The sequence below is a fragment of the Streptomyces sp. NPDC001513 genome (assembly GCF_042894695.1).
Taxonomy (GTDB): Bacteria; Actinomycetota; Actinomycetes; order Streptomycetales; family Streptomycetaceae; genus Streptomyces.
In genome coordinates this window covers 1-56,328 of record NZ_JBIAVU010000025.1, presented here as the reverse complement: position 1 = coordinate 56,328, position 56,328 = coordinate 1, and the positions used below count along the sequence as shown (strand labels likewise).

Annotated in this window: 50 protein-coding genes and 1 pseudogene (1 of these 51 only partly in view); 31 read left to right on the top strand and 20 right to left on the bottom strand. The window is 72.1% G+C overall.

Annotated elements, in window-relative coordinates:
* From ACFYZ4_RS38640 to ACFYZ4_RS38615, 6 genes are all read left to right on the top strand, one after another.
* On the top strand, positions 1–990 hold the 3' portion of the coding sequence (locus tag ACFYZ4_RS38640; protein ID WP_351292654.1) for an ROK family glucokinase. The gene continues 183 nt to the left of window position 1, outside the view; 990 of the gene's 1,173 nt are visible here — the last part of the coding sequence; the start codon falls outside the window, past its left edge; it ends in the stop codon at positions 988–990.
* Positions 987–1,580: a hypothetical protein gene (locus ACFYZ4_RS38635; protein ID WP_351292652.1), complete on the top strand. Its 594-nt coding sequence runs from the start codon at positions 987–989 to the stop codon at positions 1,578–1,580. The genes ACFYZ4_RS38640 and ACFYZ4_RS38635 overlap by 4 nt, the downstream gene beginning before the upstream one ends.
* Positions 1,581–1,610: 30 nt before the next feature.
* A complete protein-coding gene (locus tag ACFYZ4_RS38630; RefSeq protein ID WP_351292650.1) occupies positions 1,611–2,243 on the top strand; it encodes an MBL fold metallo-hydrolase in 633 nt (210 codons plus the stop codon).
* Between the two features lie 30 nt (positions 2,244–2,273).
* Entirely contained in the window at positions 2,274–3,059 is a 786-nt protein-coding gene (locus tag ACFYZ4_RS38625; protein ID WP_351292648.1) for an exodeoxyribonuclease III, read from the top strand.
* A 93-nt stretch (positions 3,060–3,152) separates the two neighbouring features.
* The gene (locus ACFYZ4_RS38620) at positions 3,153–3,593 is read left to right on the top strand and encodes a DUF6278 family protein (RefSeq protein WP_351292646.1); all 441 of its coding nucleotides are present in this window, start codon (positions 3,153–3,155) and stop codon (positions 3,591–3,593) included.
* Between the two features lie 104 nt (positions 3,594–3,697).
* The gene (locus ACFYZ4_RS38615) at positions 3,698–4,441 is read left to right on the top strand and encodes an amino acid ABC transporter ATP-binding protein (RefSeq protein ID WP_351292644.1); all 744 of its coding nucleotides are present in this window, start codon (positions 3,698–3,700) and stop codon (positions 4,439–4,441) included.
* A 21-nt stretch (positions 4,442–4,462) separates the two neighbouring features.
* Here ACFYZ4_RS38615 and ACFYZ4_RS38610 read toward each other — a convergent pair whose 3' ends face one another.
* Together ACFYZ4_RS38610 and ACFYZ4_RS38605 are read right to left on the bottom strand one after the other, a co-directional pair.
* On the bottom strand, positions 4,463–6,058 hold the full coding sequence (locus tag ACFYZ4_RS38610; RefSeq protein WP_390786201.1) for a CocE/NonD family hydrolase: 1,596 nt from the start codon (positions 6,056–6,058) through the stop codon (positions 4,463–4,465).
* 133 nt (positions 6,059–6,191) lie between these two features.
* Positions 6,192–7,361, bottom strand: a complete 1,170-nt coding sequence (locus ACFYZ4_RS38605) for an Ig-like domain-containing protein (RefSeq protein ID WP_351292670.1) — start codon at positions 7,359–7,361, stop codon at positions 6,192–6,194.
* A gap of 254 nt (positions 7,362–7,615) precedes the next feature.
* Between ACFYZ4_RS38605 and ACFYZ4_RS38600 the strand changes: the two genes are divergently transcribed.
* The 6 genes from ACFYZ4_RS38600 (at position 7,616) to ACFYZ4_RS38575 (ending at position 14,493) form a co-directional block, all read left to right on the top strand.
* Positions 7,616–8,785: a peptidoglycan bridge formation glycyltransferase FemA/FemB family protein gene (locus tag ACFYZ4_RS38600; RefSeq protein ID WP_351292640.1), complete on the top strand. Its 1,170-nt coding sequence runs from the start codon at positions 7,616–7,618 to the stop codon at positions 8,783–8,785.
* Positions 8,782–10,452 (top strand): murein biosynthesis integral membrane protein MurJ, encoded by a 1,671-nt coding sequence (gene murJ / locus ACFYZ4_RS38595; protein WP_390786200.1) that lies wholly within the window; start codon positions 8,782–8,784, stop codon positions 10,450–10,452. The genes ACFYZ4_RS38600 and murJ overlap by 4 nt, the downstream gene beginning before the upstream one ends.
* A 40-nt stretch (positions 10,453–10,492) precedes the next feature.
* Positions 10,493–11,176 carry a response regulator transcription factor gene (locus ACFYZ4_RS38590; protein ID WP_351292636.1) on the top strand — a complete coding sequence of 228 codons (684 nt, stop codon included), beginning with the start codon at positions 10,493–10,495 and terminating at the stop codon, positions 11,174–11,176.
* Positions 11,177–11,182: 6 nt separating this feature from the next.
* Positions 11,183–12,628, top strand: coding sequence for an ATP-binding protein (locus ACFYZ4_RS38585; RefSeq protein ID WP_351292634.1), 1,446 nt, complete (start codon positions 11,183–11,185; stop codon positions 12,626–12,628).
* A complete protein-coding gene (locus ACFYZ4_RS38580; protein ID WP_351292632.1) occupies positions 12,625–13,158 on the top strand; it encodes a hypothetical protein in 534 nt (177 codons plus the stop codon). The genes ACFYZ4_RS38585 and ACFYZ4_RS38580 overlap by 4 nt, the downstream gene beginning before the upstream one ends.
* 75 nt (positions 13,159–13,233) lie before the next feature.
* The gene (locus tag ACFYZ4_RS38575; protein ID WP_390786199.1) at positions 13,234–14,493 is read left to right on the top strand and encodes a cytochrome P450; all 1,260 of its coding nucleotides are present in this window, start codon (positions 13,234–13,236) and stop codon (positions 14,491–14,493) included.
* Here ACFYZ4_RS38575 and ACFYZ4_RS38570 read toward each other — a convergent pair.
* Positions 14,453–15,178, bottom strand: a complete 726-nt coding sequence (locus ACFYZ4_RS38570; RefSeq protein WP_351292628.1) for a hypothetical protein — start codon at positions 15,176–15,178, stop codon at positions 14,453–14,455. The genes ACFYZ4_RS38575 and ACFYZ4_RS38570 overlap by 41 nt on opposite strands.
* A gap of 101 nt (positions 15,179–15,279) precedes the next feature.
* Between ACFYZ4_RS38570 and ggt the strand changes: the two genes are divergently transcribed.
* Positions 15,280–17,079 carry a gamma-glutamyltransferase gene (ggt, locus tag ACFYZ4_RS38565; RefSeq protein ID WP_390786198.1) on the top strand — a complete coding sequence of 600 codons (1,800 nt, stop codon included), beginning with the start codon at positions 15,280–15,282 and terminating at the stop codon, positions 17,077–17,079.
* 3 nt (positions 17,080–17,082) lie between these two features.
* On the opposite strand, the gene map is transcribed toward ggt, so the two are convergent.
* A complete protein-coding gene (gene map, locus ACFYZ4_RS38560; RefSeq protein WP_351292624.1) occupies positions 17,083–17,850 on the bottom strand; it encodes a type I methionyl aminopeptidase in 768 nt (255 codons plus the stop codon).
* Positions 17,851–17,915: 65 nt separating this feature from the next.
* Here map and ACFYZ4_RS38555 point away from each other — a divergent pair, with 65 nt between their 5' ends.
* The 8 genes from ACFYZ4_RS38555 to ACFYZ4_RS38520 all read left to right on the top strand — a co-directional run bounded on the left by ACFYZ4_RS38555 (position 17,916) and on the right by ACFYZ4_RS38520 (position 25,652).
* Positions 17,916–18,167, top strand: a complete 252-nt coding sequence (locus tag ACFYZ4_RS38555) for a helix-turn-helix domain-containing protein (RefSeq protein ID WP_390786197.1) — start codon at positions 17,916–17,918, stop codon at positions 18,165–18,167.
* 87 nt (positions 18,168–18,254) lie between these two features.
* Positions 18,255–18,461 carry a hypothetical protein gene (locus ACFYZ4_RS38550; RefSeq protein WP_351292620.1) on the top strand — a complete coding sequence of 69 codons (207 nt, stop codon included), beginning with the start codon at positions 18,255–18,257 and terminating at the stop codon, positions 18,459–18,461.
* 9 nt (positions 18,462–18,470) lie between these two features.
* Positions 18,471–18,851 carry a PPOX class F420-dependent oxidoreductase gene (locus ACFYZ4_RS38545; protein ID WP_351292618.1) on the top strand — a complete coding sequence of 127 codons (381 nt, stop codon included), beginning with the start codon at positions 18,471–18,473 and terminating at the stop codon, positions 18,849–18,851.
* A 99-nt stretch (positions 18,852–18,950) separates the two neighbouring features.
* Complete coding sequence (locus ACFYZ4_RS38540; protein WP_390786196.1) at positions 18,951–20,375, top strand: hypothetical protein; 1,425 nt, start codon at positions 18,951–18,953, stop codon at positions 20,373–20,375.
* A gap of 711 nt (positions 20,376–21,086) precedes the next feature.
* On the top strand, positions 21,087–21,929 hold the full coding sequence (locus ACFYZ4_RS38535) for a nitrilase-related carbon-nitrogen hydrolase (protein WP_351292614.1): 843 nt from the start codon (positions 21,087–21,089) through the stop codon (positions 21,927–21,929).
* Positions 21,926–23,221, top strand: a complete 1,296-nt coding sequence (locus tag ACFYZ4_RS38530; protein WP_390786195.1) for an aspartate aminotransferase family protein — start codon at positions 21,926–21,928, stop codon at positions 23,219–23,221. The genes ACFYZ4_RS38535 and ACFYZ4_RS38530 overlap by 4 nt, the downstream gene beginning before the upstream one ends.
* A 10-nt stretch (positions 23,222–23,231) precedes the next feature.
* Positions 23,232–24,632 (top strand): dihydropyrimidinase, encoded by a 1,401-nt coding sequence (gene hydA / locus ACFYZ4_RS38525; RefSeq protein ID WP_390786194.1) that lies wholly within the window; start codon positions 23,232–23,234, stop codon positions 24,630–24,632.
* Between the two features lie 18 nt (positions 24,633–24,650).
* A complete protein-coding gene (locus tag ACFYZ4_RS38520; RefSeq protein WP_390786193.1) occupies positions 24,651–25,652 on the top strand; it encodes a TIGR03842 family LLM class F420-dependent oxidoreductase in 1,002 nt (333 codons plus the stop codon).
* A gap of 90 nt (positions 25,653–25,742) precedes the next feature.
* On the opposite strand, the gene ACFYZ4_RS38515 is transcribed toward ACFYZ4_RS38520, so the two are convergent.
* Together ACFYZ4_RS38515 and ACFYZ4_RS38510 are read right to left on the bottom strand one after the other, a co-directional pair.
* Entirely contained in the window at positions 25,743–26,171 is a 429-nt protein-coding gene (locus ACFYZ4_RS38515; RefSeq protein WP_390786192.1) for a hypothetical protein, read from the bottom strand.
* 187 nt (positions 26,172–26,358) lie between these two features.
* Positions 26,359–27,771 (bottom strand): MFS transporter, encoded by a 1,413-nt coding sequence (locus ACFYZ4_RS38510; RefSeq protein WP_351292604.1) that lies wholly within the window; start codon positions 27,769–27,771, stop codon positions 26,359–26,361.
* 141 nt (positions 27,772–27,912) lie between these two features.
* On the opposite strand from ACFYZ4_RS38510, the gene ACFYZ4_RS38505 reads away from it, so the two are divergent.
* The 4 genes from ACFYZ4_RS38505 (at position 27,913) to ACFYZ4_RS38490 (ending at position 31,774) form a co-directional block, all read left to right on the top strand.
* The gene (locus ACFYZ4_RS38505; protein WP_351292668.1) at positions 27,913–28,734 is read left to right on the top strand and encodes a helix-turn-helix transcriptional regulator; all 822 of its coding nucleotides are present in this window, start codon (positions 27,913–27,915) and stop codon (positions 28,732–28,734) included.
* A 111-nt stretch (positions 28,735–28,845) separates the two neighbouring features.
* Positions 28,846–29,670 carry an inositol monophosphatase family protein gene (locus ACFYZ4_RS38500; RefSeq protein WP_390786191.1) on the top strand — a complete coding sequence of 275 codons (825 nt, stop codon included), beginning with the start codon at positions 28,846–28,848 and terminating at the stop codon, positions 29,668–29,670.
* A gap of 113 nt (positions 29,671–29,783) precedes the next feature.
* Complete coding sequence (locus tag ACFYZ4_RS38495; protein WP_390786190.1) at positions 29,784–31,202, top strand: phytoene desaturase family protein; 1,419 nt, start codon at positions 29,784–29,786, stop codon at positions 31,200–31,202.
* 53 nt (positions 31,203–31,255) lie between these two features.
* Positions 31,256–31,774, top strand: coding sequence for an O-acetyl-ADP-ribose deacetylase (locus ACFYZ4_RS38490; protein WP_390786189.1), 519 nt, complete (start codon positions 31,256–31,258; stop codon positions 31,772–31,774).
* Positions 31,775–31,805: 31 nt separating this feature from the next.
* Here the strand turns inward: ACFYZ4_RS38490 and ACFYZ4_RS38485 are convergent, their stop codons facing one another.
* Positions 31,806–32,285, bottom strand: a complete 480-nt coding sequence (locus tag ACFYZ4_RS38485; RefSeq protein ID WP_351292596.1) for an Lrp/AsnC family transcriptional regulator — start codon at positions 32,283–32,285, stop codon at positions 31,806–31,808.
* A 136-nt stretch (positions 32,286–32,421) separates the two neighbouring features.
* Here ACFYZ4_RS38485 and ACFYZ4_RS38480 point away from each other — a divergent pair, with 136 nt between their 5' ends.
* Both ACFYZ4_RS38480 and ACFYZ4_RS38475 read left to right on the top strand, forming a co-directional pair.
* On the top strand, positions 32,422–33,447 hold the full coding sequence (locus tag ACFYZ4_RS38480) for a DMT family transporter (RefSeq protein WP_390786188.1): 1,026 nt from the start codon (positions 32,422–32,424) through the stop codon (positions 33,445–33,447).
* Positions 33,440–34,654, top strand: a complete 1,215-nt coding sequence (locus ACFYZ4_RS38475) for an aromatic amino acid transaminase (protein ID WP_390786187.1) — start codon at positions 33,440–33,442, stop codon at positions 34,652–34,654. The genes ACFYZ4_RS38480 and ACFYZ4_RS38475 overlap by 8 nt, the downstream gene beginning before the upstream one ends.
* A gap of 59 nt (positions 34,655–34,713) precedes the next feature.
* Here the strand turns inward: ACFYZ4_RS38475 and ACFYZ4_RS38470 are convergent, their stop codons facing one another.
* The gene (locus tag ACFYZ4_RS38470; RefSeq protein ID WP_390786186.1) at positions 34,714–37,263 is read right to left on the bottom strand and encodes a discoidin domain-containing protein; all 2,550 of its coding nucleotides are present in this window, start codon (positions 37,261–37,263) and stop codon (positions 34,714–34,716) included.
* Positions 37,264–37,492: 229 nt separating this feature from the next.
* Between ACFYZ4_RS38470 and ACFYZ4_RS38465 the strand changes: the two genes are divergently transcribed.
* Positions 37,493–39,559: a SpoIIE family protein phosphatase gene (locus ACFYZ4_RS38465; protein ID WP_390786185.1), complete on the top strand. Its 2,067-nt coding sequence runs from the start codon at positions 37,493–37,495 to the stop codon at positions 39,557–39,559.
* 15 nt (positions 39,560–39,574) lie between these two features.
* On the opposite strand, the gene ACFYZ4_RS38460 is transcribed toward ACFYZ4_RS38465, so the two are convergent.
* Positions 39,575–42,355: a SpoIIE family protein phosphatase gene (locus tag ACFYZ4_RS38460; RefSeq protein ID WP_390786184.1), complete on the bottom strand. Its 2,781-nt coding sequence runs from the start codon at positions 42,353–42,355 to the stop codon at positions 39,575–39,577.
* 168 nt (positions 42,356–42,523) lie between these two features.
* On the bottom strand, positions 42,524–43,672 hold the full coding sequence (locus ACFYZ4_RS38455; protein WP_362852269.1) for a glycerate kinase: 1,149 nt from the start codon (positions 43,670–43,672) through the stop codon (positions 42,524–42,526).
* A 143-nt stretch (positions 43,673–43,815) separates the two neighbouring features.
* Between ACFYZ4_RS38455 and ACFYZ4_RS38450 the strand changes: the two genes are divergently transcribed.
* From ACFYZ4_RS38450 to ACFYZ4_RS38440, 3 genes are read left to right on the top strand one after another with little or no spacing between them, the layout of a single operon-like run.
* A complete protein-coding gene (locus ACFYZ4_RS38450; RefSeq protein ID WP_351302627.1) occupies positions 43,816–45,537 on the top strand; it encodes a BCCT family transporter in 1,722 nt (573 codons plus the stop codon).
* A gap of 18 nt (positions 45,538–45,555) precedes the next feature.
* Positions 45,556–46,056 carry an NUDIX domain-containing protein gene (locus ACFYZ4_RS38445; protein ID WP_390786183.1) on the top strand — a complete coding sequence of 167 codons (501 nt, stop codon included), beginning with the start codon at positions 45,556–45,558 and terminating at the stop codon, positions 46,054–46,056.
* Positions 46,057–46,091: 35 nt separating this feature from the next.
* A complete protein-coding gene (locus ACFYZ4_RS38440) occupies positions 46,092–46,520 on the top strand; it encodes a hypothetical protein (protein WP_351302621.1) in 429 nt (142 codons plus the stop codon).
* Between the two features lie 15 nt (positions 46,521–46,535).
* Here ACFYZ4_RS38440 and ACFYZ4_RS38435 read toward each other — a convergent pair whose 3' ends face one another.
* The 10 genes and pseudogenes from ACFYZ4_RS38435 to ACFYZ4_RS38390 form a co-directional block, all read right to left on the bottom strand.
* Positions 46,536–46,925 (bottom strand): SHOCT domain-containing protein, encoded by a 390-nt coding sequence (locus tag ACFYZ4_RS38435; protein WP_351302618.1) that lies wholly within the window; start codon positions 46,923–46,925, stop codon positions 46,536–46,538.
* A gap of 107 nt (positions 46,926–47,032) precedes the next feature.
* Positions 47,033–47,557, bottom strand: coding sequence for a methylated-DNA--[protein]-cysteine S-methyltransferase (locus ACFYZ4_RS38430; RefSeq protein ID WP_351302615.1), 525 nt, complete (start codon positions 47,555–47,557; stop codon positions 47,033–47,035).
* Between the two features lie 10 nt (positions 47,558–47,567).
* Positions 47,568–49,052, bottom strand: a complete 1,485-nt coding sequence (locus ACFYZ4_RS38425; RefSeq protein ID WP_351302613.1) for an AlkA N-terminal domain-containing protein — start codon at positions 49,050–49,052, stop codon at positions 47,568–47,570.
* Between the two features lie 483 nt (positions 49,053–49,535).
* Positions 49,536–50,396 (bottom strand): CDP-diacylglycerol--serine O-phosphatidyltransferase, encoded by an 861-nt coding sequence (gene pssA / locus ACFYZ4_RS38420; RefSeq protein ID WP_351302610.1) that lies wholly within the window; start codon positions 50,394–50,396, stop codon positions 49,536–49,538.
* Positions 50,383–51,039, bottom strand: coding sequence for a phosphatidylserine decarboxylase (locus ACFYZ4_RS38415; RefSeq protein WP_030010161.1), 657 nt, complete (start codon positions 51,037–51,039; stop codon positions 50,383–50,385). The genes pssA and ACFYZ4_RS38415 overlap by 14 nt, the downstream gene beginning before the upstream one ends.
* A 186-nt stretch (positions 51,040–51,225) precedes the next feature.
* Positions 51,226–52,431 carry an acyl-CoA dehydrogenase family protein gene (locus ACFYZ4_RS38410; protein WP_189967951.1) on the bottom strand — a complete coding sequence of 402 codons (1,206 nt, stop codon included), beginning with the start codon at positions 52,429–52,431 and terminating at the stop codon, positions 51,226–51,228.
* Between the two features lie 2 nt (positions 52,432–52,433).
* On the bottom strand, positions 52,434–52,946 hold the full coding sequence (locus ACFYZ4_RS38405; protein WP_351585427.1) for a MaoC family dehydratase: 513 nt from the start codon (positions 52,944–52,946) through the stop codon (positions 52,434–52,436).
* 5 nt (positions 52,947–52,951) lie between these two features.
* Entirely contained in the window at positions 52,952–53,926 is a 975-nt protein-coding gene (locus ACFYZ4_RS38400; protein ID WP_215146713.1) for a CoA ester lyase, read from the bottom strand.
* Positions 53,923–56,001, bottom strand: coding sequence for a protein meaA (locus ACFYZ4_RS38395; RefSeq protein WP_390786182.1), 2,079 nt, complete (start codon positions 55,999–56,001; stop codon positions 53,923–53,925). The genes ACFYZ4_RS38400 and ACFYZ4_RS38395 overlap by 4 nt, the downstream gene beginning before the upstream one ends.
* 31 nt (positions 56,002–56,032) lie before the next feature.
* A pseudogene (locus tag ACFYZ4_RS38390) lies at positions 56,033–56,328 on the bottom strand (crotonyl-CoA carboxylase/reductase); the annotation flags it as partial.

The following is a 56,328-nucleotide window of genomic DNA, read 5'->3' as shown; positions in this document are numbered from 1 at the left end:
GAGAAGATCCGCACCGAGACCCCGGACAAGTCCAAGAGCCCCAAGGTCGTCGAGGACACCATCGTCGAGCTGGTCCTGGACCTCTCCGACCGGCACGACGTGCACGCGGTCGGCATCGGGGCCGCCGGCTGGGTGGACGCCGACCGCTCCCGGGTCCTGTTCGCACCCCACCTGGCCTGGCGCGACGAGCCCCTGCGCGACGCGCTCCAGTCCCGGCTCGCGGTCCCGGTCATGGTCGACAACGACGCCAACACCGCCGCCTGGGCCGAATGGCGCTTCGGCGCCGGACGCGGCGAGGACCACCTCGTCATGATCACGCTCGGCACCGGCATCGGCGGGGCCATCCTGGAGGGCGGCCAGGTCAAGCGCGGCCGCTTCGGGGTCGCCGGCGAGTTCGGCCACATGCAGGTCGTCCCCGGCGGCCACCGCTGCCCCTGCGGCAACCGCGGCTGCTGGGAGCAGTACAGCTCCGGCAACGCCCTGGTCCGCGAGGCCCGCGAGCTGGCCGCCGCCGACTCCCCGGTCGCGTACAACATCATCGCCAGGGTCGGCGGCAACGTCCACGAGATCACCGGGCCGCTCATCACCGAGCTGGCCCGCGAGGGCGACGCCATGTGCGTCGAGCTGCTCCAGGACATCGGCCAGTGGCTCGGCGTCGGCATCGCCAACCTCGCCGCCGCCCTCGACCCCGCCTGCTTCGTCATCGGCGGCGGCGTCAGCGCCGCCGACGACCTGCTGATCGGCCCCGCGCGCGAGGCCTTCCGCCGCCACCTCACCGGCCGCGGCTACCGCCCGGAGGCCCGGATCGCCAAGGCCGAGCTCGGCCCCGAGGCCGGTATGGTCGGGGCCGCCGACCTCGCCCGGCTCGTCGCCCGGCGTTTCCGGCGCGCCACCCGCCGGCGGGTCGAGCGCTACGAACGGTACGAGCGCTACGCGCAGCAGCTGGGCCGGCGCGCCCCCGCCGGCTCCGAGGACCAGGAAAAACAGTGACGCCGCCCTCCCTGCCGCACCAGGCCCCCGCCCCCGACGCGGACGCCACGCCGCCGCCCACCGCCGAGGACCGCAGGCACGTGGTCAAGCGCCGCTGGATCACCGCGATCATCATCCTGCTGCTGATCGGCGTACCCGCGGGCTACCTCGCGATCTCCACCCAGCAGAGCCGCGAGAGCGGCCGCGACAAGGCCGCCAAGGTCGGCGCGTCCGAGGTGCGCCCCGGCTGGCCCTCCAAGGTGCAGCGCAGCATCTACGAGGTCCCGATCCCGCCGAAGGCCTGGCGGGTCGGGTTCCTGGAGACGAACAACTGGCGCACCAGCCGGCTGTTCACGGCGTTCGCGGTGACCCCCGAGGACCTGGACGCCTTCCTCGCCGCCGTCGGCACCAGCCGGGCCGGGCTGAAGCGGGGCGAGGTCTCGATCTCCGCGCACGACTCCGAGGTCGCCGGCTGGAGCTGGAGCCCGGAGGCCACCTGGTACGGGACCACCGTGGAGCAGCCGGACCCGCGCCCCAGCCGGGACATCACGGTGGACCTCACCGACCCCGAGAAGCCCCGGGTCTACGTGGTCTCCACGACCACCCCCTGACGGGGGCCGGTCCACCGCTAGCCTGGGATCATGAAGCTCACCAAGCGGCTGCACTCCTGCGTCCAGTTGGAGAAGGACGGGCGCACGCTCGTCATCGACCCGGGCGCCTTCAGCGAACCGGACGCGGGCCTGGGGGCGGACGCCCTGCTGGTCACGCACGAACACCCCGACCACTTCGAGGAGGGCCGGCTGCGGGCCGCCCTCGACGCGAACCCGGCGGCCGGGCTGTGGACCCTGCGCAGCGTCGCCGACCGGCTCGCCCCCGCCTATCCGGGCCGGGTGCACACCGTCGGCCACGGCGACACCTTCACCGCCGCCGGGTTCGAGGTCCAGGTGCACGGGGAGCTGCACGCGGTGATCCACCCGGACCTTCCGCGGGTCACGAACGTCGGCTACCTCGTGGAGGGTTCCCTCTTCCACCCCGGGGACGCCCTGACCGTGCCCGGGGTGCCGGTGGAGACCCTGATGGTCCCGGTGCACGCCCCCTGGAACAAGGTCTCCGAGGTGATCGACTACCTCCGCGAGGTCAAGCCGCGCCGGGCCCTCGACATCCACGACGCCTACCTCTCCGCCATCGCCCGGCCGATCTACGACAACGTCCTGGGCGCCCTCGGCGGCACCGACCACGGCCGACTCACCGCGGGGGACAGCACGGACCTGTGAGTGTCGGTGCCTGGAGGTAGGTTGGAACGCATGCGTATCGCCACCTTCAACGTCAACTCCGTCACCGCCCGGCTGCCCCGTCTGCTGGCCTGGCTGGAGAGCTCCGGCACCGATGTCCTGTGCATCCAGGAGACCAAGTGCTCGGCGGAGCAGTTCCCGCACGCCGAGCTGCGCGAGCTGGGCTACGAATCGGCCGTCAACGCCACCGGCCGGTGGAACGGCGTGGCCCTGCTCTCCAAGGTCGGCCTGGACGACGTGGTCCTCGGGCTGCCCGGCGGGCCCGACTACGAAGGGGTCCAGGAGCCGCGTGCGATCTCCGCGACCTGCGGCGGGGTCCGGGTCTGGTCGGTGTACGTGCCCAACGGCCGCGAGGTCGAGCACGACCACTACGGCTACAAGCTGGAGTGGTTCCGCTCGCTGACCACGGCCGTCGCCGAGGACGCGGCCGGCCCGCGCCCCTTCGCGGTGCTCGGCGACTTCAACGTGGCCCCGACCGACGAGGACGTCTACGACCCGGCCGTCTTCGCCGGCCTCACCCACGTCACCCCCGCAGAGCGGGCCGCCCTGGAGGCACTGCGGGGCGCCGGGCTCTCCGACGTGCTGCCGCGCCCCCTCAAGTACGACCGCCCGTACACGTACTGGGACTACCGCCAGCTCGCCTTCCCCAAGAACAGGGGCATGCGCATCGACCTGGTGTACGGGAACGAGCCCTTCACCAAGGCCGTCACCGACGCCTACGTCGACCGCGAGGAGCGCAAGGGCAAGGGCGCGTCCGACCACGCCCCGGTCGTCGTGGACCTCGACCTCGACCGGTAGGCCGCGGCGGACCGCCCTCCGGCAGCCATCCGGGCCGGCCGATCCAGGCGCGCCCTGTGGCCAGCGGCGGATCCTGGTGCGACGCTGGGCGGTATGAACATCCCTTTCCTGGACAACTGGCTGAACCGGCGTGAAACGGAACAGGGTGCGGGACTCGCCTCCGCCCTCGCGGACGATCCCGAGGGCGTCGCCGAGCTGTTCTCGGAGTGCGAGATGCTGCGCGTCCAGGCGCGGGCGGCGGGCCTCGAACTCGACGAGAGTCGGGGCTCCTTGGAGTCGCTGGACCAGCTGATGCCCCGCTGGCGCAGGGACCCCGAGGTGGTGCCCTGGCTCGGCAACGACGCGGGCTTCTACCTCGGGACGGTGATCGTCCGGACCATCCCGGGGGCCGGCTGGCAGGTGTGGCCCAACGGCCAGCCGGTGATCCTGCTGGCCTCGGGCCGCGAGCTGAACGTGATCGAGTCGGGGGTGTCCTGGGCGATGACCGGATCCCCCGAACTCAGCCAGGCGTACGCCGAGGCCTCCGAGGGCTGACGCCCCGGCGCCCGCTGCCCGGCGTGTCGCGGCGAAGTGCCCTTCCGGGGCTGGATAGTTTGCGCTGACCTCGACACACCGACACCCAGGGGGCAGGGCAGCGCATGACCGTCGATCCGTTGATCGAGCTGCGGGACGTCAACAAGCACTTCGGGCAGCTGCACGTCCTGCGGGACATCAACCTCACCGTCGGCCGCGGGGAGGTGGTGGTGGTCATCGGCCCCTCCGGTTCCGGCAAGTCCACCCTGTGCCGGGCGATCAACCGGCTGGAGCCCGTCGAGTCGGGCACGATCCTGCTGGACGGGGAACCACTGCCCGCCGAGGGCAAGGAGCTGGCCCGGCTGCGCGCCGAGGTCGGGATGGTCTTCCAGTCCTTCAACCTCTTCGCGCACAAGACCGTCCTCGCCAACGTCTCGCTCGCGCAGGTCAAGGTCCGCGGACGCGGGAGGGGCGAGGCGGACCGGCGCTCCCGGGAGCTCCTGGACCGCGTCGGCCTCGCCGACCAGGCGCAGAAGTTCCCCGCCCAGCTCTCCGGCGGCCAGCAGCAGCGGGTGGCCATCGCCCGGGCCCTCGCCATGGACCCCAAGGCCCTGCTCTTCGACGAGCCCACCTCGGCGCTCGACCCGGAGATGATCAACGAGGTGCTGGAGGTCATGCAGCAGCTCGCGCGCGAGGGCATGACCATGGTCGTGGTCACCCACGAGATGGGCTTCGCCCGCTCCGCCGCGAACCGGGTGGTCTTCATGGCCGACGGGCGGATCATCGAGGACCGCACTCCGGAGCAGTTCTTCACCGCTCCGGAGAGCGACCGGGCCAAGGACTTCCTCTCCAAGATCCTCAAGCACTGAGGAGCCGGCGGCAGCCGCGGATCACTGCTCGCGCAGCGGCACCGAGACGTAGGAGGGGTCGGAGCGCGGCGAGGAGAAGGTCAGCTGCGCCCCGGTGGGGTTGTGCTCGATGTACAGCGGGTCGACGGTGTCGACGACGAGGGCGAGCCGGTGGCCTGCGGGCACGTCGTAGGCGGTGGAGAAGAGCTCCAGGTCCACACCGAACGCCCGGCCCGGCGTACGGTCGTGGAAGGTGTACGGGGCATTGCTGACGAGCTTGCCGATGCCGAGCGGGCCGACGTCGTAGAGGTACGCGACGAAGGTGCCGTCGGCCTTGGTGGGAGTGACGGTGGTGTGCAGGCCGACGGTGCCGCGGACCCGGCGCGCCGTGTCGTGGCGCTCCGACTGCCAGACGGCGGCGAAGGCGCGGGGGAGCAGGGGGATCGAGGCCGTCGGGGGCGCCTTGACGAACTGGTCGAGGATGCTGGAGAGGAAGATGATCCCGCCGTTGGCGCCGGAGTCGACATTGGCGAAGACGTGCTCGCTGTCGGAGAGCGCGATTCTCTCGGTGCCGCCCGAGCCGACCGACTTCCAGTCGGCGTAGCCCTCGTAGCCCCCTTCGCTGCGGGACTTGATCTGCACCGGGGCCTCGGTGTCGACGCCGTTGCGCTCGCCCTTGAGGTAGCGGTCGAACCAGCGGTGGGCGTTGGTCCAGGTGTCGTTGGGCAGACCGAGCAGGCCGGTGCCCTCGGCGGTGGCGTGGTCCCCGGGCCGGAACTCCAGGCGCTTGGGGCCGGTCAGCCGCTCGTAGAACTTCGCGTACTGGTTGGGCGGGAAGATGGTGTCGCCCCAGGCGTTGCCGAGCATGACCGCGGCGCCGTTGGCGTTGATCCGGTCCACCTGCTCGGCGGCCGAACGCTTCCTGCCCCACTCGATCATCTGCTGCTCCCGGTCTAGCCGGGAGCCGAGGAAGTCGCCCAGGATCGACTGGAGTTCGGGTCCGGGGCGGCCGGTGAGGTAGCCGGCGGCGCCGAGCATCCCGGCGGCCTGGAGGTGCTGGGTGCGGCCGGAGTAGATGGACTCGATGAGGTCGGCCCAGCCGCTCATCGCGACCACGGCCTTGATGCGCGGGTCGTGCGCGGAGGCCAGCAGGCTGATGCCGGCGCCGTACGAGACGCCGCCGAGGCCGATGTGGTCCGCGTCGGCGGGGGAGTTGGCCAGGGCCCAGTCGATGACGGCGCTGACGTCGGCGATGTCGGGCGGGCCGGCCACCTCGATCTGCCCGCCGGAGAGCCAGAAGCCGCGGGAGGTGTAACTGACCACGACGTAGCCGGAGTCGGCGAGCTTCCTGGCCTGGGCGATGTATTCGATCTGGGGCATGCCCCAGCTGGTGGGCAGCACGATCAGCGGGTACTTCCGGCCGCTCACCGCACCGGCCGGGGTGAAGACGTTGCCCTTGAGGGTGATGCCGCCGGAGCCGGGGATGTCGTGGAAACGCAGCTCCGGCGAGGCCGCCGGGGCGTCGGCGGCGACCGCCGCGACGGGAGCGGGAGCCGCCTGGGCCTGGTGGGGGGCCAGGCCCAGGGCGGCTGCCGCCAGCAGGGCTGCCACGGCTGCGGCGGTGGTGGTGCGTTCCATCAATCGCTCCTCGCGTACGCCGGGGTTGTCAAAGTGACCCGACGGTAACGGGAGGGGATTACTGGAGGTAACCCGTCAGTAAGTTACGTGGTGGTAACAATTGAACGAGATTCAGTGGGCGGGCGGTTGACGCTCAGCCGTTCTGCGGGGTCCCGTTCGCGGCGCTCTTGGCCTTCCAGGCGTCCCAGGTCAGGTTCCACTCGCCGTAGCCGTTGCCGATGTCGGCGTTGCCCTTGGAGCCCGAGCCCACGACCTCGAGCGGGTCGCCGATCTGGGACTGTGCGAAGAAGCCCTTGGCGTCGGCGTCGCTCATCCCCACGCAGCCGGAACTGCTGTTGGTGCGGCCGAAGTTGGCGTTGTTCCACGGCGCGGCGTGCGCGTACATGCCGGACCAGGTGAGACGCATCGAGTAGTCGACCATCTTGTCGTAGGCGTCGTCCAGGCCCACCGTCTGGGAGTCCATCCGGATGGTGCCCTCCTTCGTCATGATCACCATCTTCCCGGACCAGGACGCCTTCTTGCCGCCGGGAGTGCCGGCCGAGATCGGGATCACCTTCTGTGCCTGGCCGTCCTCGGTCACCGACATCTTCTTGCTGTCGAGGCTGACCTCGATCCGCCGGTCCTTGCCGATCTTGAACTCGGTGTTGTAGTCCTTGGCGAAGAGGCCGCCGCCCTTGCCGGAGTCCACGCCGTTCAGGTTCATCTCGACCTTCACGTCCGTGCCGGACTTCCAGTACTCCTTGGGCCGCCAGTCGACGCGGTCGTTGCCGGAGTAGTCCTTGATCCAGCCCCAGGAGCCCTCGGTGTTGTTCGAGGTGGTGACCTTGAGCTGCTTCTCCACCTCGGCCTTGTTCGCCACCGGGTTGTCGAAGACGATCGACACCGGCATCGCCACGCCCACCGTGCTGCCCTTGGGTATGTTGATCGAGACCTTGTTCACCTTGTCGGCGGCACTGGTCTTGAACTGCGTGGTCGCGCTCTGGCTCTCGGTGTTCTGCGCCTCGACCTTGTACTCGGCGCCGGGCGGGGCGTTGCGCTCCGAGGTCCAGGTGCGGCCGTCGTCGGCTATCTTCCCCGGCAGCTCCGCGCCCTTCGCGTCGGTCACCTTCACCTGGGCCAGCTTGCCTTCGGCGACGGTCACCGTGACGGGCTGGCCCGCCTTGACCTGATCGCCCGTGAGGTTCACCGAGACCGCCATCGCGGCCTTCGGCTTGTCATCGGCCTTGCCCGTCGCACCGCTCCCGCTGTCGCTCCCGCCCGAGCAGGCGGTCAGTGCGGCGGCCAGAAGTGCGGTACCGGCCATGGCGGTGCGGCGTGTGCGGCTCAACGTAAACCCCTCCCAAGAATTAACCGTTCGCAAACCTAGATGCGAACAAGACGACTCTAGGTTGCGCAATCCGCGGAAAAATATCCGCCGGCCGCTTGTGACATGGACCGCAGCAAAACGGTCACCGTCCGGTCACAAACGCCGCGCCGTCCGGTCATGGCCTGCTGTGAGAGTCCTGTGCATCCCGATCCCCGCCGCCCGCCGCGGACGTACAGGAAGGCCGAACAGCCATGTGTGCACTGCTCGTGACCCCCGCCCAGCAGCACCACGACCAGGACCGGGAGCTGACGGTGCGCACCCTGTCCGACCTCGAATACCAGGCGTTCCTTTCCCGGCACGGGCGGGCCAGCTTCCTCCAGTACCCGTCCTGGGCCGCGGTAAAGGACCTCTGGCGGTCGGAAAAGGTCGGATGGCACTACCCCGGCGGCGAAATAGAAGGCGCCGGGCTCGTTCTCTACCGGCAATTCCCCGGCACCCGGAAATACTTCGCCTACCTTCCCGAGGGTCCCGTCGCGGACTGGTCCGACCCGCGCATCGACCGCTGGCTGAAGCCCCTCATGCGCCACATGCGCTCCGCCGGCGCCTTCGCCGTCCGCATCGGCCCCACCCCCGCCTACCGCCGCTGGGACGCGGCCACCGCCAAATCCGGGACCGGGACCGGCCGGCAGATATCCGACGTGCTCGCCACCGAGGTCGACCCGGTGGGCGCCGCCCTCGCCGACCGGCTGCGCACCCGCGGCTGGAAGAGGTGCGGCGGTGAGGACGACGGCGACGCCCAGCCCCGCCACGTCTTCCGCGTGCCGCTGGCCGACCGCTCCCTGGACGACCTGTGGTCGGGCCTGAACCAGGAGTGGCGGCGCAACGTGCGCAAGGCCGCGAAGGCCGGCGTGGAGACGGTCCTCGGCACCTCCGCCGACCTGCCCGAATTCTACCGGTTGTTGCGCATCACCGAGGAGCGCGACGGCTTCCGGCTCGGCCGCTCCCTCGCGTACTACGAGCAGCAGTACCGGGTCCTGAACGCGGAGCAGCCCGGCCGCATGCGCCTCTACCTGGGCATCCACCGGGGCGAGATCCTCGCCGCCCACACGATGATCGTCGCCGGGAAGCGGGTCTGGTACCAGACCGGAGCCTCCGCCGACCACCGGCGTGAGGTGCGTCCCAGCAACGCCCTGCAGTGGCGCATGATGTGCGACGCGCACGCCCTCGGCGCGGAGGAGTACGACATGCGCGGGGTACCCTCCACCCTTGACCCCGACGAACGATCTTTCGGGCTGCTGCGCTGGAAGCTCGGCACCGGCGGGCAGGTCGTCGAAACGCTCGGCGAATGGGAGACCCCGATGGACGGCGTGGCCAACACGGCGCTCTACAAGGCGTTCCAGGCCTACCTGGCCCGTCGGTGACGGCCACCGACGCCCGGCATACCGCCGCCGAGGCCGACGGCGGCCCGGCAGCGGGCAAGACCTCGGTGCTGCGCAGCGGCGCGCTCATGGCGGCCGGTTCGATCGTCTCCCGCGCCACCGGCTTCATCCGCTCCGCCGTGGTCGTCGCGGCGCTGGGCACCGGACTGCTCGGCGACGGCTACGCCGTCGCCAACACCGTCCCGAACATCCTCTACATGCTGCTCATCGGCGGCGCCCTGAACGCCGTCTTCGTCCCCGAACTGGTGCGGGCCGCCAAGGAACACGCCGACGGCGGCTCCGCCTACACCGACCGCCTGCTCACCGCCTGCACCGTCGCGCTCCTCGCGCTCACCGCCACGGCGGTCCTCGCCGCCCCGCTGATCATCTCGGCGTACACCGACTACAGCGGCGCCCAGGCGAGCACCACCGAGGCCCTCGCCCGGTACTGCCTGCCGCAGATCCTCTTCTACGGGCTGTTCACCCTGCTCGGCCAGGTGCTGAACGCCCGCGGCCGGTTCGGCGCGATGATGTGGACCCCGGTCCTCAACAACTTCGTGATCATCGCCGTCTTCGGGCTGTTCCTGTACGTCTCCCACGACGCCGCGGACGGCCTCACCGCCGCCGAGACCCGCCTGCTGGGTCTCGGCACCACCGCCGGCATCGTCGTCCAGGCCCTCGCCCTGGTCCCCTCGCTGCGCTCCGCCGGGTTCCGCTGGCGCCCCCGCTTCGACTGGCGCGGCAGCGGCCTCGGTCGCCCGCTGCGCAACGCGGGCTGGCTGGTCATGCTCGTCCTCACCAACCAGATCGCCTACTGGGTCGTCACCCGGCTGTCCACCGCCACCGGACAGCACGCCGTCGAAGCCGGCCTCGCGGGCGGCGCCGGCTACACCGCCTACAGCAACGCCTACCAGCTGTGGATCGTCCCCCAGGGCATCATCACCGTCTCCCTCGTCACCGCCCTGATGCCCCGGATGAGCGCCGCCGCGTCCGACGGCGACCTCGGCGCGATACGCCGGGACGTCTCCTACGCGCTGCGCTCCAGCGCCGCCCTCGTCGTCCCTGCCGCCGCGCTCTTCGCCGCCCTCGCCCCCTGGGTGATGGGCAGCGTCTTCGAGTACGGCCGCACCGGCGCCGCCGACATCGAGGTCATGGCGGGCATGCTCATGGCCTTCGCCCCCGGCCTGATCGCCTTCTCCGCGCAGTACGTGCTCTCGCGCGGCTTCTACGCCCTCTCCGACACCCGCACCCCGTTCTTCCTGAACCTGGTCATCGCCGCGCTGAACGCCGGGCTGTCCGCCGCCGCGTACTTCCTGCTGTCCCCGCGCTGGGCGGTCACCGGCATGGCCGCGGCCTCCTCCCTCGCCTTCCTCGCGGGCGCCGCCGTGACCGCGTACACCCTCTCCCGCCGGCTCGGCCCGCGCGCGGGCACCCGTACCGAGCGGCGCGCCACGGCCGTACGGACCCACCTGCGGCTCCTGGTCGCCTGCGTCCCGGCGGCCGCCGCCGGGTACGCCGCCGCCCGGGCCGCCGAAGGCCTCGGCGATTTCGTGGCGGTCGGGGCGGGAACCGCGGCCCTCGCTCTCGTCGTCGTCGTTCTCGCCCGGCCGTTGCGCCTGACGGAGATCACCGACCTGCTGGACTCCCTGCGGCGGAAGGTCGGCCGATAGCGGGAGGAAGCGCAACACAACGACTTGGCATACTGACCGGATGCCACGTGTACTGCTGATCGAGGACGACCCGTCCATCCGGGAGGGCGTGGGTCTGGGCCTGCGCCGCCGCGGCCACGAAGTGAGCTCCGCCGAGACCGGCGAGGAGGGGCTCGCCCTGATGGCGGGCTTCCGCCCGGAACTCGTCCTCCTCGACCTGATGCTGCCCGGCATGAACGGGGTGCAGGTCTGCCACCGCATTCGCGAGACCAGCGAGGTGCCGATCATCATGCTCACCGCGCGCGGCGACGACTTCGACATAGTCATCGGCCTGGAGGCCGGCGCCGACGACTACATCGTGAAACCCGCCCGCACCGAGGTCATCGAAGCCCGCATCAAGGCCGTACTGCGCCGACTCAGCGACCCCGTGGGAACCCGCAACGAGATCGCGGTCCACGGCGAACTCGCCATCGACCGCGCCGGGCTGACCGTCGCCAAGAACGGCGAGCGCGTCGCCCTCGCCCCCAGCGAGATCAAGCTCCTGCTGCACCTGTCGGCCTCGCCCGAGCAGGTCTTCTCCCGCCAGCAGCTCCTCGAGTACGTCTGGGACCACAGCTACCACGCCGACTCCCGGCTCGTGGACGCCTGCGTCCGCCGGCTGCGCCACAAGATCGAGGACCCCGCCGGCAGCCCCCGCTACATACAGACCGTGCGGGGCTTCGGCTACCGCTTCGGTCCCCTGTAGGCCGCGGTGCGACGCATAGCACCGCTCGGGCTGCGCACCCGGCTGATAGCGGCCTTCCTGCTGGTCGCCGCGATCAGCGCGGTGACCACCGCCGCCCTGACCTACCAGCAGGCGCGCAACGCCATCCTCAAACAGACCCAGGACACCGCGGTCAACACCCTGCGGGACCAGATCGAGCAGCAGGAGATCCGCCTCCCCCTGACCCAGCCCGAGCTCCAGCGCATCGTCACCGAGCTCGGCAAACGCGGCAAACCCCACCCGTGGATCATCTTCGGCGAGTACGGCGGGCTGCGCGTCTCCACCAACCCGGGCACACCCACCTCCACCGTCATCACCGACAGCCTGCGCGAGAAGGTCCGCAACAACCAGTACGCCGCCTTCCAGCGCGCCGAGGACCAACGCGGCAACCCGTGGCTCACGATCGGCGTCCCCGCCCTCTTCGAGCACAACGGCTACACCGAATCCACCGGGGCCGTCTTCTACGCCAGCGTCCCGCTCTCCACCGAGAAGCAGACCGTCGAAGCCATGGTCGAGGCCGCCCAGCAGGGCGCCGTCCCGGGGCTGGCCATCGCCATCGTCCCCGCGCTGCTCGCCGCCCGCAGCGTGCTGCGGCCGGTCCGCGACATGCGCCGGGCCGCCCAGCACCTCGGCCGCGGCCGCCTCGACACCCGCATCGAGGTCCGCGGCGCCGACGAACTCGCCGGACTCGCCCGCACCTTCAACGAGACCGCCCGCGCCCTGGAACAGTCCGTCAGCGAACTGCAGGACGCCGAGACCCGCGCCCGCCGCTTCGCCTCCGACGTCTCCCACGAACTGCGCACCCCGCTCGCCGGGATGCTCGCCGTGACCGAGGTCCTCGACGAGGACGCCTCGCGCCTCGACGCCGACACCGCCAAGGCCCTGCGCCTGGTCAGCGCCGAGACCGGCAAACTCGCCGTCCTCGTCGAGGACCTGATGGAGATCTCCCGCTTCGACGCCCGCGCCGCCGAGCTCAACCTCGACGACGTCGACATCGCCGAAGCCGTGCGCAAGACCCTCGAACGACGCCACTGGGACGACGAGCGCGTCGTCACCCGGCTGCCGGACCAGGTGCGCGCCCGGCTCGACCCCCGCCGCTTCGACGTGGTCCTCGCCAACCTCGTGGGCAACGCCCTGCGGCACGGCGGCGCCCCCGTACGGATCACCGTACGGACCGCACCGGGCGCGGACGGCGAACGGCTGCTCATCGACGTCGCCGACAGCGGGCCCGGCATCGCCCCCGAGGTGCTGCCGCACATCTTCGACCGCTTCTTCAAGGCCGACGCGGCCCGGACCCGCTCCGCGGGCAGCGGCCTCGGACTCGCCATCACCCTCGAGAACGTCCGCCTGCACGGCGGCACCCTCCGGGCGGGCAACGGGCCCACCGGGGGAGCGCTGTTCACCCTCGACATGCCGCTGGAGGCCCGCCAATGAGAGGGCGCAAGACGAGAGCCCGGGCCACGGCGGCCACGGCCGCGCTGGCGGGCTGCGCCCTGCTGCTCACCGGATGCGGGATCAAACGCACCGGGGTGATCGAGAGCGGCCACGCCGCCACCGTCAAGGTCACCAACGGCAAGAACGCCGCCTTCCTCTACTACGTCTCCAAAGAAGGCGACCGGCTCGTGGCGGTCCCGTTAGTGATCAACCCCGAGTACACCCTCGCGCCCGTGCCGCTCGTGCGGCTGCTGCTGCACGGCCCCGTCCCGTCGGCCCAGGAGGCCGGCCTCACCACGGAACTGCCCCAGGTGCCCGACGGGCAGGAGCAGGCGGTCACCGTGACCCCGTACGCGCCGGGCAAGGGGCTGACGGTCCACGTGCCGTTCGCCGTGGGCAGCCTGTCGGACATGGCCCGCAACCAGTTGGTGTGCACCGTCGGCACCTCCGCCGTGCCGGACGTCGTCACCCAGGTCACCCTGCACGGCAGCGACACCATCCTCCCGGCCGCCGAGTGCACCCAGCGGTGACGCGTGGGTGCGGCCGGCCGACGCGGTCGGCCGCACCCCTTGCGGGCGGGGCCGCGCACCCGTCACGGTGACCCCATGGATCACGCCGCGGACGTACCGGACGTCTTCGACCCCCGGATCTACGCCGAGGGCATCCCGCACGACCGCTACCGGCTGCTGCGCGAGCACCATCCGGTGGCCTGGCAGCCGGAGCCGGAGATCCAGGGCTGGCCGGCGGGCCCCGGGTTCTGGGCCGTCACCCGGCACTCCGACGTCGTGCGCGTCCTGCGCGACCACCGGACGTACTCCTCCCGGATCGGCGCCACCCAGATCCGCGACCCCGACCCGGCCGACCTGCCGTTCCTGCGGCGCACCATGCTCAACCAGGACCCGCCGGAGCACGGCGGGCTGCGCCGGCTCGTCTCCCGCGCCTTCACCCCGGCCCGCGTCGACGCGTTCGCCGCCCGGGTACGGGAACGCGCCCGCGCCCTGCTGGCCGCCGCACGGGACGGCGCCGAGGACGGCGCCGCCGACCTCGTGCGCACCGTCACCGACGAATACGCGCTGCTGAACCTCACCGACCTGCTGGGCGTCCCGGCCGCCGACCGCGCCCTGCTGCTGGAGTGGACCGTACGGATCATCGGCTACCAGGACCCCGAGGACGCCCCGGCGCCCGTGCCCGGCCCGGACGGCAAACCCCTCAACCCGCGCTCCCCGGCACTGCTCGGCGAGATGTTCGCGTACGCCCGCGAACTGGCCGCCCACAAGCGCGCGCACCCCGGCGACGACCTGATGACCGCGCTGGCCGAGGCCGGACTCGACCCGGCCGAACTGGAGATGTTCTTCTTCCTGCTGACCGTCGCCGGCAACGACACCGTGCGCAGCGCCGCCCCCGGCGGCCTGCTCGCCCTGGCGGGGGACCGGGACGCCTACCGCCGGCTCGTCGGCGGCCGGGTCCCCGTGGACCGGGCCGTCGACGAACTCCTGCGCGTCCACCCACCGGTGCTGAGCTTCCGCCGCACCGCCGCCGTCGACACCGAACTGGCCGGGCGGCAGGTCCGGGCCGGGGACAAGGTGGTGGTCTTCCACGCCTCCGCCAACCACGACGAGCGGGTTTTCACCGACCCGGGCCGCCTCGACCTCGGCCGGACGCCCAATCCGCACGTCTCCTTCGGGGACGGCCCGCACGTCTGCCTCGGCGCCCACTTCGCCCGGCTCCAGCTGCGGATCCTCTACGAGGAGTGGTGCGCGTCCATGCCCGCACCGGAACTGGCGGGCCCGCCGCGCCGGTTGGTGTCGAACTTCATCAACGGGATCACGCGGCTGCCGGTACGGGTGTCAGGGCGGGCCGGGTGACATCGGCCACGAGCTCGGTCACATCGGGGCCGTACGCCTGGGAGTTGATCACCTTCAGGATCAGGCAGAAGGAATCGGTGTCGTACTTGCGGGCCAACTGCTTGTGGTTGCGCGCCAGATAGCGGGCGGCCGCCTGGTTGCTGACCGCCGTCTGCCCGGACAGCAGGAACACCGGCCGGCCGCCCTCCCCGCCCGCCAGCCTGGCCAGCACCACGTGCTCCACCCGGTCCTTGACCCACCGGTAGCTCTCGCCGCCCACCTGGATCGCGCCCCGGTCCTCGTGCTCCTGGCTGTCGATGTTCACCCGGACCCCCGGCAGCATCGAGGCCAGGTGCGCCACGGTACGGGTGTTGGAGGTCGGGCCGCCGACGCAGAACTCGGCGCGCTCGCCGAAGCCCTGCCGCGCCTCGTCGTGCGTGACGATCTGGACGTTCGCCCCGCAGTCCTTGATCAGCGCGGATATCTCCAGCAACGCGAAGGCGTCGTTGCGGTGCACCGACGATTCCTTGCCGCCCATCTGCCGGTTGACCACGAAGAGGCAGTCGGATCCGGTCGGCAGGCCGAAGAACACCTGCTTGCGGCGCAGCGTGCGGCGCCACAGATAGGTCCGGGAGAACCAGCCGAACCCGCCGCTGAGGGCGGTGGCAATCACCCCGAGCACGATGTTGCGCACGTCGTCGTTCATGCGGCGGATGGTAGCGGCCGCCAGGCCTTCCTGACGCGGGGGGTGCGGTGAAGTTACGCTGCGCGGGCCAGGCCTGACCGGCCGTCGACTGGAGGAACCGGATGCGTGGTCCCGCCGCACGTCAGTTAGCGCTCGTCGCCCTCGCCGGAGCGCTCGTCTCCACCGGGGCCGCGGCCCCGCCCACCCAGGGGACCCCACCGGCCAAAGTGCCGGTCGCCGCGGGCTACGGCGGGGCCGTCGCCAGCGTCGACGCGGACGCCTCCGCCGCGGGCATCGCCGTCCTGCGCTCCGGCGGCAACGCGGTGGACGCGGCGATCGCCACCGCCGCCGCGCTGGGGGTGACCGAGCCCTACTCGGCGGGCATCGGCGGAGGCGGCTACCTCGTCTACTACGACGCGCGCACGCGCCGGGTGCACACCATCGACGGCCGCGAGACCGCCCCCGCCACGGCCACCGAGACCCTGTTCCAGGAGAACGGCGTCCCCATCCCCTTCGCCGAGGGCCAGACCAGCGGCCTGGGCGTCGGCGTCCCCGGCACCCCGGCCACCTGGACGAGCGCCCTCGACGCGTGGGGTACCCGCCCGCTGCGCCACCTGCTCAAGCCCGCCGAGAAACTGGCCCGCGACGGCTTCACGGTGGACGGCACCTTCCGGGCCCAGACCGAGCTCAACGAGGCCCGCTTCAGGGACTTCCCGGACACCTCGAAGCTCTTCCTGCCCGGCGGCGCCCTGCCGGTGGTCGGCTCCACCTTCAAGAACCCGGACCTGGCCGACACCTACGCCGAACTGGCCCGCAAGGGCACGGGCGCGCTCTACCGCGGCCCGATCGCCGACGAGATCGTCCGAGCCGTCCGCAAGCCCCCGGTGGACCCGGCGGCGACGCGGATCGTCCGCTCCGGCGACCTGACCACCCGCGACCTGCGCGCGTACGCCACCAAGCGGCAGGACCCGACCCGGGTGGGGTACCGCGGCCTGGACGTCTACGGCATGGCGCCCTCCTCCTCCGGCGGCACCACCGTCGGCGAGGCCCTGAACATCCTGGAGGGCACCGACCTCTCGAAGCTCTCCGAGACGCAGTACCTGCACCGGTTCATCGAGGCCTCGCGGATCTCCTTCGCCGACCGGGGCCGCTGGGTCGGCGACCCGGCCGCCGCGAGCGTGCCGACGCGCGAGCTCCTCTCCCAGCGCTTCGCCGACTCGCGCGCCTGCCTGATCAAGCCGGACCGTACGCTGACCAGCCCGCTCGCCCCCGGCGACCCGCGCAGCCCGGTGCCGTGCGCCACCACCGGGCAGGCCGCCCCGACCACGTACGAGGGGGAGAACACCACGCACCTGACGGTCGCCGACCGCTGGGGCAACGTGGTGTCCTACACCCTGACCATCGAGTCCACCGGCGGCAGCGCCATCACCGTGCCGGGCCGCGGATTCCTGCTGAACAACGAACTCACCGACTTCTCCTTCGCCCCGGCCGCGCCCGGGGTCCCGGACCCGAACCTGCCCGGCCCGGGCAAGCGGCCGCGCTCCTCCATGTCCCCGACGATCGTGCTGGAGGACGGCCGGCCGGTGCTCGCCGTGGGCTCGCCGGGCGGCGCCACCATCATCACCACCGTCCTGCAGACCCTCATCGGCCACCTGGACCGGAGCCTGCCGCTGGTCGACGCGATCGCCGCGCCGCGCGCCAGTCAGCGCAACCAGGCCACCACCGAGCTGGAGCCGGGCCTGTGGAACAGCCCGCTCCGCGCCTCGCTGGAGGCACTCGGCCAGGGCTTCCGCCAGAACCCGGAGATCGGGGCCGCCACCGGTGTCCAGCGCCTGCCCGACGGCCGCTGGCTGGCGGCGGCCGAGACCAGCCGCCGCGGCGGCGGCTCGGCCATGGTGGTCCACCCGCACGGCAGGCCGTAGTCCTCAGGGGGCGGTGAGGATCCTCGGGCCCTCGTCGGTGATCGCGACCGTGTGCTCCGAGTGCGCGGCGCGGCTGCCGTCGACGGTGCGCAGGGTCCAGCCGTCCCCGTCGCACCGGTAGTCGTCGGTACCGCCCGCGATCAGCATCGGCTCGATGGCGAGGACCATGCCGGGGCGCAGCTTCATGCCGCGTCCCGGCGGGCCCTCGTTGGGCACGCCCGGGTCCTCGTGCATGGCGCGGCCGATGCCGTGGCCGCCGAAGCCGTCCGGGACGCCGTACCCGGCGGCGCGGCAGACCGTGCCGACGGCGTGGGCGATGTCCCCGATCCTGTTGCCGGGGACGGCGGCGGCGATCCCGGCCGCGAGGGCCGCCTCGGAGGTCTCGATCAGCCGCAGGTCGGCCGGGCGGGCCCGGCCGACGGTGAAGCTCACCGCGGCGTCCCCGACCCAGCCGCGGAGCTTCGCCCCGCAGTCGATGCTGACCAGGTCGCCGTCGCGCAGCCGGTACCCGTCGGGGATGCCGTGCACGATCGCGTCGTTGACCGAGGCGCACACCACACCGGGGAAGGGCACCGGCGCGAACTCCGGCCGGTAGCCCAGGAAGGGCGAGGTCGCGCCCTCCTCGTCCAGCACCCCGCGGGCCACCCGGTCCAGGTCCAGCAGGGTCATCCCGACGCGCGCGGCCTCCCGTACGGCGGCCAGGGCGCGGCCGACCACCCGGCCCGCGGCGCGCATCTCGTCGATCTCTCGGTCCGTCTTCAGTTCCACCATGCCAATAACTATACCGGTATAACAATGACGGGATAGTTATTGGCCTCCGGGGGTAGGATGACCGCATGGTCCGTACCCCCCTCACCCCCGAAGAGCGCGAGCGCGGCGAGCGGCTCGGCGCCCTGTTGCGCGAGGCGCGCGGCGGCCGCAGCATGGTCGAGGTCGCGGCCGGCGCGGGACTCTCCGCCGAGACCCTCCGCAAGATCGAGACCGGCCGGGCGCCCACGCCCGCCTTCTTCACGGTCGCCGCGCTCGCAGGCGCCCTCGGGCTCTCGCTGGACGACCTGCTGACGCGCTCCGCCGTCGTTCCGGCCTGACGCAGGACCGGTCCGTCCGGGCGGGCCGGCGGGCCGAACGGCCCAATCGGCGGTGGGAGCGCCGGGGCGCGGGGCAAGCGTGAAGGCGTGTCAGCCACGAACGCATCCCAGCGACTCGGTTTCGGAATCCTCGGCGGCCTCCTCGCGGGCGGCCTGCTGCTCGCGGCGTGCGCCGTCCCCGACGGCCCGGCACGCCCCGACGAGGAGAGCCGCGCCCCCTCGAAGACGGCCCGCGGCCCGGCCGCGGCGAACGGAAGAACGCCCCCGCCCCCACCGGGCGGCCCCCGGGACTAGGGTCGCGGCATGGATCTCGAGGAACTCGGCAGAGCGCGCTACATCAGCCTCACCACCTTCCGCAAGGACGGCACGCCCGTGGCGACGCCGGTCTGGGCGGTGGCCGACGGGGGTGAGCTGTACGTGTGGACGCGTACCGAAACGTGGAAGGTCAAGCGCATCCGCAACAACGGGCGGGTCACCGTCACCGCGTGCGACGTGCGCGGGCGCGTCCGGGAGGGGGCGCCGGTGCACGAGGGCGAGGCCCGGCTGCTCGACGAGACGGGGCTGCGGCGGGTGCGGAAGCTGATGTCGCGCAAGTACACCTGGCAGTACTGGTTGGTGGACGTGCCCGCCACCCTGGCGCGGCGCGGGAAGCGGCCGCACACCGCGATCGCCGTCAAGCTTTGAGACTCCCGTAGCCCGCCCGTAACACGGGTGGGGTCCAATGCGGTCATGGAGACCGCGACTTCACTGGCGATCAGTCAACTCTCCGGATATTTGCGGGGGTTGACCCAGAGGCTGGATCCCGGGGCAGGCTGGTACGGGGAGTTCCTGCGCCGGGATCCGGAGGGCATGCGGGCCTGTCTTGAGGGGGCCGCGATGCCGCCGTGGGACGTGGTGGAGTCGCTGCTGAGGGACCTGGCGGGGGCGCGGGGCGCGGAGTCCGCGGCGCGGGAGACCGTATACGCGGCGCAGCTGCGGACGGCGGCCGTCACCGTGTGGGACCGGCTGCCGGGCGGCGAGCAGGAGCTGCGGACCCTGCTCGCGGCGTCCGCCGCCCAGCGCTCCGAGTCGGAGACGGCCCTGCGGAACCTGACGGAGCGGCTCTCCGTCTCCGCCGGCCCGGCGGAGACGGACGCCCTGACCCGCGAACTCTCCTGGACCCAGGACGACGTGGCCCGCGCCGCAGGCCGCCACGAGGACCTGGCCGCCCGCCTGACCTCCCTGCGGACCACCCCCTTACCCGCCGTCCCCCGCCAGCGCACCCAGCCGTCCGCCTGGCCCCAGGCCCACCAACCGGCCGACGGGTCCGAAGCACCGGCCGGATGGACCGCGGCTCCGCCCGTGCCGGGAGACCGGTCGGCCGACGGGAGCGGGGCGCCGGTGGGGCGGGCCGAGGGGCGGTGGCTGCGCGGGGGGCGGCGGGCCGGGGGCGCCCGGTACGCCGGGTCGGCGGCGCCCGAGGTGCCGGCCTTCACCCCGCCGCCCGGGCAGCCGGCCGACGCGGGTGGGCCGGGGCCCGACGGCCCGGGGGAGGAACACGGCCGGCCCGCCCCGCGCGGGGCCCGGTTCGGCCGTCCCCGGCCGGAGCCCGTGCCGCCGGAGCCCGTGCCGCAGCCGCGCGAGGCGGCCGCGGCAGCGGCTGCGGCAGTGGGCGGCGAAGACGCGTCCCGCTCCCCGGCCGCGGCCGGGACCGCGCGGGCCGTCGCCGCCGAACTGCTCGAGCTGCGCGCACAGGGCCGCACCGGGGAGGCACACGTGCTGCTGTGCGAGGCCGCCGCCGGGCCCGCCGAGCGGCTGCCCGGGCTGGCCGCCGAGCTGGCCCGCGCCGGGCTCGCGGCCGACTGGTCCACCCTGCTGTGGGAGGCGGGCTCGCTCCCGCCCGCGCAGCTCGCGGCGGCCGCCGCGGCCCTCGGCGAGGCCGGCCGGGACGCCGACTGCGATGCCCTGCTGCGCCAGGGGGTGGCCCGCCCCGCCGCCGAGGTCGCGGAGGCCGCGCTCGCCCTCGGCGACGCCGGTCGCGTCCGCGAGGCCGACACCCTGCTCGGCGCGTTCGTCCGGGTCCGCACCGCGGAGGAGGCGGCCGGGCTGGCCCGCCGCGACCCGCAGTGGTTCGCCCCGCGCCTGCTCCAGGCGGCCCGCGCCCTCCCCGGCTCCCGCCACCGCGACCTCGTCCACGCCTTGCGGGTGGCCGGCATCGGAGCGGGCTGAGGCGGTGCGGGGTGCGGGGTGCGGGGTCGGGTGGGGGCCGGTTGTGCGGGTTGGCTGCGCCGCTTGGGCGGGGCTTCGGGTGGGGGCCGGCTGTACCGGGGCCGGGCGCGCGCCGGGGCGTCTCCTCGGGCGCCGAACGTTTCGGGGGGTCGGAGTGCGGAGGCTTGTTGTGTTCGGCGCCCTGCGGGGATCACCCCGACACACACCCGACCCCGGCCCATCCGGCCCGGCTGCGCAGATCCTTCAGCCCTGCCGCACCAACTCCAGCCTGGCCGCACCTTCCAGCTTCGCGGCACAAATTCAGCTTCGCCGCACACATTCAGCCTCGGCCGCACAAATTCAGCCTCGCCGGCGTTTGAGGCGCGGGGTCCGGGGCGGAGCCCCGATCTTTGAGCCGCACCATCCAATTCGGCCGCACCATCCAACCCGCTCACCATCCAGCCCCGCCCGCACAATCCAGCCCCTCCGGCGTTTGAGGAGCGGGTCCGGGCTGCGGGGCGGAGCCCCGGAGGCGGCGGCGTCCGGTCCGACAAGCTCCCCCGAACCCGCCCGTCTGCTGACCGCAATCGACCGCGGGGCGACGTAACCTGATCGACTACTCCAACAGCGCACGGCGGTCTTGCCCCACGCTGTGACGGGGCCTACGTTCTACTCCCTACGGACATCATCTACGTGCGTAGAACTCGGCGTTCCCGTCGCGAGGAGCAGCTCATGGCCCAAGTCGTCCGCGCCGCGCTGGTCCAGGCCACCTGGACCGGAGACACCGAATCGATGATCGCCAAACACGAGGAGCACGCCCGCCGGGCCGCCGCCCAGGGGGCAAAGATCATCGGCTTCCAGGAGGTGTTCAACGCCCCCTACTTCTGCCAGGTCCAAGAGCCCGAGCACTACCGCTGGGCCGAGGCCGTCCCCGACGGCCCCACCGTCCGCCGTATGCAGGAGCTCGCCCGCGAGACCGGCATGGTCATCGTCGTTCCGGTCTTCGAGCTGGAGAGCGAGGGCTTCTACTACAACACCGCCGCCGTCATCGACGCCGACGGCAGCTACCTGGGCAAGTACCGCAAGCACCACATCCCCCAGGTCAAGGGCTTCTGGGAGAAGTACTACTTCCGCCCGGGCAACCTCGGCTGGCCCGTCTTCGACACCGCCGTCGGGAAGGTCGGCGTCTACATCTGCTACGACCGCCACTTCCCCGAGGGCTGGCGCGCCCTGGGCCTGGCCGGGGCCCAGCTGGTCTACAACCCCTCCGCCACCCACCGGGGCCTGTCCTCCTACCTGTGGCAGCTGGAGCAGCCCGCCTCCGCCGTCGCCAACGAGTACTTCGTCGCCGCGATCAACCGCGTCGGCCAGGAGGAGTACGGCGACAACGACTTCTACGGCACCAGCTACTTCGTCGACCCGCGCGGCCGGTTCGTCGGCGACGTCGCCAGCGACAAGGAGGAGGAACTCCTCGTCCGCGACCTGGACTTCGACCTGATCAAGGAGGTCCGCGACCAATGGGCCTTCTACCGGGACCGCCGCCCCGACGCCTACGGAGGGCTCGTACAGCCGTGACCGACCCCACCCCGCTCCACAGCCGCCACCGCACCGTCCTGCCCGACTGGCTCGCGCTCTACTACAAGCACCCCATCGAGCTCACCCACGGCGAGGGCCGCCACGTCTGGGACGCCGACGGCAACCGCTACCTCGACTTCTTCGGCGGCATCCTCACCACGATGACCGCCCACGCCCTGCCCGAGGTCACCAAGGCCGTCTCCGAACAGGCCGGGCGGATCATCCACTCCTCCACCCTGTACCTGAACCGGCCGATGATCGAGCTGGCCGAGCGGGTCGCCGCCCTGTCCGGCATCCCCGACGCCCGGGTCTTCTTCACCACCTCCGGCACCGAGGCCAACGACACCGCCCTGCTGCTCGCGACGACGTACCGCCGCTCCAACCAGATCCTGGCGATGCGCAACAGCTACCACGGCCGGTCCTTCTCCACCGTCTCCATCACCGGCAACCGCGGCTGGTCCCCGACCAGCCTCTCGCCGCTCCAGACGTACTACGTGCACGGCGCCGTCCGCAGCCGCGGCCCCTTCGCCCACCTCTCCGACGCCGACTTCACCGCCGCGGCCGTCGCCGACCTGGAGGACGTGCTCGGCCAGGCCCGCGGGGGAGTGGCCGCCCTCCTCGCCGAACCGATCCAGGGCGTCGGCGGTTTCACCTCCCCGCCCGACGGCCTGTACGGGGCCTTCCGCGAGGTCCTGGACCGCCACGGCATCCTGTGGATCAGCGACGAGGTGCAGACCGGCTGGGGCCGTACCGGCGAGCACTTCTGGGGCTGGCAGGCGCACGCCCAGAACGGCCCGCCCGACATCCTCACCTTCGCCAAGGGCATCGGCAACGGCATGTCCATCGGCGGCGTGGTCGCCCGCGCCGAGGTGATGAACTGCATCGACTCCAACTCCATCTCCACCTTCGGCGGTTCCCCGGTCACCATGGCGGCCGGCGTCGCCAACCTCGCCTACCTGCTGGAGCACGACCTCCAGGGCAACGCCCGCCGCGTAGGCGGCCTGCTCCTGGACCGGCTCCGCGCCGTCGCCGCGCACGCACCCGCCGTACGGGAGGTCCGCGGCCGGGGCCTGATGGCCGGGCTGGAGCTGACGAAGCCCGGCACCGACGAGGCCGACCCGGACGCCGCCTCCGCCGTCCTGGAAGCGGCCCGCGAACGCGGTCTGCTGCTCGGCAAGGGCGGCGGGTACAACACCAGCGTGCTGCGCATCGCGCCGCCCCTGTCCCTCACCGTCGCCGAGGCGGAAGAGGGCGCCGAGATCCTCGAACAGGCCTTGCGCAGCATCGAGTAGGGGGACTCCCATGAGCATCCGCACCCTGATCCGCGGCGGCCTCGTCATCACCGCCGCCGACGAAGTGCACGCGGACGTCCTGATCGAGGACGGCCGCGTGGCGGCCATCGCCGCACACGGCTCGGCGGCCGCCGAGGTCTGGACGGCCGACCGTACGATCGACGCGAGCGGGAAGTACGTGATCCCGGGCGGGGTCGACGCCCACACCCACATGGAACTCCCCTTCGGCGGCACCTCCGCCTCGGACACCTTCGAGACCGGAACCCGGGCCGCCGCCTGGGGCGGCACCACCACCATCGTCGACTTCGCCGTGCAGAGCGTGGGCCACTCCCTGCGCGAGGGACTCGACACCTGGTACGCCAAGGCCGACGGCAACTGTGCCGTCGACTACGCCTTCCACATGATCCTCTCGGACGTCAACGAGGGCACCCTGAAGGAGATGGACCTCCTCGTCGGGGAGGGCGTCACCTCGTTCAAGCTGTTCATGGCCTACCCGGGCGTCTTCTACAGCGACGACGGGCAGATCCTGCGCGCCATGCAGCGGGGCGCCTCCAACGGCGGGCTGATCATGATGCACGCCGAGAACGGCATCGCGATCGACGTCCTCGTCGAACAGGCCCTGGCGCGCGGGGAGACCGACCCCCGCCACCACGGCGAGGTCCGCAAGGTGCTCCTCGAAGCCGAGGCCACCCACCGCGCGATCCAGCTCGCGCGGGTCGCCGGCGCGCCGCTGTACGTGGTCCACGTGTCGGCGGAGGAGGCGGTGGCCGAGCTGGCCGCCGCCCGCGACAAGGGCCTGCCCGTCTTCGGGGAGACCTGCCCGCAGTACCTGTTCCTGTCCACCGACAACCTCGAAGAGCCCGATTTCCAGGGCGCCAAGTACGTCTGCTCCACGCCGCTGCGACCGAGGGAGCACCAGGCGGCCCTGTGGCGGGGGCTGCGGACCAACGACCTCCAGGTGGTCTCCACCGACCACTGCCCGTTCTGTTTCCGTGGCCAGAAGGAGCTCGGCCGCGGGGACTTCTCCAAGATCCCCAACGGACTGCCCGGCGTGGAGAACCGCATGGACCTCCTCCACCAGGCCGTCCTGGACGGGCACATCAGCCGCCGCCGCTGGATCGAGATCGCCTGCGCGACCCCGGCCCGGATGTTCGGCCTCTACCCCCAGAAGGGCACGATCGCGCCGGGCTCCGACGCCGACATCGTCCTCTACGATCCGCACGCCGAGCAGGTCATCTCCGCCGAGACGCACCACATGAACGTGGACTACTCGGCGTACGAGGGCAAGCGGATCACCGGACGCGTCGACACGGTGCTGTCGCGGGGCGAACTCGTCATCGACCAGCGCGAATTCACCGGCCGGGCGGGCCACGGGGCCTTCATCCCCCGCTCCACCTGCCAGTACCTGTAAGCGTCAAGGAGCCGCCCCATGGACTTCGGCCTCGTCCTGCAAACCGACCCGCCCGCCTCGCAGGTCATCAGCCTCATGCGCCGCGCCGAGCGCAACGGCTTCCGCTACGGCTGGACCTTCGACTCCGCGGTGCTGTGGCAGGAGCCGTTCGTCATCTACAGCCAGATCCTGGAACACACCCGCAAGCTGCACGTGGGCCCCATGGTCACCAACCCGGGCACCCGCACCTGGGAGGTCACCGCCTCCACATTCGCCACCCTCAACGACATGTTCGGCAACCGCACCGTCTGCGGGATCGGCCGCGGTGACTCGGCGATGCGGGTCGCCGGGCGCCAGCCCAACACCCTGGCCCGGCTCGGCGAGGCCATCGACGTCATCCGGGACCTCGCCGAGGGCCGCGAGGCGCTGGTCGACGGCAACCCGGTCCGGCTGCCGTGGGTCCGCGAGGGCCGGCTGCCGGTGTGGATGGCGGCGTACGGGCCGAAGGCCCTCGCCCTGGCCGGGCAGAAGGCGGACGGGTTCATCCTCCAGCTCGCCGACCCGTACCTCACCGAGTGGATGGTCAAGTCGGTCCGCGAGGCCGCCGCCGAGGCCGGCCGCGATCCGGCCGCGATCACCATCTGCGTGGCGGCCCCCGCGTACGTGGGCGAGGAGCTCGCGCACGCCCGCGACCAGTGCCGCTGGTTCGGCGGAATGGTCGGCAACCACGTCGCCGACCTCGTCACCCGCTACGGCGAGCACTCCTCGATGGTGCCCGACGAACTCACCGAGTACATCAAGGCCCGTCAGGGGTACGACTACAGCCACCACGGCCGCGCCGGGAACCCGTCCGCGGACTTCGTCCCCGACGAGATCGTCGACCGCTTCTGCCTCCTGGGCCCGGCCGAGGCCCACATCGAGAAGCTCCGGGTCCTGCGCGACCTCGGCGTCGACCAGTTCGCCGTGTACGACATGCACGACGCGCGCGAGGCCACGATCGACGCGTACGGCCAGTACGTCATCCCGGCCATGAACCGCTGAAGCGGCTCGGTCCTCGCCGACGGTCGTCCACCCGGCCCGGGATGTCGGGCCGGGTGGCGGCCGCGTGGCGGCGGGACCGGGCGGTCGGGATCAGCCGCAGGCGACGTTGTCCACGGGCCGTCCGGCCTGGTGGTCGTTGTCGGGGCTGTTCTCCCACAGGATCATCGATATGCAGTGGCCATTGGTGCCGGTCTGGGTCACCGGCCCCGCGTACGAGGCGAACTGGCCCTCGTTCTCCTTGGGCCCGCTCTTGCCCGGCACCTTCATGGAAATCGACATGTAGTGCCGCGTCCCGGCCCACTTCTTCGCCACGAGGACGGCGCAATTGGTTCCGCCGTTGGCGCTCGAGTAATAGAGGTAACTCGTGGACCAGACGCCATCGGATCCCTGCAGGTCGTAGGACCCCACCTGGGAACCGGAGCATCCGTATCCGCCCGCGTAGGCGCTGGGCGCCGTCGCGAGAATCGCGGTTCCGGTCATCGTGGCGAGGGCCGCCAGTGTGGCGAGAGATCTACGCATGGGGAACCCTTTGCTCCAGTTACTGGGAATATCCGGTTCCATATAGTGGCTGACCGGCTATGACAGCACTCTAGGCTTGCGAAAGCACAGGAAGAAAAGGTTCCCTGCGAACCTGACGCGATTGCACTGTATGAATCAAGCCAACCGGCGCGGCCGGCGGCTCGGAATTCCGAACCGCCGGACCGTTCTAGGCCTTGCGGCGGCCGAGGCCGAGGCCCACCAGGAGGGCCGCCGCGATCACGATCGCCGCGTCCACCGCGAGGACCGTGCGCACCCCGTCGAAGAGCGAGGCCCCGGTGGTGGCCAGCACCCCGAGCAGCGGGATGCCGATGGTGATGCCGACCTGCTGGGTGGTGGTGACCAGGCCGGTCGCCAGCCCCTGCTCCTCGTCGGGCACGCCGCTCGTCACCACCACTCCGTACGAGACGATCGCGCCGAGGTGGCACATGCTGGCCAGCGAGACGGCCGCGGTCGCCAGCAGGGCGCCCGACCCCGTGCCCACGCCGAGCAGCGCGACGCCCAGCAGGCCCTGGCCGAGCAGCGAGCCGACCAGGGTGCGGCGGGCCCCGAAGCGGCCGATCACCTTCGAGGCGTACGAACCGGCGACGACGGAGGCGATGCCCTGGACGCCGAAGACCAGACCCGTCCGGAAGGACGACAGCTCCAGGGTCTCCTGGAGGTAGAGGGTCAGCACGAAGACGACCGTCGACATCATCGAGAACGTCACCAGACCGCCGATGTTGCCCCACGCGATCGTGCGCCGCTTCAGCATCGGCAGGGAGACCAGCGGCGCCGGGGACTTCGACTCCACCGCGACGAACGCGGCGAGCAGGGCGAGTCCGGCCACCAGCGTGCCCCAGACGTCCGGCTCGCCGAATCCGCGCTGGGCCGCCGTCGTCAGGGCGTAGATCAGCGCCAGCAGTCCGCCGGTGACGGTGACGGCGCCGGGCACGTCCAGGCGCGGCCGCTCGGCGGTGCGCGATTCCGGCAGCAGGCCCGGGGCGAGGACCAGGACCACCACCGAGGCGACCGCGAGCAGGCCCATCGTGGAGCGCCAGCCCAGGGTGTCGGTCATGACACCGCCGAGCACCATGCCCACGGTGAAGCCGAGGGACAGCAGGGTGCCGGAGATGCCCAGCGCCTTGTCGCGCAGCGGGCCCTCGGGGAAGGTCGTGGTCAGCAGGGACATGCCGGTGGGCACGATGACCGCCGCGCCCAGCCCCTGCAGGGCGCGCCCGGTCAGGAAGGACGCCGGGTCCCAGGCGAGGGTGGCGAGCACCGAGGCCGCGCCGAAGAGCGCGAGGCCGGTGAGGAAGAGCTTCTTGCGGCCGTACAGGTCGGCGATCCGGCCGAACAGGAGGAGGAAGCCGCCGGAGGGCAGTGCGAACGCGGTGACCGCCCACTGGAGGGCGGACCGGTCAAGGCCCAGGTCCGCGCCGAGCACCGGCAGGGCGACGTTCAGGACGGAGAAGTCGAGCGCCACCATGAACTGGGCGGCGCAGAGGACGAAGAGGACCAGCCGGGCCCGTCCGGAGAGCCGGGTGTCGTCGGGGGTCGCCGGGCGCGGCCCGGTGGTCGTGGGGTGTGTGTCGATCGCCATGGCCACTACCTTCGTGGCCCGGGAATGTCCGTGCAGAGTGGGAACTTATCCTGTTGGCGGCACCACCAGGCAGCCGAACAGGGGGATTTCGTGGCCACAGCGACCGATGCGCACCGCCGGACGGAACTGCGCGAGTTCCTGATGAGCAGGCGTGCGCGGATCACCCCGACCGAGGCCGGCCTGCCGGACGGCGGGGCCCGCCGGCGCACCCCGGGCCTGCGCCGCGAGGAGGTGGCCGTGCTCGCCGGGGTCGGGGTCTCCTGGTACCAGTGGCTGGAGCAGGGCCGAGACATCACGGTGTCCTCGCAGGTCCTGGACGCGGTGGGCCGGGTGCTGAAGCTGACCAGCGCCGAGCGCCGGCACCTGTACGTGCTCGCCGGGCTCAACCCGCCGGCCCTGGAGGTCGCCCCGGGCGACCGGGGCATGTGCGACGGCCTGAAGCGGCTGATCGAGGCCTGGATGCCCTTCCCGGCGCACATCATGGACGTGTACTGGAACACCGTGGCGTACAACGACGCGGCGGCGCTGGTGTTCGGGATGCGCCCGGAGATCGTGCAGAACTGCCTGATCGCCTTCTTCACCGACCCCATCTACCGGTCCCGCGCGGCGCACTGGGAGCGGATCGCCTGCGTGGTGGTGGCCCAGTACCGGGCGGCCTGCTCCGAGAACCCCCACGACGAGGGCTTCCGGGCCGTGATCGAGGAGGCGCGGGAGCTCAGCCCCGAGTTCGCCGAGCTGTGGGACCGCGGTGACGTCCGGCCCGGCGGCCAGACGGAGAAGCAGATGGACCATCCGGTCGCCGGCGTGCTGTACGTGGAGTCGACGCAGCTGCGCGTGCCGGCCCGCCCCGACCTGGCGATCGTGCTCCACACCCCGCTGCCGGGCACGGGAACGGCCGAAAGGCTGGAGTGGCTGGCCTCGCCCGAGGGCCGGCGGGCGTCGATGTTCCCGCTCGCCGGCTGAATCCCGGAGGGGTCCGGCCCGGGGGCGGTTCACCCGGCGGCCACCCGGTGGCCAGGCGGACGTCCGGGAATGGCAGTGGGGTTTGTCGGCGGGTCGTGCTTTGCTGGGGGCATGATCGATGAGTTCCTGGCCCATGGCCTGTCCGATGTGGAAGAGGCCGTCCGCAAGGCGGCGGCCATCGAGATCATGCCGAGATTCAGGCAGCTCGCCGAGCACGAGGTCGACGAGAAGAGCGGCCCCCACGACCTGGTGACCGTCGCCGACCGCCAGGCCGAGGAGCACCTCACGGCCTCCCTGACCCGGCTGCTGCCCGGTTCGGCCGTGGTCGGCGAGGAGGCCGTGCACGCCGATCCCAGGGTGTACGAGGCGCTGCGCGCGGACGCCCCGGTGTGGATCGTCGACCCCGTGGACGGCACCCGCCAGTTCGTGAACGGCGACCCGGCCTTCTGCACCCTGGTGGCGCTGGCCCTGCGCGGGGAGATCCTCGCCTCCTGGACCTTCGCCCCGGCGCTGGAGGAGCTGGCGACCGCCGTGCGCGGGCAGGGGGCGTACGTCAACGGCGAGCGGATCCACAGCGGTTCGCCGGAGGCCGGCGCCGCGCTGCGGGTCGCCATCGCGCACCCGCTGTACACCTCCGACGAGAACAAGCGGACGCTGGCCCGGCTGGACGTGCCCGGGGTGGCGGCCAGGCCGTGCGGTTCGGCGGGCCTGGAGTACCTGAAGGTGGCCCGCGGCGAGATGGACGGCCTGGCCTTCACCTGGCCCTCGGCCTGGGACCACGCGGCCGGACTGCTGCTGGTCGCCGAGGCCGGCGGGTCGCAGAGCACGGTCGACGGGGTCCCCTTCCGGGTGGACCGCGACAACGCGCTGCCGTTCGCCGTCGGACGCGACGAGGCCACCGCCGTACGCATCCGGGAGCTCCTCCGGGGCGCGTAGGCCGTGTCCCCGGGGACCGGACGGCATCCGGGCCGGTCCCAGGGGTGTTCGGCCCGTGGCGCGGGGCGCAATATCCTGGAGGCGCAGGGGCGCCGGAGACGAAGGAGTCGCAAGTGCCGTCGATTTTCGATGTGGTCGTGGTGGGGGCGGGACCCAACGGGCTGACCGCCGCCGTCGAACTGGCCCGGCGCGGCTTCTCGGTGGCCGTTTTCGAAGCCGCCGACACGGTGGGCGGCGGCGCCCGGACCGAGGAGCTCACCCTCCCCGGCTTCCGGCACGACCCGTGCGCGGCGGTGCATCCGCTGGGGGTCGGCTCGCCGGTCTTCGCCACGATGCCGCTGAAGCGGTACGGGCTGGAGTGGCTGCACGCCCCGCTGCCGATGGCGCACCCCTTCGACGACGGCACGGCAGCCGTCCTCTCCCGCTCGGTCGCGGAGACGGCGGCGTCGTTCGGGCCGCGGGACGCGGGTGCCTACCGTCGTCTGGTCGGCCCGTTCCTCGGCAAGTGGGACACCCTGGCCCGGGACTTCATGTCCCTGCCGAACACCGCGCTGCCGCGCGACCCCGTCACCCTCGCCCGTTTCGGTCTCGCCGGGCTGCCGCCGTCCACCTGGCTCCTGCGCCGCTTCCGCGACGAGCGCGCCAGGGCCCTGTTCGCGGGGCTCGTGGCCCACGTCATCGCTCCGCTCGGCGGGATCGGCACCGGAGCCGTCGGTCTGGTCTTCGCGCTGGCCGCGCACGCGAACGGCTGGCCGACGGCGCGCGGAGGCTCGCAGTCCGTCTCCGACGCGCTCGCCGCGTACCTGCGTGACCTCGGCGGGACGATCCACACCGGCTTCGAGGTCAAGCGGCTCGACGACCTCCCGCCGGCCCGGGCGTACGTCTTCGACACCTCGCCGACCGCGCTGGCCCGGATCGCCCGGCTGGGGCGCGCCTACGACGGCTACCGGTACGGCGCCTCCGTCTTCAAGATCGACTACGCGCTGGACGGCCCGGTCCCGTGGACCGCCGAGGAGCCGCGCCGCGCCGGCACCGTCCAGATCGGCCCGCGCACCCGCGACATCGACGCCGCGCTGCAGCTGGCCTCGGGCGGCCGGGCCCCCCGCAACCCCTTCCTCATCACCGCGCAGCCCAGCCTGGTCGACCCCGGCCGGGCCCCCGAGGGCAAGCACGTCTTCTGGGCGTACGGGCACGTCCCCGCCGGCTGGGACGGCGATCTCACCGAGGCCGTCGAGAGGCAGCTGGAGCGCTTCGCCCCCGGCTTCCGCGACCTGGTCCTGGCCCGCGCCACGGCCGGCCCGCCCCAGCTCGCCGCCCGCAACCCCAACTACGTCGGCGGGGACATCGCCTGCGGTGCCGCCTCGGGCCTCCAGCTGCTGCTGCGCCCGAAGATCACCCTCTCCCCGTACACGACGGCCCACCCGGCGGTCTTCCTGTGCTCCTCGGCGACCCCGCCGGGCCCCGGGGTGCACGGCATGTCCGGCCACAACGCCGCCAAGGCCGTCTGGCGCCACCTGCGCAACGAGGCCTGACGGCGGTTCGGCACCGCATTCCGGGCACAGTGCCACACGCGAAAGGAGCCCCGATGGTCCGCATCACCCTGGTGCTCGGCGACATCACCGCCGAGAAGGCCGACGCGATCGTCAACGCGGCCAACTCCTCCCTCCTCGGCGGCGGCGGGGTGGACGGCGCCATCCACCGCCGCGGCGGGCCGGAGATCCTCGCGGCCTGCGAGGACCTGCGGCGCTCGCACTACGGCAAGGGGCTGGCGACGGGCCGGGCCGTGGCCACCACGGCCGGCCGGCTCGCCGCCGGGCACGTCATCCACACGGTCGGCCCGGTCTGGTCGCGCGAGGAGGACCGGTCGGAGCTCCTGGCCTCCTGCTACCGGGAGTCCTTGCGAGTCGCCGACGAGCTGGGGGCCCGCACGGTCGCCTTCCCGGCCATCTCCACCGGCATCTACGGCTGGCCCATGGACGACGGGGCGCGGATCGCCGTGGAGACGGTGCGGGCGGCCCGGACCGAGGTGCGGGAGGTGCGGTTCGTGCTCTTCGACGCGGCCGCCTACGCCGTCTTCGAGGCGGCGGCCGAGGGCTCCGGATAGCCGTGGCGACGGACCGTGGCGCCGGGACCGGTCACGCGCGCCGTGCCGCGCCCGGGGCGGGCCGCGGATAGGTCCGGGACTGTTTGACGCTGCCGTACGCGAAGCTCGACTCGATCGAGGCGATCCCGGGGATGGCGTGGATGCGGTGGCGCACCAGCGCCTCGTAGGCCTCCAGGTCCTCGATGACGACGCGCAGCAGGTAGTCGCTGCTGCCCGCCATCAGGTAGCAGTCCTGGATGTGCTCGATGACGGCCACGTGCTCCTCGAAGAGCCGTACCGCCTCCGCAGTGTGGCGTTCCAGGCGGATCCGGACGAAGACGGTGACGGGGAGCCCGAAGGCCACCTGGTCGACCATGGCCGTGTAGCCGCGGATCAGGCCCGCCTCCTCCAGCCGCCGGACCCGGCGCAGGCAGGGGGACGGGGAGAGCCGTACGCGGTCGGCCAGGTCCTGGTTGGACAGGCGTCCGTCGGCCTGCAATTCCCGGATGATCTGCAGATCGACTGCGTCCACGGCCACTCCTTGGCAGATTCTGCCCCAAACGTATGTCCGAGCGGCAGAACTGGCAATCGGCTGCCCCGCCCGAAGCCCTAGCGTTGCCCGGGAACGGACCGGACCGGTCCGAGTCCCAGAGGCTGGAGCAATTTCCTTGGTCGCGACGCACACCACCCGGGCGACCCAGCCTCACGACGCGGCGGGCCCGCGGGCCGGACACCCCGGCCGGCGCGGGCTCTCCCCGCGGCTTTCCCCGCGCCTGTCCCTACGGCGAGCCCTGCGGCTCTCCCCGCAGGCCGAGGGGCTGCTCGCCCTGCTGGTGACCGTGGCGATCTGGGCGGCCTTCGCGCTCAGCGCCCGCGCCCTGAGCGCCTCCTCCCTGCTGCCCGCCGACGCGGCCCTGCTGCGCTTCGGCGTTCCCCTCGTCGTGCTCCTCCCCGCCCTGTGGCGGCGCCGTCGCCGCATCGCCGCGGTACGGCCCGGGGCCGCAGCCAAGATCATCTGCGGTGCGGGGGTGCCCTTCTTCCTCGCCGCGATGCACGGCGGCGCCCTGACCTCCGCCGCCTTCGTCGGCTCGATCGTCCCCGGGATGGTCCCGCTCTTCGTCTCCGCGATCATGATCCGCCGCGGGCACGGGGTGCCCCGCGGGACGCAGGCCGCCGGACTCGCCCTGATCGCGGCCGGTGTGGCCGCCCTCGTCTGGCGCTACGTCGTCCCGGTGGACACCGACGTGCTCGCCGGCGCCGGCATCCTCCTGGTCGCCAGCGGGCTGTGGGCCCTCTACACGGTGGGCCTGCGCGAGGTGGACCTCGATCCCGTCGGATCGATCGGACTGCTGTGCCTGCCCTCCTTCGCGGCCATCGGAGTCCTGGTCCTGACCGGGGTGCTCCCGACGGGCATCGCGCACGCGGCGGGCGGCGACATCGCGCTGTTCCTCGTGGTGCAGGGGCTCGGCGTCGGGCTGTGCGCCGGCCTGCTGTACGCCTTCGCCATCCGCCGGCTCGGCGCCGAGCGCAGCTCCGTCGTCGGCAGCCTCAGCCCCGTCGCCGTCGTCCTGCTCGCCGTCCCCCTGCTCGGTGAGACACCGACCCTCGCCGTGCTCGTCGGCGTCCCCCTGATCACCGCCGGCGTCGTCCTCGCCAACCGCCGCCCCCGACCCGAGGTTCCCGCAGATGCTTGAGCTCCTCCCCCCGCCGCCCACCGACCCGCTGTGGGACCTGACCTACGAGTTCGGCAGCGACGAGCGGCCCGAACGGCTGAACCTCGTCCTCGGGGTCTACCGGGACCAGACGGGCACCACTCCCGTCATGGCCGCCGTGCGCGAGGCCGAGATGCGCCTGGCGGAGCGCTCCGAGTCCAAGGAGTACCGCGGGCTCTCCGGGAACGCCGCCTTCAACCGCTCCCTGCTGGACCTGGTACTGGGCCCGGCCGGGCCGGCCGACAGGGCCGCGGCCGTCCAGACCGTCGCCGGCTCCGGCGCGCTGCGGCTGCTGGCCGACCTGATCTGCCGGACCCGCCCGGGCACCACGGTGTGGATCAGCGATCCGGCGTACGTCAACCACCGGCCCATCCTGGAGGCCGCCGGGCTGCAGGTCCGCACGTACGGCTGGCGCGACGCCGACGGCGGCTTCGACATGGCCGGCGTCCTGCGCGAACTGGGCGAGGCCCGGCGGGACGACGTGGTCCTCCTCCAGGGGTGCTGCCACAACCCCACGGGCGTGGACCCGCTGCTCGACGACTGGGAGGCGCTGGCCGACTCCGCCGTCCGGGGCGGCTGGGTGCCCTTCGTGGACCTCGCCTACCACGGTCTCGGTGACGGTCTGGAGGCCGACCTGCTGCCCACGCGGATGCTGGCGGCGCGCGTCCCGGAGATGCTGATCGCCGTCAGCTGCTCGAAGAACTTCGGCCTCTACAGCGACCGCGTCGGCTGCGCCATCGTGCTCGGGTCCTCGGCGCAGGCCGTGCGGCACGCCGAGACGGCCCTGCAGAACGCCGCCCGGACCCTGTACTCGATGCCGCCCGAGCACGGCGCGGCCGTCGTCACCACGATCCTGGAGGACCAGGGGCTGCGGGCCGCCTGGCGCGCGGAACTGGACGTCATGCGGGGCCGGATCATGGCCAACCGGGCCGATCTGACCGCCCACCTGAGCGCCCTGGGCTGCGCCGAGCAGGCGCGCTCCCTCGCCCGGCAGAAGGGCATGTTCTCGATGCTGCCGCTCGCCGCGCCGCAGATGCTCCAGCTGCGCAGGCAGTACGCGGTCTACGGCACGACCTCGGGGCGGATCAACATCGCGGGCATCCCGGCGCACCGCATCCCCTGCCTCGCCCGGGGCATCGCGGGAGTTCTCGGTACGGCCGACTCGCTCCGGGCCGCGCGGACGGCGTAGCCGGGGAGAAACGGTGCCCGGCCGGAAACGACGGCCGGACACCGCTCGGGGTCACCCGGTCAGGAGACGGTGAGGAACTTGGCGATGCTCGGGACCCCCTGGGCGTCGAGGGCGAAGAGCAGGTAGGTGCCCGGCAGGACCACACCGGTGTCGGAGGGGACGGACACCGTGTAGGAGCCGCCTCCGTTGGCCGTGGACACCAGCGGCACCCGCCGCTGGTCGTTGTCCGTGGAGTGGGTCGCGGCCGCCGCCCGCATCAGGACGAAGGAGGCCACCGGGCCCTCGGTGCTCACGGTGAGCGAGGTGCCGGGGGCCGTCCGGGAGGGCACGCCCCCGGAGATGACCGGACGCGGCTTCGGCGATCCGTCCGCGTTCAGCAGGTACGGCGGCGTGAACACCGCCCCGTCGGCGTGGTTGGTGGCGCAGTCACCGCACAGGCCGCCGCCCCCGGAGAAGATCCGCCCGTCCGGCAGCAGGTTGGCCACGCTGTGGTAATTGCGCGGCACGGCCATCGAGGCGAGCGGGGTGAACACCCCGGTCGCCGGGTCCCAGAGCTCGGGCGTCAGCACCGACGTCGCGTCGCTGAACGGCACCGGATAGGCCTGCCCGCCGAAGACGGCCACCTTGCCGTCGGGCAGGACGACGCTGTTGCCGAAGGCGCGGGCGTGCTCCATGTCCCCGGTACGGGCGGCCTGGGCCTGGCCGCCCGTGACATTCACGGTGTAGGCGCGCCGGGTGGCCGGGCTGTCCTGGTAGGCGGGCGAGCCGCCCAGGGTGAGCAGCTTGCCGATGTCGTAGGAGACGGCGTTGCCGGTCATGGCGTCCTGGCTGTCGGCCCGGGGGCCGGCGGGGGTGATGCTGCCCTGGCCCGTGGTCGAGATCCAGTTCATCTGCTTGCTCGGACCGAGCTGGAGCACCTTGCCGCCCGAAGTGGCGTACAGCCACATGTGGTTGTCGGCCCGGTAGGGTCCGGCCGGGTCGGCCGTCAGCGCCGGGACGGCGGAGACGCCCGGGAGCTTGCGCCAGGTACGGGTGTCCGGCGACCAGGCCTCACCGGCCTTGTCGCCCGCCGCCCCGCTCCAGGAACCGCCCAGGACGAAGGCCTCGCCGGTGGAGAGCAGCGTCATGGCCTGGTAGCCGCGGGCGATGTTCATGCTGGTGGTGGCGGACCAGGCGTCGGTGGCCGGGTCGTAGATGCTCGCCTTCTCCGCGTTGCTGCCACCGGTGACCAGCACCCGGCCGTCGGCCAGCATGGCGATGCCGGGACAGAACATGTCGTGGCCGGTGTTGTCGATGCGGCGCTGGGTGACCTTGCCGGTCTTCAGGTCCAGGATCGCGGTCTGGGTGTAGCCGTTGCTGCCGCCGAAGCGGTCGACCGCGTACGCCGACCAGGCCAGCAGCTTGTCGCCGGGCAGGACGGCGGTGGCCACGGGCACCAGCGGGAAGCCGGTGATCCGGCCCCAGGAGCCGTGGACGGCCGGGCTGGCCGGCCCGCTCAGCCGGATCTCGCCGGCGGAGGTCCACGGGCCGCGGCCGCCGGCCTCGCCGGTCACGGTCAGCCGAACGTACCGGGCGTGCTCGGCCCGGGTGAAGGTGGCGGTCTTGACGGTGTCGTCGTCGCGCCAGGTGCCCGAGGCCACGGGTGCGGCGAAGGTGAAGCCGTCGGTGCTGGTCTGGATGCTGTACGCGCCCGCCCGCCCGTTGGGTCCGTCCGCGCGCGGGTGGTAGACGAGCGCGGAGACGACCGATGTGCGGTGCATGTCGATGGTGAGGGTGTGCGGCAGGGGAGCGGGCGTGCCGCTCCACTTGCTGTGCCAGAGGGTGCCGGTGTTGCCGTCGAGCACGTTGGCCGCGCGGCCGTTCTCGCCGGTGGTCTCCTCGTCGCTCGCGGTGGCCGTCCATCCGGTGCGGGACAGGTCGACGGTGGCCGCGGGGGTGCCGGGGTCGCCCAGCACGTCGATCTCGGCGGCGGAGCTCCAGGGCCCGCGGCCGCCGGCCTCGGTGAGGGCGGTCAGGCGCACGTACCGGGCGCCCTGCGGGGCGAAGCCCAGCGTCTTGGCGCCGGCGTCGTCGGCGAGGGTGCCCGTGGCGACCGGGGCGCCCCAGTTCTGTCCGTCCGGGCTGAGGCTGATGGCGTACTCGCCGACGCGCCCGTTGGGCCCGTTCGTGCGGGGGTGGTAGACGAGCGCGGAGACGACCGCGGTCTGCCGCATGTCGATGGTGAGGGTGTGCGGCAGCGGGGTGGCCGTGCCGCTCCACTTGCTGTGCCAGAGGGTGCCGGTGTTGCCGTCGAGCACGTTGGCCGCGCGGCCGTTCTCGCCGGCGGTCTCCTCGTCGCTCGCGGTGGCCGCCCATCCGGTCCGGTCGAGGACCGGAGCCGCGGGTTCCATGGCGTTCGCCGGTGCGATGCCGTGGTGCGGTGACTGCTTCGCCGTCTGCTGGTCCTGGGGCACGGGCGTGGGCCGGGGAGCCGGGGCCCGGCCGGCCGCCGTACTGGAGACCCCGAGCCACGGGGTCAGGCCGATCAGGAGCGAGCCGAGGCCGAAGGCTATGAGCAGGTGGGAACGGCGTAACAGGCGTGGAAAGGCGAATGTGCGCCTGGACTGCAATCTGACCTCCTGGGGCGACGGGATGTGCCGCAGAGAACATAGGTCAGATCAATCGCAACTCTCCTGGAAAAAGGGAGAGTTGGCGTGAAGCGGCATTGCCGCCGAAATGTGCCCGTACGCGCCGGCCCGCGATGCCGTCCGGGACCCGGCCGGAGTCTGGAGGCCCCGCGCCGATGCCTCGGATAGGGTGAATCGGTAGGAATCAGCCCCCCGGGGTGAGGTCGGTGCATTGGACACTTACCAGTCGACGAGCGAGGTGCCGGAACAGCCGGTGGCGGCTGTCGGGTACGCGGGCGTGCTCCGCGAGCTGCTGCCGATCGCCCTGTGGCGCGAGGACGCCGACGGTCGCATCGTCGAATGGTCGCTGGCCGCCCAGGACCTGCTCGGGCACCGTCCCGAGGACATCCTCGGCCGCCTCGGCACCGCCGTCCTCGTCCCCGACGCCAACCGGGAGCTCGCCGACCAGCTGACCCGGCGCGTCCAGGCCGGCGAGACCGTCGTCGGCACCCTGCCCGTGCGCCACCGCGACGGCCACCGCGTCACCATGGAGATGTGGATCGTGCCCGCCGTCGACCCGCAGGGCCGCATGGGCGCCATGCTCATCGCCGTGGAGACCTCCGAGGTCCTCCACATGCGGGACTCGCTCGCCGCCCTGCAGAGCCTCTTCACGCAGTCGCCCATAGGCCTCGCCACCCTCGGCCCCGACCTGCGCTTCCTCCGGGTCAACGACGCGCTGGCCCGGATGAACGGCGTCTCCGCCGCCGAGCACCTCGGCAGACGGCTCACCGAGGTGGTGCCCGGTGTCAACGCCGACGCCCTCGAGGCGACGATGCGGCAGGTCCTCGACCGGGGCACCGCGGTCGTCGACGTCCGCCGCACCGGGCGGACCCCCGCCGACCCCGAGCACGACCGGACCTGGTCCTGCTCGTACGCCCCGCTGCTCGACGGCTCCGGCCGGGCCCTCGGGGTGATCGCCTCCCTCATCGACATCACCGAGGCCCAGCGGGCGCAGGCCGAGGCCGAAGGGGCCCAGCGCCGGTTCGCGCTGCTCGCGGAGGCGGGCACCCGCATCGGAGCCACCCTGGACCTCCACCAGACGGCCGAGGAGATCGTCGACGTGCTGGTGCCCCGGCTCGCGGACTCGGCCGACGTACAGCTGCTGGAGGCGGTACTGGGCCCCGACGAGGGCGCCGTGGCGGCCGCCTCCACCCGCGGGGTCCTGCGCCGCCTGGCGGCCCGCTTCCCGGACCCCACGGCCCCCACCGCCAAGCTCACCCCCGGCCAGACCTTCCAGATCCCCGTGGGCACCCACTACGAGCGGATCGTCGCGGAGGGCCGGCCCATGAACCTCTACGTCTCCGACATCCCGGCACTGATCACCTCCCCGCGCGCCGACGCCCTGCGCGCCTACCTCGCCACCCTGGGCTCGGCGCGGCTGGTCCCGCTGGTCGCGCGCGGCACCGTACTCGGCGCGGTCACCGTGACGCGCACGCGCGACCGGGAGCCCTTCGACGAGCAGGACTGCGTACTCGTCGACGAGCTGGTCGCCCGCGCGGCACTCAACATCGACAACGCCCGGATGTACACCCGCCAGCGGGAGGCCGCCCTGACGCTCCAGCGCAGCCTCACCAACAGCGCGCTGCCCGAGGTCCCCGGCCTGGTGCTCACCGGGCGCTACCTGCCCGCCAGCGACCACGACGTCGGCGGGGACTGGTTCGACGTCATCCCCCTGCCCGGCGGCCGGACCGGGCTGGTCATCGGCGACGTCATGGGCCACGGGATCCACGCGGCGGCCGTCATGGGACAGCTGCGCACGGCGGTACGGACCCTCGCGCGCCACGAGGTGTCCCCGGAGCTGCTGCTCGGCTCGCTGGACGCCGTGGTGGCCGACCTGGGCGAGGACGAGATGGCGACCTGCGTGTACGCCGTGTACGACCCGGAGTCCGGCGGCTGCGTCATCGCCCGCGCCGGGCATCCGCCGCCGGCCGTGGTCGCCACCGACGGGACCGTCTCCTTCCTCGACGGGCCGCCCGGCACCCCGCTGGGCACCGGCGGGCAGGAGTTCCGCACCGAGGAGGTGCGGCTGCCGGCGGGGAGCCTGCTCGTGCTCTACACCGACGGCCTCATCGAGGCCCGGGACCGGGACCTCGACCAGGGCATGGACCAGCTGGCGCAGGCCCTGCGCCGGCCGGAGCAGCCGCTGGAGGACCTGTGCGACGGGATCCTGCGCTCCCTGCTGCCGTGCGCCCAGCAGGACGACGTGGCGGTGCTCCTGGCCCGTACCCGGCCGGTGTGACGGCGGCCGGTACGGTCACCACGCCATGCCCTCCAGGGCGTCCAGGTCCGGCGGATCCGGCTCCCGCGGCTCCCCGCCCCCGGTCAGGGGCAGCTCGGCCCAGATGACCTTGCCGCGAGCGGTGTAGCGGGTGCCCCACCGCTCGGCGTACTGCGCGACGAGGAACAGCCCCCGCCCGCCCTCGTCCGTGGTGGCCGCGTACCGCAGGTGCGGGGAGGTGCTGCTGCCGTCGGAGACCTCGCAGATGAGGGTGCGGTCGCGCAGCAGCCGCACCCGGACGGGCGCGCTCCCGTACCGGATGGCGTTGGTGATCAGCTCGCTGAGGATCAGCTCGGTCGTGAAGGAGATCTCCTCCAGCCCCCAGGCGGCGAGCTGCGCGGAGCCAGCGTTGCGCACCCGGGAGACCGCCGAGGGCTCGCCGGGCACCTCCCACTCGGCGATCCGGTCGGCCTCCAGCCGCCGGGTGTCGGCGACCAGCAGGGCGATGTCGTCGCTCGGCACCGGGAACAGCATCGCGGCGAGCACGTCCGCACAGGCCTGCTCCGGGCTGCGGCCGGGCCGTGACAGGGTCTCGCCGAGCAGGCGCAGCCCGGCGTCGAAGTCCCGGTCGCGGTCCTCCACGAGGCCGTCGGTGAACAGCACCAGCCGGCTCCCCTCGGGCAGCGTGAACTCGATGGCCTCGAAGGGCATGCCCCCCACGCCGAGCGGGAGCCCCGTGGGCAGCTCGGGGAACTCCACCTGCCCGTCGGGGCGGATCAGCGCGGGCCCGGGGTGCCCGGCGCTGGCCATCGCGCACCGCCCGGAGACCGGGTCGTAGACCGCGTAGAGGCAGGTGGCGCCGGTGATCGCGGCCGGCTCGGGCACCCCCTGCGGGTCCTCGCCGTCCTCGTCCCCGCCGCCCCCGGCCTCGTCCTGGTCGATCCGGTTGATCAGCTCGTCCAGGTGCCCGAGCAGCTCGTCGGGCGGCGGGTCCAGGGTGGAGAAGTTGTGCACGGCGGTCCGCAGCCGGCCCATGGTGGCCGCCGCGTGCACCCCGTGCCCGACGACGTCCCCGACGACCAGGGCCACCCGGGCGCCCGGCAGCGGGATCACATCGAACCAGTCCCCGCCCACCCCCGCCATCGCGGGCAGATAGCGGAAGGCCACCTCCACGGCGTTCTGCTCGGGCAGCACCCGGGGCAGCAGGCTGCGCTGGAGGGTCACGGCCATCGCGTGCTCGCGGGTGAAGCGGCGGGCGTTGTCGATGGAGACGGCCGCGCGCGCCCCCAGCTCCTCCGCGAAGGACAGGTCCTCCTCGTCGAAGGCCTCCGGGGTGTCGGCCCGCCAGAAGTTGGCCATGCCCAGGACCACGCCCCGCGCCTGGAGCGGTACGGAGATCAGCGAGTGGAAACCGTAGTCGAGGGCCTCGCGGGTCCCCGTCTCGTCCTGGGCCCGCCAGCCCATGGCCGCGTTCAGATCGGGCGCGAGCACCGCGTGCCCGGCGTCCAGGGCCGCCGCCATCGGGGCCGTCGGCACGACGAAGCGGATGACGTCGCCGACCGGCTGGAGCGGCGAGTCGGTGCGGACGCCGGTGATGGCCGCCCGGCGCATCTCGGAGTAGACGCCGGAGGGCTCGTCACCGCGCAGTACCGGCTCCAGCAGCTCCACCGTGACGAAGTCCGCGAAGCGCGGGACCGCGACCTCCGACAGCTCCTCGGCGGTCCGCGCCACGTCCAGGGTCGACCCGATCCGCACCCCGGCGTCGTACAGCAGCTGGAGCCGGCTGCGGGCGACCTCCGCCCGGCCGGAGAGCGCCGCGAGCTCGGTGGAGTCGCGCAGGGTCACGACGCTGCCGGTGGGCCGGCCCTTGTACGGCTTGGTGGGCCGTACGTTGACAGCGAGGAGCCGGTCGCCCGCCAGGTGCACGTGGTCCGTCACGACCCGGCCGGAGGCGAGCAGCTCGGTGGTGCGCGGGTCGAGACCGAGATCGGCGACGGCGCGTCCCTCGGAGTCCGGCGTCAGGTCGAGGAGCCGGCGGGCCTCGTCGTTGGCGAGGACGAGCCGGTGGTCCGCGCTGATGATGAGCACGCCCTCGCGCACGGCGTGCAGCACGGCCTCGTGGTGCTCGTTCATCCGGGTCATCTCGGCGGGGCCGAGGCCCCGGGTCTGGCGTCGCAGCCGGCGGCTGACCAGGGCGGCGCCCGCAGTGCCGAGCAGCAGTCCGCCCGCGGCGGCGCCGAGGAGGAGCGGCAGCTGGCCCTCGACCACCATGGAGACGTTCTCCACCTCGATGCCGGTGCCGACCAGGCCGACGACCTTGCCCTCGGCGTTCCGTACGGGGACCACGGCGCGGACGGCGTTGCTCGGCTCGCCCGTGAAGGTCTCCGTGAAGGACCGGCCGGAGACGGCGCGGCTGAGGTCGCCGGTGGCCCGCCGGCCGATCAGTTCGGGCCGCGAGTCGGTGTAGCGGATCCCGTCGGTGGACATCACGGCGACGAAGTCGACGCCCGAGGCCCGGCGGGCGGCCTCGGCCAGCGGCTGGAGCGTCGCGGTCGGATTCCGCGAGGCCAGCGCCGCCGCGAGACCGGGGGAGTGGGCGAAACCCTCGGCGACCGCGAGCGAGCGGTGGCGCGCGTCGCGCTCGCTGTCGTACCGGGCCTGGAACACCAGGGCCACCGCGGCAGCGGCGATCAGCAGCACCACGATCACCGCCTGGAGGGCGAAGACCTGACCGGCGACACTGCGCGCCCCCAGGGACAGGCGCCCGAGCAGGCGCGAGCCCCGCCCGGTCGCCTGGCGACCATTACGTCCGGTCATGAGCCATTTCTAACACTGTCCGGGCGTTTGGGGGCGGCTGCGGGGTCCCCGTGATCGCGGGCGTCCGGCCGCCCCCGGTGTTCTCCCGGCCGCCGCACCCGCCTTCCGTACGGCCGAGGCCCGGACCCCGGGGCGGGGGTCCGGGCCTCGGGGGCCGTGCCGGGCGTGTCAGAGGACGTCGGCGGCGATGTTGGCGGCGACCTGCTCCAGCAGGGGACCCGCGTTCGGGATGGACTTGGCCGGGTCGGGCTCCAGGTCCGTCAGCGGGTACGCCTTGCGGATGCCGGCCCCCTCCAGGGCCTCCTGGCTCAGCAGCAGCCGGCCGCAGACCGCCACCACCGGCTTGCCTGCCGCGCGCGCCGCGGCCGCGACGCCCGCCGGGGCCTTGCCGTGCAGGGTCTGCTCGTCCAGCGAGCCCTCACCGGTGATGACCAGCGTGGCGCGCTCCAGGGCCGGCGCGAAGCCCAGTACCTCCAGCATCAGCTCGATGCCGGGACGGAAGGTGGCGCCGAGCAGCAGGGCGCCGTAGCCGATGCCGCCCGCGCCGCCCGCACCCGGGAGCACCGCGCATTCGGCGGCCTTCGCGCCGATCGACTTCTCCAGCACGACCGCGAAGTGCGCCAGCGCCGCGTCGAGCGTCGCCACGTCCTCGGGCGAGGCGCCCTTCTGCGGGCCGTAGACCGCCGCGCAGCCCTTCGGGCCGGTCAGCGGGTTGTCCACGTCGCTCGCGAGGACGAATTCCACGTCGGCGAAGCGCGGGTCGACGCCGGACAGGTCCGCCGAGGCCAGGTCGGCCAGCGCGCCGCCGCCCGGACCGACCGGTTCGCCGTTCGCATCCAGGAACACCGCGCCCAGCGCGGCCAGCATGCCGGCGCCGCCGTCGGTGGTGGCACTGCCGCCCACACCGAAGACGATCGAGCGCGCGCCCGCGTCCAGCGCGGCCTTCAGCAGCTCGCCCGAGCCGTACGTGGTCGCCGTCAGCGCGGCGAAGGTGCCCGCCGGCAGCAGCTGCAGCCCGGAGGCCTCCGCCATCTCGACCACCGCGGTGCCCTCGCGCAGCGCGAAAGCGGCCGTGACCTGGTCGCCGAGGGGTCCGGTGACCCGTACCTCCCGGCGCTCGAAACCGGCCGCCACGGCGGCCGCGACCGTACCGTCGCCGCCGTCCGCGACGGGGAGGGTCTCGATCTCCACGCCCGGTACGGCCGAGCGGAGTCCGGCCGTCACCCGCTCCGCGACCTGCACGGCCGTGAGCGAGCCCTTGAATTTGTCCGCGGCGATGAGCACGCGCGCGGCCTCAGTTACTGCTCCGTCCGTCACCTTGCTATTCCCTTGCTATCGAACAGTGCAGTCGCGCCGCCATGAGCTTATCCGGAGGATCCTCCTATGCCCATGAGTGGCCTGGGCCACACCCGGCGCGCCATGCCCCTAAATAGGGATATACGCCTGCATAGTGTGGCCGCATGAGCGCGGAATCACTGGAACAGCCACGTCCGGACACCCCGGGAGGGGGATCCGGCGGCCCCGTGGACGGCGCGCCCGACCACACCGTCGTCACCGTGGGCGTGATCGCCGTGCTGGCCGTCGTCGCCTGGGCGGCCCTCGGCAAGGACTCCTTCGACACCGCGTCGAGCACCGCGCTGGCCTGGGTCCTGAACAACTTCGCCTGGCTGTTCGTGATCGCCGCCGACACCTTCCTCGTCATGTGCGTCCTGCTCGCGATCAGCCGCTTCGGCCGGATCCGCCTCGGCGCCGACGACTCCGAGCCCGAGTTCACCAACCTCGCGTGGATCGCGATGATGTTCAGCGCCGGCATGGGCATCGGCCTGATGTTCTACGGGGTGGGGGAGCCGCTCACCCACTACCTGGCCCCGCCGCCCGCCTCCGGAGCCGCCCCCGGAACCGGCGCCGCCGCCCTCGCGGCCATGGAGTACTCCTTCTTCCACTGGACCCTCACCCCCTGGGCCATCTACGGCATCGCCGGCCTGGCCCTGGCCTACGCGACCTTCCGCAAGGGCCGCGGCAACCGCCTCAGTTCCGCCTTCGTCCCGCTGATGGGCCAGCAGCGGGCCGACGGCCCGGCCGGCAAGGCCGTCGACCTGCTCGCCGTCTTCGCCACCGTCTTCGGCACCGCCACCAGCCTCGGGCTCGGCGCGCTCCAGGTCTCGAAGGGGCTCAGCCTCACGACCGGCATCGAGGACTCCACCACCGTCGAGCTGATCATCATCGGCTCGCTGTCGGCGGCCTTCGTCCTCTCCGCCTTCTCCGGCCTGCACAAGGGGGTGAAGTGGCTGAGCACCATCAACATCGTCCTCGCCGCCACCCTGATGCTCTTCGTCTTCGTGCTCGGCCCCACCGTCTACATCCTCGACGTGATCCCCGCCAGCGTGGGCGGGTACGTGAGCGAGCTGGTGCCCATGGCCACCCGCACCGGCGCCTTCACCGACTCCGCCTGGCTCGGTGCGTGGACGATCTTCTACTGGGCGTGGTGGCTCTCCTGGGCCCCCTTCGTCGGCACCTTCATCGCCCGCATCTCGCGCGGCCGCACCATCCGCGAATTCCTCGTCGGCGTGCTGCTCGTGCCCAGCGGGGCCACCGTCGTCTGGTTCTGCGTCATGGGCGGCACCGCCATCCGCCTCGACTCCACCGGAGCCGTCGACTTCGCCGCCAAGATCAAGGACGGCACGGAAGCCTCGCTCTTCGCGATGCTCGACGCGCTGCCCCTGTCCACGGTCACCTCCTGGGTGGCGATGCTCCTGGTCATGACCTACTTCGTCACCAGCGCCGACTCCGCCTCCCTGGTCATGGGCTCGCTCACCAGCCGCGGCTCCCTCCACCCGCCCACCTGGCTCGTCGTCACGTGGGGCGTGTTGATGGCCGCCGTCGCCGCCGTGCTGCTCGTCGCGGGCGGCCTGAAGTCCCTGCAGACCGCCACCATCCTGGTCGCGCTGCCCTTCGTCGTCGTCATGCTGCTGCTCTGCTGGGCCCTGGTGAAGGAGCTCCGCGAGGACCCCGGCGCCGGACCCGCCCGCCACCACGCCCTGCACGGCATGCGGGACGCCGTCCGGGCCATGGTCGGCGACGCCGTCACCGAGCAGGGGACCGCCCGCCACCCGCGGCTGCGACGCGTCGCCGAGTCCAAGGGCCGGGACCGCGAGGACGGGCCCGGCGGCCCCGCCGCGTGATCTCGGTAGGGTGGCGGAGTGACCACCACGGATGACTACGCCACGTACATCGCGAGCCTGCCCCGGGTGCTGGCCGGCGCGGCCGCCCTCTACCGGGACGCCGAGGGCAGGGTGCTGCTCGTCGAGCCCAACTACCGCGAGGGATGGACCCTGCCGGGCGGCACGATCGAGTCGGACGAGGGCGAGTCGCCGCGCACCGCCGCCCGTCGCGAGAGCGCTGAGGAAATCGGCCTCGACCTGCCGCTCGGCCGGCTGCTCGCCGTCGACTGGTCCCTCGGCGCCGGCCGCCCGCCGCTGGTCGTCTACGTCTACGACGGCGGCGTACTCGACGCCGGACAGCTCGCCTCGATCAAGCTCCAGGAGGAGGAGCTGCTCTCCTGGCGGCTGGTCGACCGCGCCGAACTCGCCGACTACCTCCCCGGATCGCTCGGCCGGCGCACCGAAGAGGCCTGCCGGGTCCTGCTGTCGGGCGAGGGCACCGTGGAACTGGAGAACGGCCGCCGCCCGGGCGTTTCGTAGCACGAGGCCCACTTCGAGCAGGACAGAATCAGCTGATGATCACGATGTACGCCTGGCCCAGCACCGCCGACGGGCCCGACGCCCTTCCCATGGTCCACTTCACGACCGACCAGCAGTCCGCCGGCGAGGTGACCCCGGAGGGGGTGCCCGTCTGGATGTTCGACACCGCGATCCGCGAGGGCGGCTGGTCCCGGTTCACCGACTACGACGGCTGGTCCGTGCCCGCCCCCGAATGGCGGGCCCTGTACCGCCGCGAGGACGACCTGCTCGCCGTCAGCGGTCCCGGCTCCTGCGAGGGCTGGTACGAGGGCAACCTGGGGGCCGACGCCGAATGGGTGGCGGCGGCCGCCGCCCAGCAGAGCGTGGTCCTGCTCGCCGCCCCCGTCCAGCACCCCTCGCTCTACGGCTACGCCGTGGAGGCGGGAGCGGCCTTCGCCCTGCTCGTCCCGCTCATGGTCGTCTGACCCGGAGCGGGCGGATCAGGCCAGGAGCTTGGCCTTGGCCCGGTCGAACTCCTCCTGGGTGATGTCGCCCTTGTCCTTCAGGGCGGACAGCTTGTGCAGTTCGTCCGCCGAACCGCCGCCGGGGCCCGCCGCCTTCTGCACGTACTGGCGGAAGGCCGCCTCGTTGTCCTGGGCCTGCTTCACGTCCCGCTCGCCCATGCTCTTCCCGCGGGCGATGAGGTAGACGAACACGCCGAGGAACGGCAGCAGGAGCACGAAGATGAGCCATCCCGCCTTCGCCCAGCCGCTGAGGCCGTGGTCACGGAACAGGTCCGTGATGACCTTGAAGAGCAGGAAGAACCACATGATCCACAGGAACAGCCACAACATCGTCCAGAAGACGTTGAGAAGTGGGTAGTCGTCCATGCCCGGCTCCGATCTTGTAGCGGTCCCTCCTTCATACGCCCGCCGCGACGCGTGCGCATGCGGAGCGCGGCCGTTGGGACCGGGCCGGGAGCCTGGAGCAGCCGGTCCTAGAGCAGCCGGTCCTGGAGCGGCTCACCGGACTCGAAGGCCAGCAGCCGCACCTTCCGGTCGAGCCCGCCGCCGTAACCGGTCATGCCGCCCGAGGCACCGATCACCCGGTGGCACGGCACGATGATGCCGACCGGGTTCTTGCCGTTGGCCAGACCCACCGCGCGCGAGGCGTTCGGCTTGCCCAGCCGGGCCGCGAGCTCCCCGTACGACCAGGTCTCGCCGTACGGGATCCGGACGAGCTGCTCCCAGACGCTGCGCTGGAAATCGGTGCCCTCCAGACGAAGCGGCAGGTCGAACTCGGTGAGCTCCCCCGCGAAGTACGCGGCCAGTTGGCGCACGACTTCGGGGAAGGGCTCCTCGGTGGCGGCGACCCGCTCCCCGAAGGACTCCTCGGCCGGCCGGTGCCGCTGCTCCGTCATGTAGAGGCCGCTGAGGAAGCCGTCCGTGGCGACGAGGGTGAGCGGGCCGTAGGGGCTGTCGACGACGGCGTGCTGCTTGCCGCTGATCACGGTGTCTCGCATGGTGTGCTCCTCAGACGGGCAGGTGGTTGATCGGGTGGGCGTCGGTGGCCCACAGGTACTGGACGGCGTACGCGCGCCAGGGCCGCCAGGCGGCCGCGCGGGCGGTCAGCGCGGCCGGGCCGGCCGGCAGCCCGAGCCCCTGCGCCGCCCGCCGCACCCCCAGATCGGACGGCAGGAACGCGTCCGGGTCGCCGAGCGCCCGCATCGCGATGATCTCGGTGGTCCACGGGCCGAAGCCGGGCAGCGCCGCGAGCTGCGCCCGCGCCGCCTCCCAGTCGCTGTCGAAGCCGAGCGGCAGCGAACCGTCCGCGAGCGCCGCGACCAGGGTGGTCAGCGTCGTACGGCGGCTGCGCGGCAGCGCCAGGGACTCCGGGTCCAGCGCGGCGAGCGCCTGCGGGGAGGGGAAGAGGTGCGTCAGCCCGCCCAGGGGGTCCTCGACGCGCTCGCCGTGCGCGGTCACCAGCCGGGCCGCGTGCGTACGCGCCGCCGCGGTGGAGACCTGCTGGCCCAGGACCGCCCGTACGGCGAACTCCTGCGCGTCGACCGTACGGGGGACCCGGCGCCCGGGGGCCTTGTCCACGAGCGGGGTCAGCAGCGGGTCCGAGCGCAGCTGCTCGTCGACCGCCTCCGGGTCGGCGTCCAGGTCGAGCATCCAGCGGCAGCGGCTGATGGCGATCGTGAGGTCGCGCAGGTCGGTCAGGGCGAGGCGGCAGCCGATGTGGTCGGGCTGCGGGGTCAGGGCGACGACTCCGGTGCCGTGGGGCAGGCGCAGGGTGCGGCGGTAGGCGCCGTCGCGCCACTCCTCGACGCCGGGGACGGCGGTCGCGGCGAGGTGCCCGAAGAGGTTGTCGGGGTTCAGGGGGGCCCGGAACGGCAGCCGCAGGCTTATGGTCCCGGGGATCCTGGGCGGGTCGTTCTTGTGGCGGCCGGCCTTCGCGGCCCGCTCCCGCAGCTCGCTCGGGGACAGGGCGAAGACCTCGCGGACGGTGTCGTTGAAGGTGCGGATGGAGGAGAAGCCGGCCGCGAAGGCCACGTCGCCCATGGGCAGCTCGGAGGTCTCGATGAGCAGCCGGGCGGTCTGCGCGCGCTGGGCCCTCGCCAGGGCGAGCGGGCCGGCCCCGAGCTCGGCGTTGAGCTGCCGCTCCACCTGGCGGGTGGAGTACCCGAGCCTCGTCGCGAGCCCCGGTACGCCCTCCCGGTCGACGACCCCGTCCTGGATCAGCCGCATCGCGCGTGCGACGGCGTCGGCCCGTGCGTTCCACTCCGGCGAGCCGGGGCTGGTGTCGGGCCGGCACCGCTTGCAGGCGCGGAACCCGGCCTGCTGACAGGCGGCGGCGCTGGGCAGGAAGGTCATGTTCTCGACCTTCGGCGGTACGGCGGGGCAGCTGGGCCGGCAGTAGATCCGGGTGGTCAGCACGGCGGTGAAGAACCAGCCGTCGAAGCGGGCGTCCTTCGACTGCACGGCCCTCACGCAACGCTCGGTATCGGTGTGCATGGCTCCAGGATCCGGGGCGGAGTCGCCTGCGGCTGGCGGTTTTCCGACATCAAGGCTACGACGGGGGGCCGGGCGGGGCCGGGTCCGGCGGTGGGGCGGGGGTCGTCCGGGGTAGGCATGATTTATGGCCCCACGGCGGCACAGAAAAGTGCCAGGCGGTCCGGGCCAACAAATCACGTTTTACACCCCGGACAACCCCCGCCCCACCACCGGCCCCGCCCCCGCCCTCAGGCGCGTGTACCGGCAGGAGGGGTCGGCGGCGGGGCGGGGAGTGTCCGGGGTGTAAAACGTGATTTGTTGGCCCTCACTCCGGAGTGCTGTGTCACCCCGCCCGTGGGGCCATAAATCATGCCTACCCCGGACACTCCCCGCCCCGCCGCCGACCCCGCCCCCCGGCAACGCCACCGCCGAGCTCCCGGCCCAGGGAAACGACAGAGGGCCCCGGATGCCATCGGCATCCGGGGCCCTCTTTCACAGCTGAGCTCAGCGCAGCGTAGCGGCTCGGGCTTCGCGGCGGTTGTGCCGGAACGTGTTCGCCCGGCGGGTCGTCGCGAACAGCGGAATGGTCGCCGCCATCGCGATCTGCAGGGCGCAGCCGGTCTGGAGCAGCAGCTGACCGCCCGGGGCGTCGAACGCCCAGGCCGCCAGCAGCCCCATCGCGCCGATGATCCAGCACAGCATCGCCACGGCGAGCACGCCCCGCGGCTTCGGGTACTCGACCCGGCTCACCATCAGCCAGGCCACCCCGATGATCGCCAGCAGGGTCGGGATGAACGGCAGCTCCAGCAGCACGATCGAGACGACCGTCAGCGCGCCGAAGGGGCTCGGCATGCCCTGGAACATGCCGTCCTTCATCGTCACGCAGCTGAATCTGGCGAGTCGCAGCACCACGGCGAGCAGCACCACGATCGCGGCCAGCGCCGACATCTTCTGGTGCGCGTCCACGGCGACCATGCCGTAGACGAGCACGAAGTAGGCCGGGGCCAGGCCGAAGCTGATCAGGTCGGACAGGTTGTCCAGCTCGGCACCCATCGGCGAGCTGCGCAGCTTGCGGGCCACGATGCCGTCGAAGAGGTCGAAGACCGCGGCGAGCAGCATCAGTATCACTGCCGTCGCGGCGCTGTTACGGGCCATGCCCGACTCGCCACTGCCGGTGAGGTGCGGGATGAGGATCCCGGTGGTGGTGAAGTACACCGCCATGAATCCGCACGTCGCGTTGCCGAGGGTGAGGGTGTCCGCTATCGACAGCCGCAGCGAGAGCGGCATGTCGTCCTCGGCGGACTCCTCCTCGGCAGGCTCGGGCACCCAGCCGGCGGCCGGAGTCTCAGGGTCAGTCACGGTCAATTCGTGTCACCCCCGCGGTGGTGGCCTGACCGACCTCGACCGCGACCTCGACACCCTCGGGGAGGTAGATGTCGACGCGGGACCCGAAGCGGATCAGACCGATGCGTTCGCCCTGCTCCACCTTGGTGCCGGCCGGCAGGTACGGGACGATGCGACGGGCGACGGCGCCGGCGATCTGCACCATCTCGATGTCGCCGAGCTCGGTGTCGAAGTGCCAGACAACGCGCTCGTTGTTCTCGCTCTCCTTGTTGAACGCCGGGACGAATCCGCCGGGGATGTGCTCCACGGACGTCACCGTGCCCGCGAGGGGCGCGCGGTTGACGTGGACGTTCAGCGGGCTCATGAAGATCGCGACCCGGGTCCGTCCGTCCTTCCACGGCATGATGCTCTGCACCACACCGTCGGCGGGGGAGATGACACGGCCCTGAGCGATCTCACGCTCGGGGTCGCGGAAGAACCACAGCATGCCCGCGGCGAGCGCGGTGGCGGGCACGGCCGCCGCGGCCCAGCGTCCGGACTTGCGGGCCCGGGTGAGGCTGAGCGCCGCGGTGGCGACGGTCGGCAGAAGCCACGGCGATGCTCCGCGCGCGAGGCGTACGCCAAGGAGGCTGTCGCGAGGTGCAGAGGTTTGGCTGTGGGGCATGGATGACCTTCGTAGCGGGTGATTGCCGCGCCGCAAACAGGGGGACGGGACGGCGGCTTTACTGGAATGCTATCGGTTGCACGCAACAACTGGGCAAGCCAGAAGCCGAGTCGATGACCGTCGGCCAGTGACTGGCAGTGACCCTTTCGCGACGAACCCATGGATGATTCGCCGCAAAAGGGACTTTCAGCCCTGGAGTCGGTACTCCTCGAGCAGGCGTCGCCCGATGATCATTTTCTGGATCTCGGCGGTACCTTCACCGATCAGCAGCATCGGAGCTTCCCGGTAGAGACGCTCGATCTCGTACTCCTTCGAGAACCCGTATCCGCCGTGAATGCGGAAGGCGTCCTCGACCACCTCCTTGCAGTACTCGGAGGCGAGGTACTTCGCCATCCCTGCTTCGAGGTCGTTTCGTTCCCCGGAGTCCTTTTTGCGTGCTGCATTGACCATCATCGCATGGGCGGCTTCGACCTTGGTAGCCATCTCGGCCAGCTTGAACTGAATGGCCTGGTGTTCGGCGATCGGCTTGCCGAAAGTGTGACGTTGCTGGGCATAAGAGACACCCAGCTCGAAGGCACGCTGAGCGACGCCACAGCCACGCGCCGCCACGTTCACGCGGCCGACCTCGACCCCGTCCATCATTTGGTAAAACCCTCGGCCCGTCTGGCCTCCGAGGACCCGATTGGCCGGAATGCGCAGTCCGTCCATGATGAGCTCGGTCGTGTCGACGCCCTTGTAGCCCATCTTGTCGATCTTGCCCGGGATGGTCAGACCGGGACGGACCTCACCGAAGCCCGGCTCCTTCTCGACGAGGAAGGTCGTCATCGACTTGTGGGGCGCCGTGCCCTCGGGGTGTCCTTCGTCACTTCGGACGAGAACGGCCACCAGGGTGGAGCTGCCGCCGTTCGTCAGCCACATCTTCTGGCCGTTCAGGACGTACTCGTCGCCGTCCTTCACCGCCTTCGAGGAGATGGCCGACACATCGGAGCCCAGCGCCGGCTCGGACATCGAGAACGCGCCGCGCACCTCGCCCAGCGCCATGCGGGGGAGGAAGTGGTCCTTCTGCTCCTGCGTGCCGTGCTGCTTGAGCATGTACGCCACGATGAAGTGGGTGTTGATGATGCCCGAGACGGACATCCAGCCCCGGGCGATCTCCTCGACGCACAGGGCGTACGTGAGAAGGGACTCACCCAGGCCGCCGTACTCCTCCGGGATCATCAGCCCGAAGAGGCCGAGCTCCTTGAGACCGTCGACGATCTGCTGCGGGTACTCGTCGCGGTGCTCCAGCTCGGTCGCGACCGGGATGATCTCCTTGTCGACGAACTCCCGGACGGTCTTCAGGATCTCCCGCTGGACGTCCGTGAGCCCGGCGGTCTGGGCGAGTCGGGCCATGGCTACTTCTCCTGGGTCTTCAGCTGGGGGCGGCCGGGCTGCTCGCCGCCGCGCTCCTTGATGTACGTCTCGGTCGGGACCATCACCTTGCGCCGGAAGACGCAGACGAGGGTGCCGTCCTGCTTGTAGCCCTTGGTCTCGACGTAGACGATGCCGCGGTCGTTCTTCGACTTCGACGGGGTCTTGTCGAGGACCGTGGTCTCGCCGTAGAGGGTGTCGCCGTGGAAGGTCGGCGCCACGTGCCGCAGGGACTCGATCTCCAGGTTGGCGATGGCCTTCCCGGAGACGTCCGGCACGGACATGCCGAGCAGCAGCGAGTAGATGTAGTTGCCCACGACCACGTTCTTGCCGAAGTCGGTGGTGTTCTCGGCGTAATTGCTGTCCATGTGGAGCGGGTGGTGGTTCATGGTCAGCAGACAGAAGAGGTGGTCGTCGTACTCGGTGACCGTCTTCCCGGGCCAGTGCTTGTAGACCGCCCCGACCTCGAACTCTTCGTAGGTGCGTCCGAACTGCATGGTGCTCAGGCCTCCGGGATCTCGAACTTGCTGGTGCGCTGCATGCCCGCCGCGCGCCCCTTGCCCGCGATGACCAGGGCCATCTTGCGGCTGGCCTCGTCGATCATCTCGTCGCCGAGCATCGCGGAGCCCTTCTTGCCGCCGGCCTCCGAGGTGCACCAGTCGTACGCGTCGAGGATCAGCTCGGAGTGGTCGTAGTCCTCCTGCGAGGGGGAGAAGACCTCGTTGGCCGCGTCGACCTGACCGGGGTGCAGCACCCACTTGCCGTCGAAGCCCAGCGCCGCCGCCCGGCCGGCCACCTCGCGGTAGGCGTCCACGTCACGGATCTGGAGGAAGGGGCCGTCGATCGCCTGCAGGTTGTGCATGCGGGCCGCCATCAGGATCCGCATCAGGATGTAGTGGTAGGCGTCCGCGCCGTAGCCGGGCGGCTGCATGCCCACGACCAGCGACTTCATGTTGATGGAGGCCATGAAGTCGGCCGGGCCGAAGATGATGGTCTCCAGCCGGGGCGAGGCGGCGGCGATCTCGTCGACGTTCACCAGGCCCTTGGCGTTCTCGATCTGTGCCTCGATGCCGATCTTGCCGACCTCGAAGCCCATGGTCTTCTCGATCTGCGTCAGCAGCAGGTCCAGGGCCACGACCTGCTGGGCGTCCTGCACCTTCGGCAGCATGATGCAGTCGAGGTTCTGGCCGGCGCCCTCGACCACCGTGATGACGTCGCGGTACGTCCAGTGCGTGGTCCAGTCGTTGACGCGCACGACCCGGGTCTTGCCCGTCCAGTCGCCGTTGTTCAGCGCGTCCACGATCGTGTGGCGGGCGCCTTCCTTGGCGAGCGGCGCGCAGGCGTCCTCCAGGTCCAGGAAGACCTGGTCGGCCGGCAGGCCCTGGGCCTTCTCGAGGAACCGCGGGTTCGAGCCGGGCACCGCGAGGCAGGAGCGGCGCGGGCGGAGACGGTTCACCGGGTGGACAGGCGTGGTCATGCGGGGACCTCCGTGCTTGCAAGGTGTGCGGTGTCGTGAAGGGGGTCGAGCTTGTTCGCTTTGCGGATCTCGTCGACGATACGTCCGATGATCTCCGTGATGCCGAAGTCCTTCGGGGTGAAGACGGCGGCCACGCCGGCCGCCTTCAGCGCCACGGCGTCCGCGTTCGGAATGATGCCCCCGACGATGACGGGGATGTCACCCGCCCCCGCCAGACGGAGCCGCTCCAGGACGTCCGGGACGAGGGCGCTGTGCGAGCCGGACAGGATGGACAGTCCCACGCAGTGCACGTCCTCGGCCAGCGCCGCGGAGGAGATCTCCTCCGGGGTCAGCCTGATGCCCTGGTAGACCACCTCGAAGCCCGCGTCGCGGGCCCGGACGGCGATCTGCTCGGCGCCGTTGGAGTGCCCGTCCAGACCCGGCTTGCCGACCAGCAGGCGCAGCCGGCCCGAGCCGAGCTCGTCGGCCGTACGGGCCACCTTCGCGCGGACCTCGTGCATCGGGGTGCCGGGCTCGGCGGTGACCGCGACGGGGGCCGAGGAGACCCCGGTCGGGGCGCGGAACTCGCCGAACACCTCGCGCAGCGCGCTCGACCACTCGCCCGTGGTGACACCGGCCCGGGCGCACTCCAGGGTGGCCTCCATCAGGTTCTCGGTGCCGGCCGCGGCCTCCTTGAGGCGCTCCAGGGCCTGCCGGGTGGTGGGGAAGACGAAGGGATCGCCGTTCCCCTGCCGGTCCGAGGACTCCTGACGCTCCGCCCGCCAGCGGACGATGCGCTCGACGGTGAGCGCCTCCGTTGCCGGGTCGACCGTCATGATGGCGCCGTCCAGGTCGGAGGTGAGCGGGTTCTCCTCGGTCTGCTGGAAGCAGTTGACACCGACGATCTTGTCCTCGCCGGCCTCGATCCGGGCCCGCCGCTCGGCGTGCGAGGAGACCAGCTCGCCCTTCAGGTACCCGGACTCGACGGCGGCCATGGCGCCGCCCATCTCCTGGATCCGGTCGATCTCGGCCAGGCAGTCGGCGACCAGGGAGTCGACTTTGGCCTCGATGACGTGGGATCCGGCGAAGATGTCCTCGTATTCCAGCAGGTCGCTCTCGAGCGCGAGGACCTGCTGGATGCGCAGCGACCACTGCTGGTCCCAGGGCCGGGGCAGGCCCAGCGCCTCGTTCCAGGCGGGCAGCTGCACGGCGCGGGCGCGGGCGTCCTTGGAGAGGGTGACCGCGAGCATCTCCAGCACGATGCGCTGGACGTTGTTCTCCGGCTGCGCCTCGGTCAGACCCAGCGAGTTGACCTGGACGCCGTACCGGAAGCGGCGCTGCTTGTCGTTCTCGATGCCGTAGCGCTCGCGGGTGACCTTGTCCCAGATGCGGCTGAAGGCGCGCATCTTGCACATCTCCTCGATGAAGCGGACGCCCGCGTTCACGAAGAAGGAGATGCGGGCGACGACCTCGCCGAAGCGCTCCTCGGGCACCTGGCCCGAGTCGCGCACCGAGTCGAGGACCGCGATCGCCGTGGACATCGCGTACGAGATCTCCTGGACCGGGGTGGCCCCGGCCTCCTGGAGGTGGTACGAGCAGATGTTGATCGGGTTCCACTTGGGGATGTGGTTGACCGTGTACGCGATCATGTCCGTCGTCAGGCGGAGGGACGGCCCCGGCGGGAAGACGTGCGTCCCGCGCGAGAGGTACTCCTTGACGATGTCGTTCTGGGTGGTGCCCTGGAGCTGGGAGACGTCCGCTCCCTGCTCCTCGGCGGCCACCTGGTAGAGCGCCAGCAGCCACATGGCGGTGGCGTTGATCGTCATCGAGGTGTTCATCTGCTCCAGGGGTATGTCCTGGAACAGCCGCCGCATGTCGCCCAGATGGGAGACCGGGACCCCGACCCGGCCCACCTCGCCGCGGGCGAGGATGTGGTCGGGGTCGTAGCCGGTCTGGGTCGGCAGGTCGAACGCGACCGACAGACCCGTCTGGCCCTTGGCGAGGTTGCGGCGGTACAGCTCGTTGGACGCCTCGGCCGTGGAGTGGCCGGCGTACGTCCGCATGAGCCACGGACGGTCCTTCTGGCGCTCTGTCATCTCAGGCGATCCTTATGGCCTTTGAGCCGACTCAGACGTTGCGGAAGCGGTTGATCGCGTCGAGGTGCTGGGCGCGCATCTCGTGGTCGCGGACGCCGAGGCCCTCCTCCGGCGCGAGAGCGAGGACGCCGACCTTGCCCTGGTGGAGGTTGCGGTGGACGTCGTAGGCGGCCTGGCCGGTCTCCTCCAGGGAGTAGACCTTCGACAGGGTGGGGTGGATCCTGCCCTTGGCGATCAGGCGGTTGGCCTCCCACGCCTCGCGGTAGTTCGCGAAGTGCGAGCCGATGATGCGCTTGAGCGACATCCACAGGTAGCGGTTGTCGTACT

What these genes read in the sequence shown, in the direction of transcription:
- ACFYZ4_RS38570 (WP_351292628.1), bottom strand. Translation starts at nt 15,178, where the DNA reads ATGAACGACGACGTGCGCAACATCGTGCTCGGGGTGATTGCCACCGCC.
- ggt (WP_390786198.1), top strand. Translation starts at nt 15,280, where the DNA reads ATGCGTGGTCCCGCCGCACGTCAGTTAGCGCTCGTCGCCCTCGCCGGA.
- ACFYZ4_RS38475 (WP_390786187.1), top strand. Translation starts at nt 33,440, where the DNA reads ATGCTTGAGCTCCTCCCCCCGCCGCCCACCGACCCGCTGTGGGACCTG.
- ACFYZ4_RS38435 (WP_351302618.1), bottom strand. Translation starts at nt 46,925, where the DNA reads ATGGACGACTACCCACTTCTCAACGTCTTCTGGACGATGTTGTGGCTG.
- ACFYZ4_RS38500 (WP_390786191.1), top strand. Translation starts at nt 28,846, where the DNA reads ATGATCGATGAGTTCCTGGCCCATGGCCTGTCCGATGTGGAAGAGGCC.
- ACFYZ4_RS38395 (WP_390786182.1), bottom strand. Translation starts at nt 56,001, where the DNA reads ATGACAGAGCGCCAGAAGGACCGTCCGTGGCTCATGCGGACGTACGCC.
- ACFYZ4_RS38615 (WP_351292644.1), top strand. Translation starts at nt 3,698, where the DNA reads ATGACCGTCGATCCGTTGATCGAGCTGCGGGACGTCAACAAGCACTTC.
- ACFYZ4_RS38400 (WP_215146713.1), bottom strand. Translation starts at nt 53,926, where the DNA reads ATGACCACGCCTGTCCACCCGGTGAACCGTCTCCGCCCGCGCCGCTCC.
- ACFYZ4_RS38460 (WP_390786184.1), bottom strand. Translation starts at nt 42,355, where the DNA reads ATGACCGGACGTAATGGTCGCCAGGCGACCGGGCGGGGCTCGCGCCTG.
- ACFYZ4_RS38620 (WP_351292646.1), top strand. Translation starts at nt 3,153, where the DNA reads ATGAACATCCCTTTCCTGGACAACTGGCTGAACCGGCGTGAAACGGAA.
- ACFYZ4_RS38545 (WP_351292618.1), top strand. Translation starts at nt 18,471, where the DNA reads ATGGATCTCGAGGAACTCGGCAGAGCGCGCTACATCAGCCTCACCACC.
- ACFYZ4_RS38515 (WP_390786192.1), bottom strand. Translation starts at nt 26,171, where the DNA reads ATGCGTAGATCTCTCGCCACACTGGCGGCCCTCGCCACGATGACCGGA.
- ACFYZ4_RS38405 (WP_351585427.1), bottom strand. Translation starts at nt 52,946, where the DNA reads ATGCAGTTCGGACGCACCTACGAAGAGTTCGAGGTCGGGGCGGTCTAC.
- ACFYZ4_RS38535 (WP_351292614.1), top strand. Translation starts at nt 21,087, where the DNA reads ATGGCCCAAGTCGTCCGCGCCGCGCTGGTCCAGGCCACCTGGACCGGA.
- ACFYZ4_RS38425 (WP_351302613.1), bottom strand. Translation starts at nt 49,052, where the DNA reads ATGCACACCGATACCGAGCGTTGCGTGAGGGCCGTGCAGTCGAAGGAC.
- ACFYZ4_RS38490 (WP_390786189.1), top strand. Translation starts at nt 31,256, where the DNA reads ATGGTCCGCATCACCCTGGTGCTCGGCGACATCACCGCCGAGAAGGCC.
- ACFYZ4_RS38430 (WP_351302615.1), bottom strand. Translation starts at nt 47,557, where the DNA reads ATGCGAGACACCGTGATCAGCGGCAAGCAGCACGCCGTCGTCGACAGC.
- map (WP_351292624.1), bottom strand. Translation starts at nt 17,850, where the DNA reads ATGGTGGAACTGAAGACGGACCGAGAGATCGACGAGATGCGCGCCGCG.
- ACFYZ4_RS38440 (WP_351302621.1), top strand. Translation starts at nt 46,092, where the DNA reads ATGATCACGATGTACGCCTGGCCCAGCACCGCCGACGGGCCCGACGCC.
- ACFYZ4_RS38580 (WP_351292632.1), top strand. Translation starts at nt 12,625, where the DNA reads ATGAGAGGGCGCAAGACGAGAGCCCGGGCCACGGCGGCCACGGCCGCG.
- ACFYZ4_RS38605 (WP_351292670.1), bottom strand. Translation starts at nt 7,361, where the DNA reads ATGGCCGGTACCGCACTTCTGGCCGCCGCACTGACCGCCTGCTCGGGC.
- ACFYZ4_RS38450 (WP_351302627.1), top strand. Translation starts at nt 43,816, where the DNA reads ATGAGCGCGGAATCACTGGAACAGCCACGTCCGGACACCCCGGGAGGG.
- ACFYZ4_RS38415 (WP_030010161.1), bottom strand. Translation starts at nt 51,039, where the DNA reads ATGCCCCACAGCCAAACCTCTGCACCTCGCGACAGCCTCCTTGGCGTA.
- ACFYZ4_RS38555 (WP_390786197.1), top strand. Translation starts at nt 17,916, where the DNA reads ATGGTCCGTACCCCCCTCACCCCCGAAGAGCGCGAGCGCGGCGAGCGG.
- ACFYZ4_RS38590 (WP_351292636.1), top strand. Translation starts at nt 10,493, where the DNA reads ATGCCACGTGTACTGCTGATCGAGGACGACCCGTCCATCCGGGAGGGC.
- hydA (WP_390786194.1), top strand. Translation starts at nt 23,232, where the DNA reads ATGAGCATCCGCACCCTGATCCGCGGCGGCCTCGTCATCACCGCCGCC.
- ACFYZ4_RS38600 (WP_351292640.1), top strand. Translation starts at nt 7,616, where the DNA reads ATGTGTGCACTGCTCGTGACCCCCGCCCAGCAGCACCACGACCAGGAC.
- ACFYZ4_RS38410 (WP_189967951.1), bottom strand. Translation starts at nt 52,431, where the DNA reads ATGGCCCGACTCGCCCAGACCGCCGGGCTCACGGACGTCCAGCGGGAG.
- ACFYZ4_RS38575 (WP_390786199.1), top strand. Translation starts at nt 13,234, where the DNA reads ATGGATCACGCCGCGGACGTACCGGACGTCTTCGACCCCCGGATCTAC.
- ACFYZ4_RS38610 (WP_390786201.1), bottom strand. Translation starts at nt 6,058, where the DNA reads ATGGAACGCACCACCACCGCCGCAGCCGTGGCAGCCCTGCTGGCGGCA.
- ACFYZ4_RS38510 (WP_351292604.1), bottom strand. Translation starts at nt 27,771, where the DNA reads ATGGCGATCGACACACACCCCACGACCACCGGGCCGCGCCCGGCGACC.
- ACFYZ4_RS38625 (WP_351292648.1), top strand. Translation starts at nt 2,274, where the DNA reads ATGCGTATCGCCACCTTCAACGTCAACTCCGTCACCGCCCGGCTGCCC.
- ACFYZ4_RS38630 (WP_351292650.1), top strand. Translation starts at nt 1,611, where the DNA reads ATGAAGCTCACCAAGCGGCTGCACTCCTGCGTCCAGTTGGAGAAGGAC.
- ACFYZ4_RS38520 (WP_390786193.1), top strand. Translation starts at nt 24,651, where the DNA reads ATGGACTTCGGCCTCGTCCTGCAAACCGACCCGCCCGCCTCGCAGGTC.
- ACFYZ4_RS38505 (WP_351292668.1), top strand. Translation starts at nt 27,913, where the DNA reads ATGAGCAGGCGTGCGCGGATCACCCCGACCGAGGCCGGCCTGCCGGAC.